Below are 57671 nucleotides of genomic sequence, written 5' to 3' on the forward strand. Positions count from 1 at the left end.
TACCCTCAATTCCTGAATCATTTTCAGCTTTTCTTCAAATGAATAATATTTGTCAGTCATAAAAGAACCCCCTCCAGGTTTACAGATGTTTTATTTCATCTGTAAACCTGGAGGGGGTCAAATCAAATTTGCTGTCCGGTCCTTTTGTGTATCTGCCGCTTCCACCATAATAGAGGCGCGATTATTTTTGGTATGACATCCTGCTGAAGGCGTCATGCTGGTGGATGCTTTCTTCATTGCGGCATTCAAGCTCGAAGCCTTTGACCCAGTCGAGCTCCACTAGATCATAGGCGATCAGGCGGATGAGATCCTCTACGAAGCGCGGATTTTCATAGGCACGTTCTGTGACCATCTTTTCGTCCGTACGCTTCAATATCGGATAAAGCTGGGAAGATGCGTTGATTTCAAGCAGTTGATACAGCTGCTCCTTATGATCTTCCGGCAATTCGGCATCCGGATCGATATCGAGCAGCACTTTTACGTAGCCGCGCTGATTGTGCGCACTGTATTCACTGATTTCCTTTGAGCAAGGGCATAGTGTAGTGACCATGGCCGTCATGCCCAGTTTTTTCTGTTGTACGCCATTGCCGTCGATCTTCAAGGCGTATTCGACATCGGCGTGCGCCATGCCGCTCAGACGTGTCCCGGGGCTTGGTTTAGGGAAATACCATTTACCTGCTCCGGTAACTTCCGCTTCTTCCTGATGCATGCGCGTACGCAGTGTTTCCAATACATTTCCAAGAGTGGTGAAGTCGAGTGACACACCGCCCTCATTCTCCGTCTCCAGCGATTCAAGTATGCGGCTCATGTTGATGCCCTTTTCATCGCGTCTCAGACTTGTAGCCAATTCGAAGGTGCCGACCGATTGGTAGTCACCGATGACGACTGGATAGCTCAAATTATTTATGCCGACTGAGTCGACTTCAAACAGGAAATCCTTTTTTGAACTTTGCAGATCGGCCATGCATTCCTTTTCTTTAGGCTTTTTTCCTTCTATGGGATCGACGGATCCGAAATGCTTGAAACGGCCTTCTCTCGTAGTGAGATCCAATTGTTCCATGTCTCTTCTCCTTAATCTATATCATAACTGTAGAACACTTCATTCTTCATCCACATCTGGCGGGCTGCTTCACTTTCCGCAGTATTTCCGGCGAGTGTCTTCAGAAGCGGACCGGTCTGCGATTCATGGGCGGCCATGATTTTCTCCTTGCGGTCTTCGTAACCTGAAATATCGACCGAAATATCGGGTTCCCCGAGATCTTTGTATGTGTCGTTGCTGAATGCGACGAGCTGAAGCGCCGGACGTTCTGCAGGCGCCATCTCTTTTACTGCTGCAATGACTGCTTCGGCTGTCGCTTCGTGGTCGGGGTGGACGGAGTAGCCTGGATAGAATGTGATGATCCTTGACGGGTTCAATTCATCGATCATATCTTTGACGATACCCTTTAAGTGACCTGGTGCTTCGAATTCCAATGTCTTGTCGCGGTAGCCCAACAGACGCAGATCATCCAGACCGATCAGTCGTGCGCTTTCCTGCACTTCTTTCTTTCTGATCTCATGCAGTGATTCGCGGGTTGCAAATGGCGGATAGCCAAGGTTGCGCCCCATATCACCGAATGTCAGGCAGGCGTATGTGACGGGCACGCCCATATCCACGTAGCGGCTCATCGTCCCGCTGACACCGAATGCTTCATCATCGGGGTGGGGGAAGATGACGAGTACTTGTCTTTCCTTTTCCATGTCCGTGCCTCCTATTTCAAGAATTCCTGGGTGGAGATTTCCAATGCACTGGCGAGTTTTCCATCGTAGTTGAAGCCATGCATTATAAATTCATTGTCGTCATTCACTTCGTAATGTGTCAGGCCAAGGACATATATCCAGCCATCATTATCGAGTTTGAGGCCTACGCGGTATTCACCATTTTCGCCACCGCGTATGCCGCCTTGGACGAATGTCACCTGGACGTTGCGGAGGAACATCCCAGCATTGAAGACTTTGTCGTCGAAGTGGCTGGCGTACATGCCTCCGGTAACTTCCACATGTACAAACACTTTCTTGTTCTGGTAGCTGTCCAGCAGCTGCTGGACCTTATCCCGATTGATCTTTTCCATATCTGTGAAACGCTCCTTAAATTAAAACCTGAAGAAAGGGCGCCAGCGCCCTTTCCGTCTATATTTGTTCGTCTGTAACATCAATTTTTTCGACGGTATTGAGCGCACCGTGTCGTACGACTCCGACGTGTTCATTCATCTTCCAGCCGTTTTTGATCGCTGCCGTGACGAACGCCTTTGCATTCTTGATCGCTTCCAGAGGAGCCTGGCCGTTCGCAAGGTTTGCAGTGATGGCTGCGGCGAAAGTACATCCGGCGCCATGGTTGTAGGAAGCATCTATCTTTTTGCTTGAGAGCAGGTGGTACTCATTGCCATCATAATAGACATCCACTGCTTTGTCGCCCTCGATTTCGGAACCACCTTTGATGATGACATGGTCGGCACCTTTGGAATGGATGACTTCGGCACATGCTTTGGCCTCATCCAAAGTTTTTGGTGTCTTCCTGCCGGCCAGCTGGCCGGCTTCGAAAAGGTTCGGTGTGACGACTGTCGCATGTGGAAGAAGGTGTTCAATCATGGCATCCACAAGTCCTGGATTGAGGACTTCGTCATCCCCTTTACATACCATGACCGGGTCGACGACGAAGTGGTCGGCCTGGCTGTCGAGAAAGGCTTTCTTACTGCGTTCTATCACTTCTTCAGAAGGCAGCATGCCTGTTTTGATTGCATCCGGGGAAATGGATAGGGCCGTTTCAAGCTGGTCATCCACGACTTCCAACGGAATCGGATTGACGCCGTGGGACCACGTTTCGGGATCCATTGTGACAATGGTCGTCAATGCAGTCATGCCGTATGTTTCATGCTCCTGGAAAGTCTTCAGGTCAGCTGCAATTCCTGCGCCGCCGCTTGTATCTGAACCCGCAATGGTGAGCGTCTTTTTAAGTGCCATGATTTAAATTCCTCCAATGTGTCATTAATAATGGTATTTTACTATATAAGAGAGTGTATTTCTAGAGAGATGCTTGTATAGATGATATAATCAAAATTTAGACAGAGGTGAAAAGAGATGGAATGGAAAGATGTATTTGAAATGATAAAAGAGGAGAATGATTTCTCCTCACTTGAAGAAACACTTGAAGAGAAATATCGCACGGGCCCCGTATTCCCACCCCGTGAAGAAATATATACAGCTTTCGAACTGACGCCGTTTGAAGCGGTGAAGGTCGTCATCATCGGCCAGGATCCCTACCATGGTGAAGGCCAATCCCATGGTCTTGCGTTTTCGGTCAACGAAGGCGTCAAAGTGCCGCCTTCCCTGCGCAACATGTATAAGGAGCTGGAATCCGACCTCGGCATCAAACGGACAAAGGGCAATCTGAAGGATTGGGCAGAAGAAGGTGTGCTGCTGCTGAACACCGTGCTTACGGTTGATGCCCATCAGGCGCATTCGCACAGAGGTCTTGGATGGGAGAAGTTTACCGACGGCGTTATACAGAAAGTTTCGGAGAATCTCGAAGATGTCGTCTTCATACTATGGGGCAAGCCGGCTCAACAGAAAGAAAAATTGATCGATACGACCAAACATCACGTCATCAAATCGACGCACCCAAGCCCACTCTCTGCATATAGGGGCTTCTTCGGCACACGGCCGTTCAGCCGGACCAACGACTACCTGACATCCCGCGGCCGGGAGCCTGTGGACTGGAGTGAACGGTAATGAGGCGTGAAATCATCGCAGAACTCAAGCAGGAGCTGAACCTTATGGAAACAGCAGACGGGCAGCATGAGTTCGACAAACACGTATATGCCATGGAACGGCTGCTCAGTCTTCTGAAGACCGGAGAGGATGCGGGTGATGCACGTCCTGAAGCGAATCATACGGCCCCGGGCTCGATGTCCGAAACGGACCGCAGCATGCTGGAACAGATGGGCGGCAGAGTGCCCCATTCAACCCGGCAGGAGACAAAAGGCAGGCAGCTTGAGACAGAAGATGGCTCAGGCAATGGAGAATCACTGTTTGATTTTTAGACTTAATATGTAAGGAGTAGCAAAATGAAACTTTTCATCATCATGGGTGCGATAAATGCATTCATTTCAGTGGCGTGCGGTGCCTTCGGGGCCCATGGACTCGAGGGTAAGATAAGCGAACATTATATGGATGTATGGGAAAAGGCTGTGTCCTACCAGATGTACCATGCCCTTGGCCTGATTGCCGTTGGAATTCTGGTCCAGCTGACCGGCGCCCCATTCCTCGGGACAGCAGGATGGCTGATGTTGCTTGGCATCATCTTCTTCAGTGGTTCCCTCTATATTCTGGCAGTCAGTGGTATATCGATTCTCGGTGCCATCACCCCCATCGGCGGTGTATTGTTCCTGGCAGGATGGGTATTCCTGATTGTTGGTATGATCAAAATATAAAAGACAACATGACCTCCGTGTAAACGGAGGTTTTGTCGTATGGAAGATAAAATACGTCAAAGCATTATTCCATCAGTCCCGGTTTAACATTTGATATACAGGTTATATACTTATATATATGACCATATATCGAGGGGAGATGCGCATGAACAGTATTTTGAATGACCACCAACCCATATTCCATCAGATCGGAAAATGGATTGGCGATCAGATCATCGATGGCACATTCGAACCACATGACAGGATTCCTTCAACTAATGAAATTGTCTGCCTCTATAAAGTGAATCATCTGACCGTGGCAAAAGGCGTCAATGAATTGGTGGAGGAAGGTCTGCTCTATAAAAAGCGGGGCGTCGGCGTCTTTGTGACTGCTGAGGCCAAGAGAATTCTATTGGACAGACGGCGTGCAGACTTTACAGTCCAGTATATGGAACCGATGCTCGAGGAGGCTAGAAAACTCGGCTTTGATGCCAGGGAGATCGGTTGGATGATGGAGAAGATGGGAGGAATGGCTTCCATTGAGTAGCATGGTCGATTTAACTAATGCATCACTGGATATAAAGAAAAATACGATTTTAGAAGACGTGACACTTCAGCTTGAAACTGGCAGGATCTACGGATTGATCGGGCAGGAAGGAGCAGGCAAGACGAGTCTTCTGTCACTGATTGCCTCCTATAGAAAACCGACTAAAGGTGCTGTACAGATTGACGGGCGGGACCCTTACGAAGATAAGGCGCTGATGGCCAAAGTGCGCTTCGTGCACGAAGTCGATTACACCGAAACTCATCATACCCCGAAGTATTTAAGTAGAGTGACGGAACGCTACCGGCCAGCGTTTGATTCAGATTATGCGCTCACAATGTTGGAAGGGCTCGGAATCGACTCTGACAAAGCCTTGAATCGGATGTCCAAAGGGCAGCAGGCTGCGGTGAATGCGATATTTGGGCTGGCAGCCAATGCCCCAATCACCATCTTTGATGAAGTGACGAACATTATGGAGGCAACTTTACGCGAACAGTTCTATAAAATGGCCATAGAGGCCAATGCGCATTATCCAAGGACGATGATATTCTCCAACCATACCGTTTCTGGTATGGACCATCTCTTCGATGAGATCATTATACTAGACGAGAGCCGAGTCATATTGCAGGAACCTATTGACAGGTTTTTGGAACGGGGCTTCCGCGTGAGCGGTGCGAAGGAGAAAGTGGTGCGGTTCACAGATGGCATGAATGTACTTTCAACGCACGCCAGCGGATCGATTCACTCGGTGGTGGTGCTTGGATCTGTAGATGAGGCAGACCGTAAGACTGCGAAGGAACAGCATCTCTATATTGAGCCACTGAAGGTGCAGGAACTCTTCACCATATTGACTGCGACCAAGGAGGGGTAAAATGGATAAGGTAAAACTGGCGACGGCCGATTTCTCGAAGGAGATGGCGAAGTGGGCCGCGTGGTATATGGCTGTTATGGTTGCCCTTTATATATTGCTGATGCTCTTTATAGATGACTCCGGAATCAACGGCATGTCATTCTTCTTCATGGCATCTGGGGCCAACCGCGTATTCATGCTGGTGGCAGGCATTCTTACAGTCTTCGTGTTTTTGGAGCGTGCAATCCAGCTTGGATTGACACGGATGACGTTTATGCGGGCGGTGCTATGGACAGGTGTCATCTTCACTGTAACCCTTGCATTAGTGGCGGGCATCATATCGTTGATCCTCGGCGTGATGCCATGGTTCGGTACACAAACCACCGCATCAGGTATGGGTGGACCTGTCTCCATGGTGCTTGGCCATCTGTTGGCCGCCTATTTGTTCTATCTGGCAGGATTCATCATCAGCATCGGATTCTACCGCGGGTGGTTCGGCGGACTCATCGCCATTGTACTTGGTGTCGGCATCGCTGTAGCGATAGAATCTTTATGGACATTCCGGACCGAAGGGGTGTTGTTCGAGCTGAATATGATCAGCGGCGCATCAGGCAACATCTTCCTTACCGTTGTGTTCAGCGGACTGCTTATATTGTTTACAATTGCCCTGATTCAATCACTCATCCGTTCGTTGCCGATAAAAATCAAGTGAAAAAACGGCCTTCCGAAATTTCGGAAGGCCGTTTCTTATGGAAAAACTTATGTTATTTCGTTTTTTTGCGGTTTTTGAATTTTTTGATGATAAATGGCAGTGCCAAAGGGATCAGCCTACGCAATAGACGGGCCATGCTCATTCCTCCCAACTTGATGGATATGTTTATTAATATATAGCCATCAATATGATGTTTTAAACTTTATCTGAAGAATGACAGCAGTGAATCCGCTGGCAGGTGCACACCGACATAGAAGTCTCCGAAGTCCCCATATCTCGCTGAAACCTCATCGAACCTCATCTCATAGATCAATTTCTTGAATTGGAGCATCTCGTCAGAGAAGAGCGTGACGCCCCACTCGTATTCATCGAGTCCGACCGAGCCTGTGATGAACTGCTTCACCTTGCCGGCATATCCACGTCCGATCATGCCATGGGAACGCATGAGCTCACGGCGTTTTTCCATATCGAGCATATACCAGTTATCTTCACCCTGGCGGCGTTTATCCATTGGATAGAAGCAGATGTAGCGTGATTTTGGAACTTCCGGATAAAGGCGCTTTTTGACGTATTCATTCTGATACGGATCTTCATCCGACTCTTTTGCCAAATAGTTGCTCAGTTCGATGATCGACACATAGGAATAGGAAGGGATGAGGAAATCGCTGATCTGCAGTTTGTTGAATTCCAATTCCAATGCATTCAGTTCGTCGATCGTCGGCCTCAGCATCCATAGGATCAAATCAGCCTTCTGTCCAGTTATATTGTAGAAGGCATAACTGCCTTCCTTCTTATCATGAACTTCTTCCTGACGCTTGAGGAAATCTTGGAGCTCCGTGACGAGCGTCTCCATCTCATCGTTTTCCAGTAGGCGGAGGGAAGGCCAGTCGACACTGTAGAGCAAGTGGAGGCTATACCAACCGTCAAGTGTTTGTGCAGCTTCGTTCATTTGTGTATCTCTCCTTTTTTCATATCTCTCCTCATCTTACTCCATAAGAAAACGTTTTAAAAGCATGCAGGGATGAAATGATGTGACAAAAAGAGTATAATATTGCGTATGTAAAGGTAATCAAGGAGGATATTATGAGTAAATTTCTAAAAGACCTCAAGTCGAACCTGGAAGGCAAGAATGTCAAAATCGTCTTTCCCGAAGGGAGCGACAAGAGAATTCTTACTGCAGCAGTCGAGTTGGCGGATACGACTTATGTCCAACCGATTGTTCTCGGTGCCAAAAAAGAGCTGGACGCATTGGCAGAGCAGGAAAACCTGGATTTGGAGAAGATCGAGACGATCGATCCTGCAGATTACGGAGATAAAGATGCCTTGATCGATGCATTCGTCGAGCGTCGTCAAGGAAAAGTGACGGCGGAACAGGCTGATGAGATCCTCAACGATGTCAATTATTTCGGTACAATGCTCGTCTACACGGGACGTGCTGAAGGATTGGTATCCGGAGCGATCCATTCGACGCCGGACACAGTCCGTCCTGCATTGCAGATCATCAAGACAAAACCAGGCGTTTCCCGTACAAGTGGTGTATTCTTCATGATCCGTGAAGATGAACTCTATGTCATGGGTGACTGTGCAATCAATCCCGAACTCAATGCTGAGGAGTTATCGGAAGTGGCTGTAGAAACGGCCAAAACCGCAAGGGATTTCAAGATGGAGCCCCGTGTCGCCCTGCTCAGTTTCTCAACAAGAGGTTCTGCCAAAACCGAAGAAACAGAGAAGGTGAAACTGGCTACACAATATGCCCAGGAAAAACTTCCTGAGGTGCCGATTGATGGAGAACTCCAATTTGATGCGGCATTTGTTCCAGGTGTGGCAGAGAAGAAGGCACCAGACTCTCCGCTAGAAGGCCGCGCGAATGTCTTCATCTTCCCTTCGCTTGAAGCGGGTAACATCGGCTATAAGATTGCGCAGCGTCTCGGTGGATTTGAAGCATATGGCCCCATACTGCAAGGATTGAACCAGCCGGTCAATGACCTGTCGCGCGGATGTTCCAAGGATGAAGTCTATAACTTGGCGCTGTTTACAGCGACCCAGGCCTTGAATCAGCATGATGATTGATGAACTGAAGGCAGACTGGCAATTTGTGCCGATAGATGCAACACCCCATCCGTTCATGTCATTTGCCATGGATGATGTACTGCAGGAGATGGTGTCACAGGATGGCATACCTAAAATCCGGGCATGGGTCCATGATCCTTTCGTCATACTAGGGCTGCACGATGCCCGTCTGCTACACCTTCAGGACGGGCTCAATTATCTGGAAGAGATTGGCTTCCAATATATCGTACGCAATAGCGGAGGTCTCGGCGTCGTCCTTGACTCCGGCATCTTGAACATCTCACTGATTTTGCCGAAATCGACATTGCCCCAGATAGATGATGGATATGATCTTATGCTGGACCTGGTCAGAAGAACCTTCTCCGAAGCGGAAGTGGAAACGGGCGAAATCGTCAACAGCTACTGCCCTGGCAGCTATGATCTGAGTATCGGAGGGAGGAAGTTCGCAGGCATCTCGCAGCGCCGCATCAGGGATGGCGTCGCAGTGCAGATCTACCTCTCGATTACGGGCAGCGGCAGTCGGCGCGCAGAAGTGATGCGCCGATTCTATGCATTAGGCATAAAGGGCGAGGGAACGAAGTTCACCTACCCGGATGTCCATCCAGAAGATATGGCCTCCCTCAATGAACTTCTCGGCACTGAGCTGTCGGTTGATGAGGTGCTTGAGACCATGCTCGGCATCTTGGAGGAACATGGTGCGGTCACACCGCTACCAGAAATGGATGAAACGCAGAAAGCCCGCTACACCCATCATCTCGAGCGGATGAAAACACGCAATAAAGATATCCACGTCCTGGAACAGAAATGATTGAAGGCAATCCGGTTGGCCGGCGCCTTCTTTTTTTAGGCGGAAATAAGGTTTAACCAGTCCCGGCAAGTGGAACAGTAGCATAAAAGGAGTGGATGATGTGACTGCAGATGAAAACAAAAGAATGACGACAAGGGAAGAAGAAGAGAAGCTTAAAAAAGAGCAGAATAAATCCGGCAATGAAGTGACGGAAGAAGTGCCGGCGGATAATCCGCCCCAGCAAGACAGCAGGAAGGAAGCAGAAAGGGAGAAGGATGTCCAACAGCAAAAGGATAAAAAGAACCCGTTGGAGAACACCGACGCCCCTTAAGGAACCCCACGTTGGGCTGCCGTATTTCGGTAGCTCATCTTTTTATGGTAAAGTATCATTAAAGGCAGTTAAAGGCAGTTAAAGGGAGGATGGCGGGATGTCACAAGACGAATATGGAAAAAAGCAGCTTATAGAAGAAAAAGTCTTCAAAGACCCGGTGCATCGGTATATTCATGTTCGTGACCAGGTGATATGGGATCTGATCAAAACCAAGGAGTTCCAAAGGTTGAGGCGGATAAAGCAGCTTGGGACCCTGTACCTGGCATTCCATTCAGCTGAACATTCACGGTTCAACCACTCACTTGGCGTCTATGAAATAGTCAGGCGTATGGTAACCAACTTCCAGGAGTTTGAAGAGTGGAATAACGACGACCGTTTGCTTGCGCTTGCGGCGGCCTTGCTTCATGACTTGGGCCACGGTCCATTTTCCCATTGCTTTGAGACGATCTTCGATACCGACCATGAGGAGTTCACCCGCAAGATCATACTGGGGAATACCGAAGTGAATGCCGTTTTGAAGAAGGTCGGCGTCGATTTTCCATTGGAAGTGGCTCAGGTGATCGACAAGACCCACGAAAATAAGCTGGTGATCAGCATGATATCGAGTCAGATCGATGCGGACCGGATGGATTATCTGCAGCGTGATTCGTATTACACCGGTGTCAGCTACGGGACCTTTGATATGGAACGCATACTGCGGGTGATGAGGCCGAGCAAGGATGAGATCATCATCAAGGAGAGCGGTATGCATGCGGTCGAAGATTATTTGATGAGCCGCTACCAGATGTATTGGCAAGTGTACTTCCACCCGGTCTCACGTGGTGGGGAGGTCCTTTTGAATCTGATACTGCGGCGTGCAAAACATCTGCATGAAGAAGGCTATCAGTTCAAGCAAGCACCAAAATACTTCATTCCGTTCTTTTCTGGGGAAGTGAGCGTCGAAGATTATTTGAGATTGGACGAAATGGTGGTCAATTTCTATCTCCAGGAATGGATCCATGAGGATGACCCTGTATTAAGCGACCTGTCGCATCGACTGGTAAACAGGGATCTCTTCAAATATCTGCCGTTCGACGGTTCAGTCATCACCTTTACCGAACTGCAGCACCTGTTCGAGAAGGCCGGCATCGATCCCGAGTATTATTTCTTCAGCGACTCCTATTCGGATCTGCCATATGATTACGACCGCCCAGGTTCCAAAAGCAACCGCTGGCCGATCCATATCATAAGGAATAACGGGGAGCTGAGGGAGATAAGCTCCCAGTCCGCCATCATAAACAGCATTACCGGCGTGCATCGCATGGATTCGAAGTTGTACTACCCCAAAGAAAAGATACTGCAGATAGAAAATCTTGAGCTAAAAGGCGAGATCATCAATTTACTTAATGAATTGGCATAGGAGTAGGATATAGAATGGCTAATGAATCTAATGGCAAGAAAAAAGGATTCCAGTTCAACATCATCAAAAATGACCCGCTTGACGGGCACAAAGGTCAGAATATCGGATCAATCAGCCTGGAGAATGTGGCACCCGTCTATGTGAATGCAGATACAGGTGAAACGTATATCGATATGGGGGGTCTCCATGGCCGTGCGGAAGTGGAGCGCCGTGTGAAGTGGGTAACTGACAAAAGCGAAGTGGAAGGCGAGGATGCCAAAAACTTATGGCTGGTCTGGGTGGCGGTTGAACGCAAAGAGAACGGCCCACAATACAGTGGCATAGGTGCTTGCTTCGAAATGATAAACCGCACGAAACGCCGGGCCTACAAATTGATGCCTGAGCATGTCAACATGCTGGACCGTGCAGTTAAGGGGAAGATCGACTTGGGTGAAATGGACGGTTTCAGCCGTACAGCCCTAAAGAAGTTCCTGATTTCCTATAATGAAGAAATGTGGAATAACGCAACCGATCTCCAGGAAGAAATGAAAAATGACTGATTTGTGACGATACTGTGTCAAATCTATAAAAAGATTGCAGATTCTGTAATTGGAATATAGAATATATATAGTTATATGAGATATAACTAGGACACTTGTGGCCGGGAGACATCCCGGCCACTTTTTTTGTTTTTTTGTCTATAATAGAAGTAATGTCAGTTAAAATCATTTTAGGGAGGTGCTTATCCATGAGGGACCTTAAGATACACCTGGATAAAGAAGTGATCCAAAACTACATCAACCTGCTTATCGACGATCCGCAGGCATTTTTGGGTGAATTTAAGCAGTTGCACAGCAACGAACAGTATCAGATCATCGAGGAGATGGAAGCGCAGCATCAGAAGACGCTTTTTGAACTGCTGCCGGCTGAAGATTTTGCCAAGCTCTTCAAATGGTTTTCATATACGGGGCAATCGCGGCTGTTCAGCCGTATGCCCGACGAATATGGCAGGGTGATGCTCGAGCACCTGCCTTCCGATGATGTGCAGCGCTTCTTCTCCAAAATGGATGAGGCGCGCCGCAGAAGATTACTCGAAGGATTGAGCGAACAGAAACGCAGCCACGTCGAAGAGCTGCTGGCATACGAAAAGCATAGTGCGGGAAGCATCATGCAGAAGGAGTTCATGACCGCCACCGAGGAAGAAAGCGCAAAAGAAGTCGTGGCCAGACTGCGTCATGTTCCGAGGAATGAGGGTCTCCATTCGATCTATATCGTAGAGGACGAAAAATTGAAGGGGCTTGTTTCCCTGCGTGAGTTGGCGATGGCCGAAGATCACCAGACGATGGAAGCACTTAGCGAAAAGGTCATCATAACGGTGAATGCGGATGAAGATCAGGAAGCTGTGGCGCATATCATGCAGGACTATGACGTAGTCACCATCCCGGTCATTGACAGCGCCAATCGTCTGCTCGGCATCATCACCGTCGATGACATCATCGACATCATCGAGTTTGAAGCAACGGAAGATATGAGTGAACTCGCTGCTTCCAGAGGCACCGTCGACCTGGAGGTCTCCCCTTACCAAACGGCCAAAAAGAGGGCACCATGGATTGTCCTGCTGATGTTCCTCGGGCTGCTGACCGCCAATGTCATCGGGGCTTTTGAAGAGACTTTGGAAGCGGTCGTGCTGCTGTCCTTGTTCATACCGCTCATCATGGATGCAGCGGGGAATACCGGGACGCAGTCGCTTGCTGTGATGGTGCGCCTGATTTCAACAGGCGGATACCATGACCATGGACTGTTCCGCATCCTCAGGCGCGAACTTGCCACAGGTGTCTTGGTCGGTCTGGCAAGTGGTGTGACCATCGTCTTGTTGATTACGGTACTCTATCAGGAAGTGTGGCTGGCGTTCGTCGTAGGCATGTCCCTGCTGATTACATTGAGTATCTCGACTGTCATCGGTACCATCCTGCCGGTCATCATCAGCAAGCTGAAAATAGACCCTGCCGTAGCAAGCGGGCCATTCATCACGACATTGAATGATGTGATCGGCCTGACCATCTACTTTTCGATTGCCACGACCCTGCTGCAGATATAGGCAGGGTGCGCGGGGGTATGTTATAATTTACGGTACTTGAAGGAGATAATATGAATAACATTAGAGCAGAATACCAGGTGGACCAAACGGTCAAGATGAATGACGAAACAAAGCGCTACAGCCAGAGCGTCGATGTTGAAGTGATAGAGCGCAATGACATCTACATGCGCTATGTCGAACAGCTTGATGAGCATGCTTTGGATGTCATCCTCCGGGTGGGTGATGGCTTTGTAAAGATACAGCGCCGCGGTGTCATCAATATGAACTTCCATTTCGTTGAAGGTGAAATGACGGACACATTCTATGAATCCCCGGCCGGCAAACATCATCTGAGAATCAGGACAAAGTCGCTTGAAATCGGTGAGCAGGCCATTGAGATCCATTATGAAGTGCATGACTCCGGAGACAAGCTTGGGGATTACCATTATAAAATCAGGAAAGTAGGGTAAAACGATGGATTTGAGACAGCAGTTGAAGAGCTCAATCGAAGCAGCAGTTGAACAGGCCGGGATAGTTGAAGCCGTCCCTGAGGTCAAGATAGAGGTACCTAAAGATAAGGCGAATGGTGACTTTTCCACAAACGTGGCAATGGTGCTCACTAAGCAGGCCAAGCGCAATCCACGTGAAATCGCCCAGATCGTCATCGATAATCTGGATTGTGAAGCGGCAAGCGTCAAATCCGTCGAGATTGCAGGGCCCGGGTTCATCAACTTCAGGATGGATGAAGCTTCGCTGGCGGCCATCATCACGCAGATTTTATCAGAGAAAGAGGATTACGGCCGGAGTGAACTGGAGAACAAGGAGAGGATCCTGATCGAATTCGTCAGCGCGAATCCGACAGGGGACCTCCATATCGGACATGCACGCAATGCCAGTGTTGGAGATACGCTCGCTGCCATCATGGATTTTGCCGGTTACGATGTTACGCGCGAATACTACATCAACGATGCCGGAAACCAGATTGAGAATCTGGCCAAATCCATCGAAGCAAGATTCATGGAAGCACTTGGCCAGGAACTGTATATGCCGGAGGACGGCTATATGGGCAAGGATATTAAGAAGATGGCCGAAAAGTTGGCAGAGGAGTCCCCGGAGCTTGCGGAAACCACCCGTGAAGACCGCATCAGGATGTTCCGTCAGATGGGCGTCGACTACGAAATGAAGAAGCTGAAGCAGGACCTTGAAGATTTTAATGTGCATTTCGACAACTGGTTCAGTGAATCGATGCTTTATGAAAAAGGCGAAATCGATCTGGCTTTGGAAAAGATGTCGAAGAACGGCTACACTTATGAAGCGGATGGAGCATTGTGGCTTAGAACGACAGATTTCGGGGATGATAAGGACCGCGTGCTGAGGAAGCAGGATGGGACTTATACTTATCTGATGCCGGATGTGGCCTATCATTTTGATAAGGTTGAACGGGGATTCGACAAGCTGATCAACCTTTTCGGTGCTGATCATCATGGTTACATCAAACGTCTGAAGGGATCTCTCGGTGCGCTTGGTGAAAATCCGGAGCGACTTGAAATTCAGATCATGCAGATGGTGCGCCTGATTGAAAACGGCGAAGAGGTCAAAATGAGCAAGCGTACCGGCAAAGCGATTACATTGAGGGATATCATTGATATGATCGGTGTGGATGCCAGCCGCTACTTCCTTGCGATGCGCAGTCCGGACACCCATTTCGACTTCGATCTGGAACTTGCCAAATCGGAATCAAGCGACAATCCGGTCTATTACGCACAGTATGCCCACGCGCGGATCTGTTCAATATTGCGTCAGGCGAAGGACGCAGGTCATACATTAGATGAGTCTGCGGACCTTGATGTCATCCAGCATGAACAGGCGCTTCTGGTATTGAAGAAGCTTGCCGACTTCCCGAACATCGTCAAAAATGCGGCGGAAAACCGTGCGCCCCACCGCATTCCGAATTATATCCAGGAACTTGCTTCGGCATTCCATAAATTCTATAATGCAGACAAAGTATTGACGGATGACCGTGCCAAGACCGCCGCCTATCTTCTTATGATAGAGGCAGTGAGGCAAACACTCGCCAATGCACTTGGACTGATAGGTGTTTCTGCGCCTGATAAAATGTAGACGGGTCCCCCCTGCCTCCCGGCAAGGGGGATCATGTGTCGTGAGGCACGAAAAAGACCAGGGGGAGTGGTTCTATGATGAAAAGATGGTTGGTCCTTCTGGCCATGACGCTGTTCATCCTGACGGGATGCAGTGGTACGGAAGAGGATATCGAGTCGGGCTTTGAAGATAGGCGCATCATCTCGCTGATGCCGAGCAACACGGAAATACTGGTCGAGCTTGGCCTGGAGGGCAATCTGGTTGGGGTAACGAGCGAAGATAACTATCCAGAATCAGTGGCGAATGACGCGTCACTTACAAAATTCAACACGTTTGAACTTGATGCCGAGAAAATGATCGCCCTTGAACCGACCCATATCCTCGGCTATGAATCTTCGGCACCCTATTATGAAGATACTCTGAAACGAGTTTCTGAAAGTACCGGAGCGGAAGTGCTTATAGTGGATGAAGCCAAATCGATTTCAGGCATATACGACTCCATAAAGGCTATCGGAGAATTCGTCAATGAGAAGACTGCGGCCGAGTGGTTGAAAGAGGATATTGAACGAAAGGTCAATGTCCAGAACAGCGTCTTCGAAAATCGTGATGAAGAAGCCCGGGTATTCATCCACATTTCAAGCGATCCTGAATTGTATACAGCGGGGGCGGAAACATTCATAGATGACGCCCTATCTGAAATACATGTCGAAAATGCTTTTGATGATATCGACGGCTACGCAGCAATCAGTCCTGAAGCAGTCATTGAACGTAATCCAACCGAGGTGGTTTCCATCATGGGACTTGACGATGAAGAATTGGAGGAGGCACTCAGTGGCATCCCGGGTATTGAAGGGCATGAACTGGATGACCCCAAAAAACAATGCAACATCGAGCCTGACCTCCTGGCACGTCCGGGTCCGCGTATAGCGGATGGGTTGAGGGCGGTAGGACGCTGCATCTATGAGTAGGCATGTCTGGATTCTACTGTTGGTGCTCATCATCAGCGGGGGGGCCTCCCTGTTTGCAGGCTCCGTCGGCCTGGCAACCCTGGATGCTGAACAGCAACATACGATCCTCTTTGAAATCCGGCTGCCCCGTATGTTGTCTGCCATGATAACAGGGGCCGCCTTGGCGATGAGCGGTGCAGTCTTCCAGATTGTCCTCAGAAACCCGATGGCAGATAGCTTTACATTAGGCATGGCGAATGCCGCAGTGCTCGGCAGTGCTGTGGCGGTGGCAGGCATCATGCCTTTTTTCATGCGTCCGATATTGAGCATACTGGCGGGCATGATTGCAATGGGGATTGTACTTGCTGCAGCGAAGCGCATAGATACAGCGTATCGTCCGGAAACATTGATCGTCATCGGTGTGCTCCTTGGAGCGATGATGAGTGGCGTGCTCTACATCATCATTCTGATGGCACCGGAACAGACCGAATCAATCGCCCGCTATATGTTCGGTTCATTATCTGGATCACGTTATCAGGAAACGCTGCTGACGGGGGTATTGACTGTGTTGGGGGCGGCTTTCCTTTATAGGTATGGACACGCGCTCGATATGTTGAACCTCGGGGATATCAGAGCCTACAGTTTGGGCGTCGATGCCGCAAAAATCCGTCCTTTCCTCCTTATAGCGGCTGCCGTTCCACCTCTGGTCATCATCAGCTACACCGGACTGATCGCCCTGGTCGGCATCATCGTCCCGCAGATGCTGCTCTACTTCAAGCCGATGCGATTTCGTCCGTTGCTGGTACTGTCATTCCTTTACGGTGCGATCTATGTCAATATTGCGGATACAATCGGCCGTACGGTCATCGCGCCGCTCCAGATACCGACCGGCGTCATGGTCATGATATCGGCTGTACCGCTGTTCATCTTTTTGATGTATAAGCGCGTACTGACCAAAGCCTAGGGATGATTATGCAAACGATACGTTACATGCTAAAATAGAGAAAAGGCTGTATATTCAGTCTTTTTTCTATTTTAAGGGGGAATGGCAGTGGCAGAGAGAACACAAGTGGAAGATATATTTAAAATCCGCGCCGTGACGGCACCTAAAATCGGCACTTTTGGCATAACGGCGCTGGTGACACGTCTCGATGAAGAAAAGAACGACTATTTTACCCACCTTTACAAGATGGATGAGGACGGGGAAAGGCAACTTACATATAACGAAGAGCGGCTGTCGAACATCAGGCATTCAGCAGATGGCCGGTGGCTCCTGTTCATCACCAAGGCGGATGATAAAAACCAGGTCTTCCTACTTGAGACATCTGGCGGAGAGAGGATGCAGCTGACCCATGAAAAGGAAGGGGTTTCACATGCCGAGTTCTCCAAAGGAGGCGGACGTGTATTCTACCAGTCTCTCCATAGTCTGAAGGGAGAGGAGACGGGTGACATAGCTGATGAAGACAAAAAACCTGAGCCTGTCGTCATCGATCGGATGAAATATAAGGCAGATGGCGTCGGCCTCATGGAAGAGAAGTATGCAAACATCAAATCGATCAGCATCAGTTCCAAAACGGTGGATACTCTTCTTGAGGGAGAGGAGAACCATACACTTCTGGAAACGCTTGATGATGGCTTCATCTATGCGACGGACAGAAGTGAAGACAGGGATTTCAACTTCAGTGAGAGGCTCTTCATCAGAAGGGGCAGGGAAGACACTGAAATACCGACGCAAGAAGGCGGAGTGGTGCAAGTCGAAGTCTCTCCTGATGGACAGCGGCTCCTTATCGTCGAGATGGGCCGGGAATATGAAAATGCCACACACGCAACACTTCATCTCTATGATCTGAAGTCAGGCGACAAGTTGCATGTGACAGCAGGACTCGACCGACCAGTCGGTGATCATCTTGTGGCCGACACGCAGCAATCCGTGGAAACGGATATTGCGAAGTGGATCTCCAACGAACGGTTCCTTTTCCTTGTTTCCGATCATGGCAGTGTAAACCTTTACGAAGGAAATATAGAAGGGGACATAAAACCGGTGCTGGAAGGTAGGCATCATATACATGGGATGGACGTGGGGCCGGATTTTGCTGCCTTGACGATTGCGAACCATACCTCCCCGGGAGAATTGTACCGCTACGACTATGCGACAGGAGCGCTTGAACAATTGAGCCGCATCAACACCGACTATACGGAAAAGACTCTCATCATCGAACCGGAGGATATCGTCTACAATAGTTTTGATGGCACAGAAGTGCATGGATGGTTCATGCCGCCAGTCGGCTTCACCCCGGACGGGGCGCATCCGATGATCGTCAATATCCATGGTGGACCGCATGCATTTTATGGACATTCATATTTCCATGAAATGCAGGTGCTTGCAGCTGCCGGGTATGCCGTACTATTCGTCAATCCGCGCGGTTCGCACAGCTATTCGCAGTCATTCGTCGACGCGGTACGGGGCGACTACGGTGGCGGCGACTACAAGGATATCCTGGCAGGTGTGGATTTCATCACGTCCAGGTACAAATGGATAGATGCCGATAATATTGGAGTGACGGGCGGCTCCTATGGCGGTTTCATGACGAATTGGATCGTTGGGCATACAAACCGTTTCAAAGCTGCGGTGACGCAGCGCAGTATATCCAACTGGATCAGTTTCCGGGGAGTGTCGGATATCGGCTATTACTTTACAGATTGGCAGATCAGGGCAGAATTTAATGATATCGATAAAATGTGGCATCACTCTCCGATCAGATATGTGGATGCCGTCGAGACACCCTTGCTTATACTGCATAGTGAACAGGATTTGAGATGTCCGATTGAACAGGGCGAGCAATTGTATATCGCATTGAAATATAGGAAGAAGCCCGTCCAGTTTGTACGGTTCCCGGAGGCAGACCACAATCTGTCACGTACCGGCAAACCGAATCTGCGGATCGATAGGCTGAAGCGGATCGTCAATTGGTTTAATGAATATATGAAGTAGAAATATTTCTATAAATGCAATGATTTCCCGGGAAATCATTGCATTTATGCTTATCAGCCGGCGTAGGCCGGGACGCTGAAATGGAGATGGGGGATATGGAATGACAGAGAAGGAGAAAATGCTCAGCGGGGAGTATTATGATCCGAGTGATCCGACACTTGTTCATCTGCGTGAAAATGCCCAATATCTGATGGATGAGTATAACCATCCGGGTGGAGGCGGGCAGACGCGTCTTTTGGATATGCTGTTTGGATACCATGCCGACGATGCATCAATCCGGGCGCCTTTCTTTTGTGATTACGGCATCAATATCAAGGTGGGGCGCAATTTCTATGCAAACTACAACTGCACATTGCTGGACGTCGCTAAAATCACTATCGGGAATCATGTGTGTCTAGGCCCTAATGTTTCACTGATAACAGCAACCCACCCCCTCGATCCTATGAAGAGGCGGGAAGGGCTGGAATTCGGCCTGCCGATTACAATCGGTGATGATGTCTGGTTGGGTGCCGATGTCACGGTGAACCCTGGGGTATCGATTGGGGATAATACGGTCATCGGTGCAGGTTCAGTCGTCACGAAAGACATGCCCCCGAATGTTGTGGCGGCAGGAAATCCATGCCGCGTGATCAGAGCGCTTGCCGGTCCTGATGAATAAAGGACCCTCAAGCATTTTGAATGTGTGGAGATGTTTATTATAATGGTAAGGTGAAACATTATAATTCATCAGGAAGGATGTAGAGTATGACGCACAAATATGAAGACAGAGTGGCACGCCTGACGGCACAGGTGGATGTAGATATGGTGATGATCACCGATCCGATGAACGTATTCTATTTCACGGGCTGTTTCATCGAACCGCATGAGCGCATGCTGGCACTGCTTGTGGATACGAAGACGAAGGAAACAGCATTGATGTTCCCAGCGCTCGACCAGGAAGTGGTGAATGATACCGCGACCGCAGATGTGCATCTGCCATATAACGACGGAGAAGAACCATTCAACCAGTTGTTTGAACATATGCTGGAGGCAGAAAGCATCGGCATTGAAGGCGGTCATGTCACGTATAACCGCTATCAGAAACTACTGGAAAACTATACAGCGGACCAGATTGTTTCAGTTGAAGACAGCATCAATTCACTGCGCGGGCAAAAGGATGAAGACGACAAGAAAAAACTTCAGGAAGCGGTGGAGATCACTGAAAAAGCGCTGCATGACTTCGTGAAGGAGCCGGTGTCCGGCAAGACGGAAAAGGAGATAGCAGAATTTCTGCTTGAACGTGTCAAAGCCTACGGCGCCATCGATGTATCGTTCGGGCCACTTGTACTGACGGGCGAAAAATCAGCGATGCCCCATGGTGAGCCGGGGGACAAGGCAGTAGAGCCTGGACATTTCCTCCTTATCGATTTTGGAGTGGTGACCAAAGACCGTTATGTCTCGGATATGACGCGGACCTTCATCATTGGTGAGCCAACAGAAGAGCAGCGCTCGATCTATGAATCCGTGCTCAAGGCGAATGCTGCCGGTATAGAGAAGTCACAGGTTGGCACACCGATGCATGAACTGGATGACGTAGCCCGGAGTTCAATCCATTCAGATGGCTATGGAGATTACTTCACCCACCGCATTGGTCATGGACTGGGCCTTGGACTACATGAAGCGCCATCCCTTGATGCCGAAAATACGGACCTGCTGGAGAAAGGACATGTCATTACGATAGAGCCCGGCGTCTATAAGACAGGGTTCGGCGGTGTACGTATAGAAGATATGCTGTATATCGATGAAGAAACAGAAGTATTGACTACATTCCCTAAAGATATAGAAGATATTACGTTAGAAGCATAAGACTGCGCCCGCCCGGGTGAAGGGCGGGTTTTTTATATGGGACGCCTTGTGCGGCGCGAGAGGCGCGACTGGAGGGCAAGGAGCATTATACCCATAAGCAGCATGATCATGCCTACCCAGGAAAGTGCTGACAGTACTTCACCTACTAGTAGTACACCAAGCAGGGCGGCCGTAAGCGGTTCTGCCAAAGCCATGGTGACCGCGGAAGAAGACTTCACATGCTGCAGGCCGTAGGCAAAGAGGAAATAGGCCAAGCCTGTGGCTATCAGACCAATATAGAGGGATACGGATAGACCATTTGCCGTCATCAGCCAAGTTTGATCATTGAAGAAGAGGAACGGTGCCAGCATGACAGCGCTGAGTGTAAAGACTACCGCAGCACTGGCGACCGGTGGGTGGGTCTGGACAAGCTTTGAGTTCAGGATGGCATAGCTTGCGAAGGAAAAACCTGCCCCAAGCCCTGATAATACTCCAAGCGGGTCGACCGTCACCGCCCCTGAATTGAGCATAAGTAGCAGACATCCCGTGACTGCAAGGAAAGTCGAAAGCCACCAGATGCGTCCCGGACGGGTTTTATGGACGGCCCACTCTATAAAGCCAGAGAATACCGGCGCGCTGCCTATTGAGGCCACCGTGCCGACAGCCACCCCGGTCAAAGTGACCGCATTGAAGAAGAAAGGCTGGAAGAGGGCCATGGCCACACCGGCCATCAATACAATATGGATGGGCCATCCCCGGCGCTTTAGTTGGCCGGTCGACACGGCAATGACGAGCAGGATAAGACTGCCGATCAAAAGTCGCATGGCCCCGAGTGAAATACTGTCGACATCGTTTGGCAGCCAAGTTTTTGCGGTCCCCACCGTGCCCCATAGAACTGCAGCCATCAGTATAAGGAACGGTGCTAAGTTTCTATTCATTGATATTCCCCTCCAACACTTTCAGAAAGATACATTATAAACAATATACGCTATAAAGCGCTTTATTTGAAATATTTAGAAAATAATCTGTAGAATCCCTCACTGGAAGCTTCTCAATCTCCTGTCAGAGGCCAGTAGGGCATCTCGTATAGAGAAAGTGCGTCTTTTATGTTTAGACCCCCCACCCCAATTGGGTATAGATAAAAGACAAATCAAGGAGGGACTTTTGACATGAAAGTACTTGTAATAGGTGCGAATGGTCAGGTAGGCCATCAACTTGTTGAAAAATTGAAGGATCAGGGCCATCAGCCGGTAGCGATGGTACGCAAGGAAGAACAACAGAAAGTATTCAAAGATAAAGGTATCGACACAGTTCTCGGAGATCTTGAAAAAGATTTCTCCCATGCATTTGAAGACGTTGAATCAGTTGTATTCGCAGCCGGATCAGGCGGCGATACAGGCGCTGATAAGACAATTGTCATCGACCAGGAAGGGGCCATTGAAACTGTCGATAATGCGAAGGATGCAGGCATCAAACATTTCGTAATGCTCAGCTCCATGGGGGCTGACCAACCGAAAGAATCTGATGAGAAAATGAAATTCTATATGTATGCAAAACATCGTGCAGATGAATACTTGAAATCTTCAGGGTTGGATTACACAATCTTGAGACCAGGTATGCTTAAAAATGAAGCGGGCACTTCCAAAGTAAGGTTGTTTGAAGGCGGTACTGAGATGGGCGAAGTACCAAGAGAAGATGTGGCGAATGTATTGGCCCATATAGTGGATACGGCTAAGCCTGAAAACAAGACCTATTATGTATTGGAAGGCGATACGCCTGTTGAAGACACATTGAAATAGTAATTATAAAACCTGCAGTCCGGGAAAATCTGGACTGCAGGTTTTTTATTGATGCGCGGGTTCTAGAGCTTCTCGGCGGCCAGATCATCTTTTTCTGATTCCCCGCCATAATATTTTGTGAGAAAAGCATTCTTCTCTTCATCCGTGATTTTGTGGATGCCGATGCCTGTGGCGGCAAGCAGTATTGAAATGAACGGCGCTACCATATTGAATATTGCGTAGGGTGCATACTCCCAGGCAGCGACCCCGAGTACTCCGTAGATGAATACGCCACATGTATTCCACGGGATGAATACTGAAGTCAGGGTACCACCGTCCTCCAGGGAACGCGACAGGTTTTTGGAATGCAGATTCTTCTCGATATAGGTACGTAGGAACATCCGGGACGGCACCACTACGGAAATATACTGTTCTGAACATGTTGCATTCGTGGCAAACGCCGCAACCACTGTGGAAGTGACCAAGCCAAGTGTCCCCTTGGCGATCTTTATAATCTGTTTCATGATGGATTGGAGCATGCCACTGTATTCGAGTATACCTGCAAAAGTCATTGCGACTATCGTCATGGAGACGGTGTACATCATCGATTCGAGACCGCCATTGTTGAAGAGTTCATTAATCATCTCATTGCTCGATTCAATAACATATCCTCCCTGCAACGTTGAAATCGCCGTCCCGAGATCTCCACCTTGGACGAAGAGGTGACAGAGGAATCCGAGCACTATGCCGACTATCAATGCAGGGATGGCGGACATCTTGAAGGCAATGCATAGTATGACGACAAGCGGTACAGCGAGCAGCCACGGTGAAATGAGGAATTGATCATCAAGTGATGTCATCATGCCTGAAATCTCGCTGGCGTTGACACTGCCATCCCCTCCAAATCGACGGCCGAGGAAAAAGAAGACCGTGAGTGCAATGATGAGCCCTGGTATGGTCGAATAGAACATGTGCTTGATATGTACGAAAAGATCGGTGTTCGTCAGCCCGGAAGCGAGGTTGGTCGTATCGGACATCGGAGACATCTTATCACCGAAATAAGAACCAGATATAACAGCACCTGCAACCATGGCAGGCGGGATGCCCATGCTCATGCCAATTCCCATACCAGCCACACCGACTGTTGCCATCGTCGACCATGAACTGCCGATCGATAATGCGACGATGCCGCACAGAATCGTAATGGTCACCAGAAAAAGGGAGGGGCTGATCAGGGCAAGGCCGTAGTAGATCATGGTGGCGACAATCCCACCGCCAATCCAGGAGCCGATGACCAATCCAACCAGTATGATTATGACGATGGCAGGTAGGGCCAGACGGATCCCCTTATACATCATTTCTTCTACCTCCCTCCATTTGAACCCATGAAGCAACGCTACAACTGCAGCTGAAGCAGTTCCAAAAATAAGCGGCAGGTGCGGATCTTGAGCAAGCCATATTACAGCAGTGGCCATTGCGAGAATCATCAATAGCAGAGGCAGAAGTGCCATGAAGAATGTAAAGTCTTTTTTGTTGTTTTGTGAAGCCATTTAATCACCATCATTCCATATTAATCATTCTTCTAGATTATACTATAAAAACGGTTTCATAAATAACCGAATAAAGTATTTTCTGTTAAATGACATTATGGAATTGAAGGCGGACAACCAGGTCTTTAGCCTTAGAGAGAATCCTATTTCAATATCAATATGAGTGCGAAGAATATTATGGCTCCAATCAGGATGCGCTGAAGAAGCCGGTCCGGCATGATGCTTGCATATTTACCACCGAAGGATCCGCCTATCGCTGAACCGATGGACAGGGCGATTGCGAATTTCCAGTCGATCATATCATTGAATATGAAGACGAGCAGCGATATGGAGACGTAGATGGTGACGACGAGCGTCTTGATGCCGTGTACTTCGGCCATCGGTATCCTCGGGATAAGCATAAGGAGGATCAGACTGATGAAGAAGCCGACGCCAGCCTGCAACGTTCCTCCGTAGAAGCCGATCAATGTAAAGGCAACCAGAAGAAGCGGGATGGAGACCTTCAGATTAAAGTCCCTCTTCATGAAGCGCTGTGGTTTGATGATGAGCAGAATGGCAAAGATCACCATGAAGGTCGCCAGCAGAGTATCGAAAGTCTCATCGGCGATATTGACGGCAATACGGGCACCATAGACTGATGCGATTGTTGTGGGTACAGCAAGCATCAGGCTCAGGCGCCAATTAAGATGGCCATTTTTATGGAATTGATAAAGCGCAAAGCAATTTTGGAAGAGGATGGCGATACGATTGGTCCCGTTCGCCACAGTCGATGGCAGGCCGAAGAATATGAGCATCGGCAGTGTCAGCATGGAACCGCCGGCTGAAACGATATTGATGAATCCAACTGCGATTCCCACAGTTAGTACGGCGAAAAGGGTTAAAGTTTCGATGATATCCAGCTTCCTTTCTGTATCGGCGACGACGGCCTTGGTATCACACTATATTCAAGTGTATGATTCAGTTATTTGTTTCCAGATCAGTCATGTAGAAGTTGTTTGTTCCGGCGTACCCGGCGTATGGATAGGGTCACCCCGCTGATGATCAGTATGGCGCCGATGACTTCAGTAGAGAGGATATCAGTGCCAAGAATCAGTGCCGACCCTGACATGGCGACGAATGGTTCGAGATTCATCAGCAATGCTGTATTCGCAGCCCCAACTTTAGGCATTTCGCGATTCCATGCCATGTTTGTAATACTATGGACGATGATGCCGCTTGCGATGAGCAGAAACTACATCGTCCAATCAGCCGCCCATAGCCGCCCATAATCGGCAATAGGAAGGGCAGCAAAATGATGAGGCCAAAGAGGTTGGATAGCAGTGTAATCTGTATGGCATTGATATATTTTGACATCCATTGGATGAGGATCATGAATACTGCAAACGTCAGCATAGTCAGTATTATGACGCCTTCCCCCCATCCGAAGACAATGGCCGTGCCGTCGAAAGTGCTGAGTACCACTCCAACGAGAGCCAGCACTGCGCCCGTCCAGAACTTGCCCCCTCTCCGTTCGCCGAAGACGAAAATGGTTAGCATGGCTGTCATGACAGAGGCGAGTGCCAGAATCAGGGCGGATGTTACGGGACTCGCTGTAACCAGGCCCAAGAAGAATGTGTATTGGTTCATGGCGATTCCGATGATTCCCGACAGGGCGATGACCACCCAGACTTTAGCGGGACCTTTAGGCATGCGGAAATAGCGGGAAGCAAACAGCCAGAGGAAACCATTTATGGCAATCAGGCGTATGATGGTGATGCTGTAGGCATCGAAGTGTTCGACCAGGATCTTCCCGATGATGAAGTTGCTGCCCCATATGATGACAGAAAGGAACAGAATCGGGTAGGTCCACCACATCCTTTCATCTATTGGATATTTGTTGTGGGTTTGTGCCATGGTCTCCTCCTTCCGCTGCGATTGAGTGTAAGCACATTATAGCAGATGGCCGCGAGTCGGTAGAGGGGCAAGCAACGCAGAAGTATGAAAAAAAGTCTGACCGCCCAAGTTTGGGCGGTCAGATAGCCAATTTCTACATATTTACTTTTTGGACTGGGTTTGCAAAGAACTTCTGTGTTTCCGTCTTGATCACTTTATAGAGGAAAAGCAGTCCGATCAGGTTCGGTATCATCATCAGTGCGTTCGCAGTATCAGCGAAAGCCCAGACAGTGGAAAGGTCTGCCACTGTGCCGAGGAATGTCGCTGTGATGTAGATGACGCCATAGACCACAATATATTTCAGGCCGAATAGATACTCGAAACATTTTATGCCGTATACATACCAGGCGATGATTGTAGAGAAGCCGAAGAATACGACTGAGATGGAGACGATGTATTCCCCTATGGCTCCAAGAGAGGAGCCGAATGCAGCACTGGTCAAGGCACCGGCTTCAAGATTCGGATTATGGCTCACGCCTGAAATGAGACCGCCAGAAGCATCCCAGAAACCAGTTACAATCAGCACGAGGCCCGTCATGGTACAGACCACGATCGTTACGATGAAAGTGCTTGTCATTGCCACAAGCGCCTGTTTAGCCGGGTGGGTGGTCCGTGCGTTACCGGCAATCAGAGCGACTGTACCCAACCCCGCTTCGTTCGAGAAGATACCTTTTGAAACACCGTGCTGCATAGCCTGCATGACCACGATTCCCGAGAACCCGCCTGCAGCAGATACTGGTGTGAATGCATGCTTGAATATCAATCCAAATGCCGGGATGATCTGATCATAGTTCAGCGCCAGAATCAGAAGGGCACTGACGATGTAGAGGACGGCCATGACCGGCACAAATACGCCGGCGACGTTACTGATGCGCTTTATCCCTCCAAACACAATCAATCCGACCAGGATGACGAGGGTGACGCCCGTCACCCATCCAGTTACATTGAAGCTGTTCTCCATGACATCGGCGATTGTATTGGACTGCACACCGTTGCCGATGCCAAGGGCGGCAAAGGCTGCAAAGAAGGCAAAAAGAACAGCCAACCATTTGAATTTTGAACCGAGCCCTTTTTCTATGTAGTACATTGGACCACTGGAGTACTCTCCATTCTTATTTTTGACCCGGTACATCTGGGCGAGCAGCGCTTCGGAATATTTAGTGGCCATCCCGAGCAGACCTACAAGCCACATCCAAAACAGGGCGCCTGGCCCCCCGAGTGTAATGGCAGTGGCGACACCGGCTATGTTGCCGTTTCCGATCATGCCGGCGAGTGAAGTCATCAATGTCTTGAAGTTGCTGACATCACCTTCAGCGTCATCATCCGATTTGTCTTTAGTGAATGCCAGTTTGAATGCATATCCGAGCTTGCTGAACTGCATTCCCTTTAGTTGGAGGGTCAGAAACAGGCCTGTGCCGGCAAGCAGTATTAAGCTTGGTGGTCCCCAGAGTATCGCGTTTATTTCTCTTAAGATTTCTAGCATATTTCCACTCCCATTATCCTGAAAACGCTCTCATATTTTTATAAGAACCATCATTTTTGTGTTACAGTCCATCCACCATAACAAAAATTCATCATTTGTCTATTGTAATTATACCTCTTTAAACTAAATTTTTTCTTTTAGTGAATTAAATATTAATTTAAAAAAATTTCATAATTTTCAGTTTTATATACCTCGTCGGTACATCCAGGGAAATGCATAAGAGAGAAGGGAAAGGTAGCTTCTGCTTAAAGTGTTTAGAGAGTGACGGAAAAGTGAAAAATAGGAGTGAGATTAAATAGGAAATGATGAAACGGAAGGAGGTGTGATATGAAGACAGCAGCGGAGATCATCATCGATCTGATAGAGCGGTTCGATGTCCATGACGCAGGAAGCAAACGGGCACACGGCAACGGCACACTGCATCGCGCAGCAGTACACTTGAATGCAGAGGGAAAGAAGGTATTCGGGGATGTGGAGCGCGCAACGGTCAGGCTGTCAAATGCGGCTACCTCCAAAAAAATACCTGAACAACTGGTCAACATCAAAGGATGCAGCATCAGGTTCCACCATCCCATACGGGCTATTGACATCATCGGTGTCAACTTCCCGTATTTCCCATTCAGCACCTCTTCCGAGGTCATCAATCTGATGTACAACATCCATCTTTACGTGGAACGGAAAAACGTGAAACGATTTCTCAATATTTTCCGTGCAGGCGGCCTGTACAGCCGTCTGGATTCCCTTCTTGCGGAAATGCCGAAGCGGACGGATATGGGCTATAAATATTATACGACCCATAGCTACGGCAAGGATACGCTGAAATTCCGCATGGATTATGATCCGCAGAGCGGCAATATCGAACTCTATTCGGAGATGGACCCATATATAACAGAGCATTGCCCGAGGAGAACCACACATCTTGGCAATATGTCGATTGGAGAGGAAAAGGTTCAAGGCATAAAGTTTTTTGATACGATGAATGCGCCATTCGGTCGCGCACCGAATGGCGAAATCCCTTATCTGCGCCATTTCCTCTACAGGCGTTCCTTCTTTGGAAGGTTGCAGGAGACGGAAATTGGTATAGAGGAATACCGATTGCTAAAAGAACTCTGGGCGGAAGAAAAACATTATGTACTTCTCAAAGATCCGGAAATATTTTACCAAATCGAGAACCTATTCAACTCATCCACCGGGATTACAGCTGGGGATTTTGAATGCCTTATTGATCAGACATATGAGAGGAAATATACCGCAGAAAAAACGAAAAATTTCCTGGAAAATATCTGGCCTCACTTCGCGCATAGAGCCGATGCACAGGAAATCGGAACTTATCATAGACTGCTCGATAATCCAGAAGTGTTGGAAGTCTATGATTTCGTGAGCTCCATGTCTTCAAAATATGAGGTGGCGGAGCTAGTGGATTCTGTGGTTGTAAAACTGATGGGTAGAAAAGAATATCAACATATGCAGAAAGGAAAGATATAGATGAACCAGGAAAAATTTGAACTCAACGACGGAAGTGTGTTGCCTAAGATTGGACTCGGGACGGTCGGCATCAAAGGGGCCGCCGGGATCAACAGCATGCTGACGGCAATTGATGGCAATGGATATCGTCTTATCGACACTTCCACCAACTACCTTAACGAAGGGGCAGTGGGAGAAGCAGTCAGGCGTGCTGAAGTACCGAGGGAACAGCTGATCATCAGCTCCAAACTACCAGGCAAAACACACGACTATAACAAGGCGATCAAGATGATTCAGGAATCGCTCTATCGCATAGGCCTCGATTATTTTGATAAGTATCTGATCCACTGGCCTTTGCCGATGCAGGATAAATATGTCGAGGCGTGGCAAGCTCTGATTGATGCCAAGAAATTCGGATTGATCAAAACCATCGGCGTCTCCAATTTCCTTGAAGAGCATCTCGACCGTCTTATTGATGAGACAGGCGTCACTCCGGCGACCAATCAGATTGAGCGCCATCCGTACTTCAATAATAAAGCGTTGGTTGAGGCCAATAGGGAACGTGGCATAGTAACCGAAGCATGGAGTCCATTCGGCAGGGAGATCAACGATGTGTTGGACAATCCAACAATCAAGGAGATAGCGGATAAATACGAAAAATCACCTGCACAGGTGATTGTAAGATGGAATCTGCAGAACGATGTCCTTGTCATACCAAAATCGGCTACGTCCGCGCATCAGAAAGAGAATCTTGATGTTTATGATTTTGAACTTTCACAAGCGGACCTTGAAGCGATAGATTCCCTTGATAAGGGAGAAGAAGGCCGGGTTGAGGGTCAGCATCCTAACGAATACGAAGAATATGTATAGCGATAAAAAACTAGAAGAAGCGGCCAAAAGCTGCTTCTTCTAGTTTTTTTTAATCTCTTCATATTTTCTGAACCACTCGGGGAATGCCTTTTTAAACGCAACCGGCTTAAATTCGCCAGAGACTTTCTTGACGACAAGGTGTGTCGTCGTCCCTTCAGCACATATATTCCCCGAGTCGTCTACAATCTCAAAACCATATTTTGTCCGCATGCCTGTATTTTCTTCCACCCACGTACGGACAAACGCACGGTCTCCATACTTCAACGCTTTTTTGTATGTAATATCCACATTGTATACAGGGGCGTAGAATCCTTCTCGTTCCATAGCGGTATAATCAAATCCGATATCTTCGACGAGCTGCATCCGTCCGAGCTCCAGCCATTTTACATAGTTGGCATGATAGATGACGCCCATCATGTCAGTGTCCGCATATAATATCTGTACTTCCTTTTCTGCAACGTGAAAATGATCCACTCGAGACATCCTTTCAATTCTATTTACATACATATTATACCATTCTTAAGGATTATTTCGGCAATCGGTTCGCGATTCCCGAAGATGACATGATATTCATGTATTTTTATGTAGATGTAAGCTCGATGTCATTAGAGTGAAATTTTAAATCACTAAAACGTTTACATGTTTGACTTCAAGTTTTACAAGCGTTAGAATTGGTTAGTCTAACTAACCAATAGGGGTGTTGCGGATGAATCCTGAACAGGAATTCTTCGACCTGTATATCAATCTCTATAGATCTTATATCGGTAAAGCCAACAAAATACTATCAGCCTATGACCTCTCCAGCGCCCAGTGGCAGATTCTAAAGGATATTGCCAGACATGGCGAGACAACGCTCGTCGATGTAAGCAGAAGAAGGCAGATAGAAAAATCAACCGCCAACAAAGTAATCACATACTTGCTTGAACTCGACCTGATTGAATCGACACCCGGTACTGACGATCGCAGGCGCAAGAACCTGAGTATGAGTGCTTCAGGGGATAGACTATTCAAGGAAGTGCGCGCCCGTATGACAGGTATGCAGAGAGAGATACTTGAAGATTTTGACTCTAAAGAAGTGGACGCAATGATAAAAATGTTGCGGAGAATCAATATATAGAAAGGATATGATGGCTTGTCCCGGGAAATGCATCAGGAAAATAAGATTTGGACGAGAGAGTTTCTGGCCATATTCATGTACCATTTCATCATTATGTTCTCAATGTACATATCAATGGTGACAATAGGCAGTTTTGTGATAGACAATTATAATGCATCAGCCAGCACAGCTGGCCTGGTAGCGAGTATTTTCATCGTCGGCGTCCTGATCGGCAGAGCGCTGACAGGCCAACAGATCAATACAGTCGGTGCAAAGCACCTTCTCTACATCGGAACAGTGATGTTCTTTGCCACCTATAGTCTCTACTTTATAGAGGGTGGGCTCGCGCTGCTCATCATCACGCGTTTCCTTAACGGATTCGCAACCGGTCTGATCAGCACCGCGCTCAATACGCTGGCCACCATTTCGGTGCCTGAGAACCGTAGGGGCGAGGGCATCAGCTATTTTAGTCTGAGTTTCGTAGTCGGTTCCGCCATCGGTCCTTTCCTTGGCTTCTTCATGATGGGCATCATGCCATATAATATGATGTTGCTGATCATCGCTGTAGCTGTACTTCTGGTGGCTTTCACCATTCCGATGATTCGGACGAATAATATCAAATATCCGTCCAAACCCACACTAAAGGAATTTAAGGTGATTGATCGGCAGGTCCTTCCGATGGGCGTTTCAATTTTCTTTATGGGCCTTGCCTACGCCGCCATCCTGTCCTTCCTGAACCTGTTTGCCAAAGAAGCTGATCTGGTCACTGCCGCCAGCTTCTTCTTTATCGTCTATGCCATCTCGATAACGTTCACACGGCCGTTCACAGGTAAGCTGATGGATAATCGGGGGGCGAACATCATCCTCTATCCGGCATTCATACTGATGGCCATCGGCTTCTATATGCTTGGAGGGGCCACGACGGGATGGGTGCTGCTTACAGCCAGTGTCTTAATCGGCCTCGGTTACGGGAATTTCCAATCGATCGCCCAAACCGTCTGTGTAAACATCGCTACACGTGAGAACGTTGGACTTGCTACAAGTACCTTCTTCATCATGATGGAAATCGGCCTCGGCTTCGGCCCAGCATTCCTGGGGCTGCTTGTACCATCATTTGGCTACGGTGGTGTCTATCAGCTCCTTGTCCTGTCCATACTCCTCGCCATGGGCATCTACTTCATAGTCTACGGCAGACATGAAAGCCGTAGTCGACAACAATCGAATCATGCGCGATAAAAAAATTACCCGCCGGCAGTGCCTGTGGGTAATTTTCTATCAACTAAGATCATTTCATGGAGATTTCCATCCGTCCCTTTGTGCATCATTGTGGATGTAGGTAAGTGTCTTGCCGGTCACTCCAAACAGGATCGTCATAATCGGGCTGAGCAGACAGAAGAAGGCGAATGGCAGGTAGGAGAGGGTGGGGACACCCAGCACACTTGCAATGAAGACCCCGCACACGCTCCACGGTACTAGTGGATTGATAACGGTGCCCGCATCTTCTGCCACCCTTGAAAGGTTTTTGTTCTCAAGTCCCACTTTTTCATATTGCTTCTGGAACGTCTCGGTCGTCAGCAGAATGGATAGATACTGTTCACCGATCAATATATTGACACCGATTGCATTGAGGGCCGATCCTATAATGACCGATTTCACATCCTTCAGCGTATTCTCCACTGAAGCGAACAATCTCGGTACGATGCCAAGCTTAAAGAGCAACCCGCCCATGCCTAATGCAAGGATGACAATGCCGATTGTGAAGAACATACTCTCCATGCCGCCACGGGTCAAAAGTTCATCGATCTCCGCCACGCCGGTTTCAGAAACAAAGCCACCGAATAGGATGTTGAATATTCCTGTAAGAGATGGCGCAGTATGTAGAGTCGACAACAGGAGTGCGCTGACAATACCGGCTGTAAGAGAAAGCAGTGCAGGCGCACGCAGCATTGAAAAGACAAGAAGGACAGCCAGTGGCACTGCTGCGTTATACCAGCTTATCAAACCAGTATCGAGCAAACCTTGCTGGTAGACTTCCATTTCGCCAAAATTGACAGAAGATATATTCGGAGATAATAAGGCGAAAAGAATAAATGTGATCAGGAAAACTGGAATGGTGGTCCACATCATATTTTTAATGTGATCAAACAAATCCACTTCCAATATACTGGATGCCATATTAGTCGTATCGGACAAAGGAGACATCTTGTCACCGAAGAACGCTCCAGACACAATGGCCCCGGCTGTCATGGCTAAAGAAAGGTCCAATGCACTGGACACACCAATAAAAGCGACACCGACGGTACCGACAGTCGTCAGAGAACTGCCGACACATATGCCGACGATGGCGGTCACGATGAATACGATGGAGAGATAGAAGTAAGGGGTCACCAATTCAAAACCGCCATATATAAGCGTTGGGATGGTACCGCTGTAGATCCATGAAGCAATCAGCATGCCTATCAAAAAGAAGATGAATACAGCACCCATCCCCGATTTAGCACCTTCAGAAAGCCCTTCTTGAAGTTTCTGGTGGGGGACGCGTTTGACGGTTCCATAGATGATGAGCAATATGATAGAAAACATCAATGCCATATGTGGGGTGGTTTCAAAATGGATGATGCTTGTGCTGATTATAATGATGATACTGATGACTGCAATGAGTGCTTCGGGTAAAGATGGTGTCTGGGCAGGTTGAATGCGGAACATTTTTGAACCTCCTATATAATTAGACTATACAATAGAAACATGTTAACAGGTTCTTTTATGAAAATCTCGATTCATTCCAATTACGTTTAATTAAGAGTGTTCTAAATTTTATGATATAATCCTCTAAACTGAACTCAACAATCGGGGGGATGACTCATGAAACTTTTAACGTTCTATAAAGAAGGTAGACTTCGGCCAGGAATCTTGACTGAAAAAGGTATCCTCGATATTTCCGGGGCATACCCCACGATGATCGAAGCGATTGAAAGGCACAAGGGACTTGATGATTTCCTTGATTTCGCCATGGAAGCAGAAACCAGCTCCTTTATAGAATTGCATAAAACTAAACTTGGTCCCTCGATCGATTGCCCAGAAAAAATCATTTGTGTTGGGCTCAACTACCGGCGGCACGCTGTTGAGTCAGGAATGTCAGTGCCAGATAACCCCATCATCTTCAGCAAGTTCAGAAACAGCCTATCCGGCGATAGGGGCATCGTGAACATTCCATCACAAGCCAAACAAGTGGATTATGAAGCTGAACTCGCCATAGTCATCGGCAAGACGGCTTACAGAATAGATGAAACCGAGGCCGAGAATGCAATATTCGGCTACAGTGCGGCGAACGATCTGTCGGAGCGTGCGTTCCAATTTAAAACTTCGCAGTGGCTACTTGGTAAGAGTTTGGATGGATTCTGTCCAATCGGTCCATACATCGTCACAAAAGATGAGATTGAAGACTCCGATAAACTCAGGATCAAATGCACAGTAAACAATGAAGTGCGTCAAGATTCGAACACCAATGATATGATCTTCAAATGTAAAGCACTTGTCAGCTATATCTCCCATCACATGACGCTTGCACCGGGTGATGTCATATTGACCGGCACTCCTGAAGGGGTCGCCATGGGGCACGGGGGAGAAGTGCGGCCATGGTTGAAGGCAGGTGACGAAGTGGTGGTGGAGATTGAGCAGCTTGGCCGTCTGACAACATATATCCGAGCAGAATAATGGAAGTGCCATAGGAAGATGTAGGTATGATGTTTGATTTTTGGTGCGGGCATCTGCATGATATGGGTATAACGAACATGGGAGGCAGACATAATGAGAGTACTCGTCATAGGCGCCAACGGCCAAATAGGTCAAATGGTCGTCAGTCGACTGAAGGAAAAAGGACATGAGCCAGTAGCCATGCTGCGTAAAGAGGAGCAGGCACAAGCTTTTGAAGATGATGGCATCGACACTGTGATTGCAGATCTCGAAGGGGACTTTAGCCATGCCTTTGAAGGTGTGGATGGAGTGATATTCACAGCAGGGTCTGGTGCTTCGACTGGAGCCGATAAGACCATCCTGATTGACCAGGAGGGTGCCATTGAAGCCATTGATCTCGCAAAATCATATGAACTGGATCATTTTGTCATGGTCAGCGGTCTGGGTGTTGAAAACCCCCGTGGTGTAGAAGGTGAGATACGCCCCTACCTCCACGCCAAACACCGGGCTGATGAGCACCTGATCGATTCTGGAGTCCCCTACACGATACTTCGTCCTGGATTATTGACGAATGGAGAAGGTAAGGGCACCGTCACTTTCTATGAATACAAAGGAGAAACCGAGTACGGAGAAATCATCCGTGAAGATGTAGCTGATGTGCTGGTTAAAATAATCGGCTATCCACCAGAGGATAAAATCTATTATGTGGTTGAAGGAGAGACTTCAATCAGTCAGATTCTATAGATATATTAGCAGCCACCTGAGAGAACTCTTGGGTGGCTGTTTTTGAGTTGGTGAATGCCTTGGGATCTTAAGTATGGGGCTGAGTTTTGTATATGTTAAAGAAAACGATATAATATAAGGGAAGCATAGGAGGTTTCATCATGAAACAGTATATGATTGGTCTCGATATCGGCACAACTGCGGTAAAGGCTGTCTTATTCACCACTCAAGGTGGATACATAGATAAGGAGACCCAACACTATCCACTGCATACACCGGATGTCTACACGGCGGAGCAGGATCCGGATGAGATTCTAATGAAATCCATGCGCGCACTGAATAATCTGGTGGAACGGAACGCGTGTGGTGACGAGATTGCCTTCGTTTCCTGTTCTGCTGCCATGCACAGTATAATCCTTCTGGATCATTCAGGTGAACGGCTGACGGAGTGCATCACTTGGGCGGATCGGCGAAGTGAGGATATGGCAGAGAAATGGGATGATGCCAAAGGGCTTGCCATCTACAGGCGTACAGGTACCCCAATCCATCCCATGAGCCCGTTCATCAAGCTGCTTCATTTTAAGGAGAAGGCGCCTGAGATCTACAGTCAAATCGGTAAAATCGTGGGCATCAAGGAATATGTGCTCCATCATTTGACGGGGATGTACGAAGTCGATAAATCCATCGCCAGCAGCATGGGCATGATGGATCTTGACACATCGCAATGGGACAGTGAGGTGCTTGAACTGCTGGATCTGACACCAAAACAACTCCCGGATATCGTCAGTACAACCAAAGTGCATCAGAGTATCGGACGGAACCTTGGCCAGACTGGTCTGGCCAAGGACACGAAAATCATTCTCGGAGCGAGTGATGGCGTCCTCGCCAATCTCGGCGTCAATGCCATACAGGAGGGGGACGTGGCAATCACCATCGGTACCAGTGGGGCGATCCGCACAGTCATTACAGAACCCCGGACCGATCCCAAGATGCGGACCTTCTGTTATCATTTGACGGAGAATCGCTATGTCATCGGCGGGCCGGTGAATAATGGCGGTGTAATCCTGAGGTGGATACGTGACGAACTGTGCCAAGAAGAGGTGGGGAAAGCAGATGCCTATAATGAAGATCCCTATGAAGTTATGACGCGTGCAGCGGATAGTGTCTCACCGGGCAGCAATGGGCTCATCTTCCATCCCTACCTTGCAGGAGAGCGGGCCCCTTTATGGAATGCGAAAGCGGTCGGTTCCTTCTATGGATTGACTTTATCCCACGAGCGGAGCCATATGATCCGGGCAGCCCTGGAGGGCGTGGTCTACAATCTCTACAGTGTATATCTGGCACTTCGTGAACAGATGAATGAAGTGAAAAGCATTAAGGCGAGTGGCGGTTTTGCACGTAGTGAGATGTGGAAGCAGTTGATGGCTGATGTATTCGGGGAGCAATTGACTGTGCCGAAATCATATGAATCAAGTGCTTTCGGCGCCTGTCTCCTCGGTCTTTACGCCCTTGGCGAAATACGTGATTTGAATGAAGTTGCAGACTTCGTCGGTGAAAGCGATGCATATATACCGGACGAGAAGGTATACTTGAAGTATCAGGAAATCATGAGTGTTTATATCGAGCTTGGTCGGGCGCTCGAACCTTTCTATGATAGGATGGACGAAATCAGATAACGGAGGTGGAACGGATGGAACTGCATGAATTCTTCTCCTATTATATGGAGGAAAATGAATTGGCTCGTGCCAACCTCATTAATGATGGGGTGTTTGAGACACTCGCTTCATTGGTTGACTTTAAAGTGTCGGAAATCAGATTGATGGACGGGGCCGCCCCCATTACTGATATGGTGACGATGACTGAAATAGCCCTTATCCGACAACTGATCGATATTGAGCCGCCAGAAGGGTTGCACCAGGTAATCTATAGAGTCGATGATTACCCTGTACTCACCGACTTCCAATATATACTGGAGGCTGGCGAGGGGCGCGGCGTCATTCATCATGATATTGTAGAGGCGCTCCATAAAGCATTAAAGGAAAACCACAATATACCCGCCCATCCGATGTATATCCATAAAAATGAACCCCTGGACCAGGATGATGTCGCAATGCTTGACCGCATCTACCGTGGACCGATCTACTGGCTATATGACAATATCACCTGGCGTCAGTTGCGCCGGATGCTGAAGCGTCTGAATGCAGAGCCTGATGGCCATCAAAAAGATGATTATCTGCGCCATTTGACCTCTATCATAACCAATCCAAAATATCTTGAGGGCATCCTGCTCCAGCTGAATACGACGGATCTTGAGCAGATCGAAGACAATGTCCAAAAGGGATTCAATGTATATGAAGCGAGCTCAAGGTGGTCGGATGCCCGGAATCTAGGTCTCCTCGTCAAAATCCATGCTGATCATTATGTCATGCATGAAGCTGTCAGGTCAGCATTGGAGGAAGTATCATTTGAAGCGGTCGAAGCTCATCGGAGAAAGTCTGGGTCGCCGGTTGGGCGTCCGCCTGGTGGAGATTTCAATGCCTATGTCCTCCATGCACAGATTGAAGATCTAGACTTTGAAATTTCCCGGGAAATCATCATGCCGGCAGGCAGCAACTGTTTCGAGCTTCATCTCGTCATCCAAAAAGCGATGGGATGGCGGCAGAAGCACGATGCCTCGTTCGAAGCAGGGACATTGACGATAGATGCAACAGGAGATGCATTGGGAAGTGAGGGGCGATTGCCGTCCAGTTACATCCAGATTGATGCGGTATTTGCGCATCATGAAACCCTCCACTACCTATATGGAGAAGATTATCGGGTGACGCTCGATATTGAAGCCAAAGCCCATATCCACCGGCCGATACCAAAGGTCCAAAGTCATCAAGGCCCGGCTCCGATAGAGAACATAGGTGGTGCGGCATATCTTGCCGATACTCTTGAAGTGCTGTCTTCAGTAGACCATCCTGATTATATAAGGACTTATGAGAAGGTGCGGGCCACCAACTACAGGGAACGGTATCCTGTAACGGCCATCAACAATCAGCTTGAAAAAATGTTCAGGAAGTCATATCCGATTACAGAATACAATATAGATGAAATAGAGTGACGAGAGGAGCGGCTCATATGGAAAAACCAAAAGTCCGGAAGTTGTTCACCGGCAAAGTAAAGACGATGGGACATCCAGACGCAGAGGATAAGTTCGATAGAGAATGGAAAAGTGCGATATTCAAGACAGAGCGGCATGAAAGAAGCTATCTTACAAAAACCGGGTTTGACACGGATGAAGTGGCAGACAAAAGGAACCATGGCGGACCTGAGAAGGCAGTATTCGCCTACCCAATGATCCATTATGCTACATGGCGCCGCGAGTTAGGGGTCGATATTGAAGCGGGTGGTTTCGGTGAGAATTTCGCAATTACGGGAATGGATGAATCTTCTATTTCGATAGGAGATACATATAAAGTAGGGGGTGCAGTCATCCAAGTTTCGCAACCGCGCCGACCCTGCTGGAAACCGGCACGACGCTACAGGATCATCGATCTTGCCCTGCAGATTCAAAATACGGGTCGTACGGGCTGGTATTTCAGGGTGCTGCAGGAAGGATACGTACAGCCCGGCGACACTTTGGAGCTCATTGAACAGCCATGCCCGGAGTGGACGATCAGTGCATGCAATGAAGTCATGTATGACCAAGTAGATAATGTCGGTCTTGCCGAAAGTTTGAGTGCATGTGAGTATCTTGCCCCCAATTGGAAAGCGACACTCGAGAAACGTCTTTTGGGTAAAGAGGGGAGCAGTAAGAAGCGGGTATTCGGTCCGAACAGGTGATGAATATTCAAATGATTGAGAGTATGTTTGATTTCAGAAATTTTCAAGCATTCTTTTAAGTCGACCATAAATAATGCATAAATCTTTAAAAAAGTTTTCTAATGCGGTAGAATTCATATGGAAACGGTTTTAGTACTATAGGAATGGGCACCCATCCCAAGTGCTGAACCAATTAAATTAAGGGGGAAGTCATTCATGGTAGTACCATACAGTGCAGAACCAGCTACGGATTTTACGAAAGAAGAAAATAAAAAAGCATTTAAAGATGCTCTGGAGCAGGTGAAGAAGGATTTCGGCGTCAAACGCCCATTGATCATCGGTGGAGAACATATCGAAACGGATGACCAGATCACTTCTTACAACCCTTCAAATAAAGAAGAAGTCGTCGGTCATGTATCCAAAGCCACGACTGAGCATATTGATTCAGCAATGGAAGCGGCAGAAAAAGCTTTCGAAACCTGGAGCGAGTGGGATCCGAAAGATCGTGCAGAACTGTTCATCAGAGTCGCTGCAATCATCCGTCGCCGCAAGCATGAATTTTCTGCGTTGATGGTGTACGAAGCAGGGAAGCCATGGAACGAAGCTGATGGAGATACGAACGAAGGCATTGATTTCATAGAGTATTATGCCCGCTCAATGATGGAATTGGCAGACGGTAAACCGACCCTTGACCGCGAAGGTGAACACAACCATTATTTCTATCAGCCAATGGGTCCTGGTGTGACGATCTCACCTTGGAACTTCCCGTTCGCAATCATGACAGGAACAACCGCAGCACCAGTCATTGCAGGGAATACAGTACTGCTTAAACCTGCAGAAGACACACCATTGATTGCATATAAGTTGATGGAAGTGCTTGAGGAAGCAGGACTTCCAAAAGGTGTCGTGAACTTCGTTACAGGTGATCCGGCTGAAATTGGGGATTATATGGTCGATCATCATAAGACGCACTTCATCACATTCACAGGATCCAAAGCGACGGGTCTCCGCATCAATAAACGAGCAGCCGAAGTACACGAAGGACAGGATTTCCTGAAAAGAGTCATAACTGAAATGGGCGGTAAAGATACAATCATCGTCGATAAGGATGCAGACTTGGACTTGGCGGCGGATTCCATCGTCAATTCAGCATTTGGCTTCTCCGGCCAGAAATGTTCTGCCGGTTCCCGCGCAGTCATCCACAAAGATGTATACGATGAAGTATTGGCTAAATCCATCGAACTGACAAAAGAATTGACGGTCGGTAACCCTGTAGATGAAACTTACATGGGGCCGGTAATCAACAAGAAGCAGTTTGATAAGATCAGTGAATATATCGAAACAGGCAAAAAAGAAGGTAAATTGGAAATCGGTGGAGAAACTGATGATTCTACAGGATACTTCATCCATCCGACAATCTTCTCAGGCTTGGATCCAAAAGCGGTCATCATGCAAGAAGAGATTTTTGGACCAGTCGTAGCATTTGCTAAAGCAGATGATTTCGATGAAATGCTTGAAATTGCCAATAATACTGAATACGGTCTTACAGGTGCAGTCATCACAAATACACGTGAGAACTGGATTCTGGCATGCCGCAAATTCAATGTCGGCAACCTCTACCTCAACCGTGGCTGTACGGCAGCTGTCGTAGGATATCACCCATTCGGTGGGTTCAAGATGTCCGGTACAGACCAGAAGACAGGTAGCCCTGACTATATGCTCAACTTCCTGGAGCAAAAAGTTGTATCAGAAATGTTCTAAATCAATAGAAATGATGAAAGCGGAGGACGACTGGGTAGTCATCCTCCGCTTTTTTGTGTGCTATTTTACTGCATCTGGGATTCCGCTTTGAGATGGCCATCTTCAAGCGTAAGCACTCGGTCTGCGTACTCGAAAATACGTGAATCATGCGTGATCAGTATGCCAATCATGCCACGATCTTTAACAATATCCCGGAGCATTTCGACGACTTCTATGGCGCGTGCACCATCGAGGCTCGCCGTAGGTTCATCGGCCAGAAGCATCTTGGGCTTGTTCATCAAAGCCCGCATAATGGCGGCACGTTGCCTTTCGCCACCTGAGAGCATACCAGGATAGCTGTTGAAACGGTGGCTGAGTCCAATTTCTTCGAGCAATGCCTTGCTGCGCTTACGGGCCTCATTTTTACTAAGCCCGGCTTGCTCTGCAACGAAACTAAGCTGTGAGACGATATCCATATAGGGTATGAGGTGGGAGGATTGGAATATGAATCCAATATCTGTGAGACGCATTTTCGTCAATTCCTTTTCGCTAAGATCCAAGTAATCGACATCGTCTAACTTGACCTCTCCTTCAGTGTGGGACAATAGGCCGCCGAGTATCGACAATAAGGTCGACTTGCCGGAACCTGATGCGCCGCTCAAGATGATCAATTCACCGCTTGAGGCACTGAAGTCGATTCCTTTGAGCACATCGGTTTTCGCATCTCCCGTGCCAAACGTTTTAGTCAATCCATGTACTTCCAATGTCATATTATTCACTTGAGATCGCCTCCAATGGATCTATTCTTATTACTCTTACCAATGACAAACCAGCACCGATGAACGCTACCACCAGAAACAGTACTGATACTAATGCCATCAGATTGGTGTTCAGATAAAACGGCATATCGATTGGGATGACCATACCGATTAAAGAAATGGTGATCAGTGACAATACGACACCAGTCAACGTGATCAGTATGACTTGAATCAGGATGGAGACGGCCAATGTACGGGAAGACGTACCGATTGCCTTCAGTATGCCGAACTGGGAAGTTTTCTGGATGGTGATGACATAGAAGAAGGCTGCAAGTACGATTGCTGAAATGACGAATAGAAAGACAATCATCAGGTTGAGCGGCTGCTGTTCGGCCTGATAGCTTGGGACGGCGTTTTTCAGTTCAGAAGCAGAAACCACCGCCACGCCAGGCGCATCGTCAATCGTTTGACGTTCTGCTTCACTGCTTTCACTGATTATCAGTGCAGCCGTCCTGGATTCCAAGTCATTTATTGCTTCAGGTGTCACAAAAGCCATCGAGTTATGGGCAAACATGATGTCTTCGGCAAATCCGCTGACTTCGTATGTCTGTTCATTGGTTAATGTAACATCATCTCCGACGCTGAACCCTTCTGCCTTCAATTTTTCATTCAGGAGGAGTTCGGATTGCGATTCAGGAAAACGCCCCTCTTTTACAGCAGGTTCTTTTGACTCGTCGGTTGCCGCAATGAGCAGGCTGATTTCCGAGTCTCCGGATTCTATTTTCTGCATCGATAACTGGAGAGGATCGGCGGAGGTTGTTTCTTGTACGCCATTGATCTGATCTTCAGACAGTCCTGAGCGCATGAGGTCATTTTCCACGTCTTCCTCCATGACAAAGTATTCACTGTTCAAGGCATCGATGCCTGAAATGTTTTCTCGTGCCAACCCTTGGGCCAATGCTGAAACGAACAGCACCAGAAAAGCGAGCAGGAACAGTATGGCAGTTACCATGATGTACTTGAACTTATAGAACTTCAGTTCTTTCAAGGCTAATTTCATCTCGATTCAATGCTTCCTTTCGATTTGTATTGACCATAGTCTATCAAGGCGATATAAACCGGATGTAACGGCAATATAAACGCAAAATAAACTTTCGAGAAAGAGATGGAAATAAAAAAGGAGCACTCTTAAAAAAGAGTGCTCCTTTTTGGCATGAAGTTACATCATGCTGCTGAACCAGAGGCCAAGCGTGGTTCCGATGTAGTTGCCAAGGATATAACCAAGTGTGCCGACGATGAGAATTGGACCGACCAGTCGTGTCCAGCCGCGCGAAATGGCCATGGCGGCGGCTGTTGTAGGACCGCCGATGTTGGCATTGCTCGAGAGGATGATTTCCTCAAGGTCGAATTTGAATACTCTGCCGAACGAGAACGATACGATCATATTGATGAAGACAATGATGGCAGCGAACAACAGAATGAGTGGTGCATTTTCTATGATCAGCGGGATGGACGCGGGCACCCCGATGACGACAAAGAATATATAGATCAGAAAAGTACCAATTTCCTGGGCCCCATTGATGCGTTCAAAGTATTTCGGGATAAATGAAACAAGAATCAGCGTCAATGTTGTCAACATCAGATAATCGTCTCCAATCACTGCCCTTAACACACTCAGGAAAATATTCGCATCTTCGGGTATGAGGAAGCGGAAAATTTCTGCAAGCTTGAACGATACGGCGACTATGACGAATGAAGAACCGACCGCAAGCGCGATGTCGTTCAGTGCGATTTCCTTACGCTTCCAGTAGGAAGCGGATGTCGTCTTGTCGCCTTCTTCTCGTGCCTCTATGGCATCGATGTGGGGAGTATTATATTTTTTGCGGAAAAAGCCGATTGCAGGAATCAGTATCAGTATGAAGAAGTAGACTGCCATCAGAAGATTGTCGGCGACAACCGCTGAAGAGACCGTTTCGCCAGGCACGTCAAACCGCGTCGCCAAAGCTGCGAAGTTCACACTGCCTCCCGTATAGGAACCTGAAATCATAGCAGCGATATGGGGGAGGCCTGGTATCAGATCCTTCAGAAAGGTAAATGCGACTATGGAACCAGCGACGGTACCAATGGAACTGAGCAGAAAGATCATCAGCAGACGGCCGCTTTCCTGCCAAATTTTACGTAAATTGGACTGGAAGAGCAAAAGCGGTATGGATAAAGGTACGACATACGTCCATACCGAATCGTAGACGGGCGACTCGGTGGGAATCAGCCCCGTATTCGCCATCAGCATCGCTCCGACAAGCGCAATGATTGCGCCTGACAGTTTCGAAGCCCATTCATAGCGCTGTTCCAGCCATATGCTGACAGCTGCCCAACCTACAAGGAATGCCCACAGCAGCCAAGTTTCGTCGGGTGATATCAAAGCATTAATAATACCAAACTCCTTTTTAGCGCCAGCCGTCCTTTGGACTGCATCAGCAACCCTTTTTGGATGTATATAGCTGAAATTATATAATAAATTCTAGGCGACTTCTAATATGTAGGGTATGAAAAAAGAAAAATCCTCCACCCGTTGAAGGTGGAGGAATCAATGGAGCCAAGGGGACTCGAACCCCTGACCTCTACACTGCCAGTGTAGCGCTCTCCCAACTGAGCTATGGCCCCGTTTGTGCTACAACAATATTCTATATGATAACACCGTAATATACAAGCCCATTTATTGTCGAAAAACTCATTTTCAATATCTGGACAAACAAGTGTCGGCCAAGGCCTTCAGTATTCCAACTATTGAAAAAATATAGACATGTCTGACAATTGATTGTAGTATAGTGATGTAAAACTTTATAGACAGATAAAGTGCGCTCTATGGCGCTTCTACCACATAAACACAATCATCGGGAACCGTTTATATAAATCCCGGAATCATGCAGAGGACCAAGGTGCACAAAAGAGACATGTATAAAATAAAACAGTTGTGAGGTGCAGAGTATCATGGAAAAGAAGAAAGGGTTTTTCTCGAAACTGCTGGATATAATAGAAAGGGTCGGCAATAAACTGCCTGATCCATTCATGCTGTTCATCGGGTTGGCAGTCCTGATGATTTTCATCTCCTACGCATTCAGTCTGGCTGGGGCTTCAGTCATCCATCCTGGTACAGGAGAAGATACTCCGATCCGGAATCTGTTATCTGGCGAAGGCCTTCAGTTCATCCTGACATCAATGCTTGAAAACTTCACCGGATTCGCACCACTTGGGCTGGTTCTGGCAATGATGCTTGGTATTGGGCTTGCCGAGAAGGTTGGACTACTTGATTATTCAATCCGCAAGACAATTTTGAAATCACCGCCATTCCTACTTACATATACAGTGGTATTTACAGGTATTTTGGGTAACTTAGCTTCTGATGCTGCTGTCGTCCTGATTCCGCCACTTGGAGCACTTGTATTCTATAAGGTCGGCCGACACCCACTGGCAGGTCTTGCGGCCGGCTTTGCCGGTGCTGGCGCCGGATTTACCGCCAATTTGTTCATTGCCGGTACAGATGCCCTGCTTGCAGGCATTTCGACCGAAGCGGCTGCCATCATCAACGAAGATATTGTCGTTACGGCGGTGGATAACTGGTACTTCAATATAGTTTCTGTCTTTCTTTTGACATTTGTAGGCGGGTTGTTGACATCGAAATTCGTGGAACCGCGTCTTGGCAAATATGAGGGGGAGGCTTTGGAAGACGAAGATGCAGAAGAGCTTCCGAACGCAAAAAAAGGGTTTTTCGCTGCATTGATAGCAGGGCTTCTATATTTTGCAGTCATCCTAACTGTCGTCATGCTGCCGGATAGTCCGCTAAGGGGCGAAGGTGGGAGCATAATCCCATCACCATTAATCGACGGTATCGTGCCATTGATTCTGATATTCTTCGTCATCATCGGTACAGCTTTTGGTCTGGTCACAAAAAAGATACAGTCCAGCAAGGACATCACCTATTATATGACGGAATCCATAAAGGACATGGCCGGTTATATTGTGCTGGTTTTTGCGATTGCCCAGTTCATCGCCTATTTCAATTGGTCGAATCTCGGTACATGGGTAGCCGTCAATGGTGCTGAATTCCTGCGGGACATCGAATTTACTGGATTCGGCTTGGTCGTCGGATATGTCATCTTCACCGGTCTGATGAATTTCCTGATTACTTCCGGTTCTGCCAAATGGGCCATCGAAGCACCAATATTCGTGCCGATGTTCATGCAACTCGGCTATGATCCAGCCTTTACACAAGTCGCCTATCGTATCGCCGACTCATCCGTCAACATCATCACCCCGCTTTTCCCTTATATGGTCATCATCCTTGCCTTCATGCAGCGGTATGACAAGAATGCAAGCATCGGCACATATATCTCGTTGATGCTGCCTTATTCCATCGCATTTCTTGTGGTGTGGATCATACTGCTTGCTGTATTTTATTTCATAGGAATACCATATGGGCCGGGGGTCAGCACATACTTGGAAAACAGACCGTAATGAATATAAAGGGAGGAAAATGAAATGGAACAGCTTGAAGCACAACTGGTGAGGTGGCGCCGTGATTTCCACCAATATCCGGAACTTGGCTTTCTTGAGATGCGTACTGCCACCATTGTGGCCGATATGCTTGAAACGTTGGGGTACACAATTCAGATTGGAAATGAAGTCATGGCCCCCGATTATTGCATGGGTAAACCTGGCGCTGAAGAAACCCATCGACATCTGGAATGGGCCAAGGAGAATGGCGCAGTGCCCAAATACCTTGATGCAGTTTCCGAAGGCTTCACAGGTATTGTGGCGACCCTCGAAACCGGACGGGAAGGCCCGATCATCGCCTACAGGGTAGATATGGATGCACTGCCGATTACTGAGACTTCGGCGGAGGGTCATGTGCCTGTAGCAGAAGATTTCAGATCGACTACGTCCAACATGCATGCGTGCGGCCATGACGCCCACACAGCCATTGGTCTGGGACTGGCCACAAAAATCATGCGCCAGAAAGATCAATTATCGGGTGTCATCAAAATAATATTCCAACCGGCAGAGGAAGGCACACGAGGCGCGCGCTCCATGGTCGAAGCTGGTGTCGCTGACGGTGTCGATTACTTCATCGCTTCGCATATAGGAATGGATGTACCGGATGGACATTTCATCGCCGCAAATAATGGTTTCTTGGCGACATCTAAGATGGATGTCACTTTTACCGGCATCGCCTCCCATGCCGGGAGTCGGCCTGAAGAGGGGCGAAATGCCCTACTGGCCGCGGCTAATGCCGCCACAAATCTGTATACGGTGCCGCGGCACTCTGATGGCGCCACCCGTATCAATGTCGGCGAGCTGCATGCGGGCAGCGGCCGCAACATCATCGCCGACCATGCCGTAATGAAAATCGAGACGCGTGGTGAAACATCTGAAATAAATAACCATGTCAAAGGGCAAGCCCAGGCCATCATTGAAGGGGCGGCTAAGATGCATGGGGCAGAATACGATATCGAGCTCGTTGGAGAAGGGGAAAGTGCAGAATGTTCGTCTGAAATAGCCCAGGTACTCAAAGAAACTGCGGAGGCAGAAGGACTTCACAGTGTAATGAAGAGCGACGCAAGTTCAGGATCTGAAGATGCGACTTTCTTCATCAATGCTGTCCAACAAAACGGCGGACAGGCCACCTACTGCATTTTCGGTACCGAGCTTGCAGCAGGCCATCACAATGAAGCATTCGACATCAATGAAGGCAGCATGATTTCTGCTGTAGAAGTTCTGTATAGATCGGCTGTGGAACTCTCTGGACAATAAAATGATCACGTGACGATTGTACCTTTATGGCTAAAACGCAAAAGTACCCTGCCGGATATCCCGACAGGGTACTTTTTTACATGCCTACAAATAGCCATGCGAAGATATAGATGATTGGGAATGATATTATTGTACGCAACACGAAGATCATGAGGAGTTCCCAAACTGAAACTGGAATCTTGGACTTGAGCAGTAGCGCACCCACTTCGGAGAAGTAGATGATCTGCGTCAGTGACATTACGGCGATCAGGAACTTGGTAAATGTGCTCTCGATGCCGGAACCTATAACTGACGGCAGGAACATGTCGGTGACACCGATGATGAATGCGGGAGCGGCTGCCGCTGCTTCAGGAACATTAATGAGCGACAGGAAAAACTGGACCGGGTAGCTCAACAGTTCGAATACAGGTGTATATTCGGCGACGATCAGGGCCATCGTACCGATGGCGATGACGACAGGGATCAGTCCACCGTATATATCAATGACGTTGATGGAGCCGTCGCGTACGATGCTTTTGGCGCCATCGCTTTCATCTGACCTCCTGTAGGCGCGTGTGGTGGCTGTCTTGAGCATGGTATCTTCATATCCGCGGTCGTCGATCTGTTTGCCCGTCACCTCATAGTAAGTATCTTCACGTCTTGATAACGGGGGTATTCTGACCATTACAAAGGCTGTGATGATACATGCGACTGCCATCGTGAAATAGAATTGGAGGAAGTACTCCTCGATGCCGATGAAGGTCGCGATGACAAGGCTGAACGGTATGGAGAGCACTGAGAAGTTCGTCGCAATGTTCAATGCTTCACGCTTTGTATAAAAACCGTTCTCATACTGCTGTGTTGTGATCATGACACCGACCGGGCTGCTGCCCATCCAGGAAGCCAGTGCATCGATCGAGGATCGGCCCGGCACTTTATATAATGGGCGTATCACGGGCTCTAAAAACGTCCCGACAAATTCCATCAGTCCGAAGTTCATCAATAAAGGCATGAGGAAGGCGGCCAATAGAAGCCAAGTGGCGAGTATCGGCACCAGGTTGAACATCATCGTGCCGCCCGTCAGGTCACTGGTGATTGCCTCCGGACCAAAACCCGTCACTGTCATGATGGCAAAAAGTATACCGATGACGCGCAGCAGGAACCACAGCCAGCTGATGACGAAGATATCCCTCAGTTTCGGAGAGTTCTTGAAGCTGTTGCGGTTGATCAAGGTGGCGTAGAAGGTTATCAACAAGAAGATGGTCATGATGACCGTCAGGATGCCCGCAATTTTCCCGTCAAGTCCGGTCAATATGTAATCTGCAAAGATACCGAGTATGATGGTCCACTGGTCGTTGACATAGACGGGAACAATGAATAATAGCAAGGCAAGAATGGAAACCGTCCACGTTTTTACTTTAGTCTGAGTTGAAAAATTCATGAGATATCCCCTTATGTATAAATTGGTAGCGCCTCCAATGATAATTTAAATTGTCGAAAATGTCCATATATTCTGTTATAATGCATAGGTGAATATTTTTGAAAGAGGGATAGCATGCCACAGGCGAATAAGCATATGAAGCACATAGAAGTGCCCGGCACGAGACAGTTTGCAAACAGGGTGGATGAATTTCCAGATGCGGTCGATCTGACGCTCGGCCAATCGGATTTCAGCACGCCGGAATCCGTCAAGGAAGCGGCCATCGAAGCGATCAGCACCAAAGAAATGAGGTATTCCCATAATACGGGGCTGCTTGAGCTGAGGGAAGTGATAAGCAGCTACTACAAGGAGAAGTATGGCGGTGAATATGATCCACATGGTGAAGTATTGGTCACTGTCGGCGGCAGTGAGGGCATCGATGCCATACTGCGCGCCATATTGGATCCGGGGGATGAAGTGCTGGTTCCTGCCCCGACTTATCTTGGCTATGAACCGATCATTGAATTGAGCGGTGGGGTGACGAAATTCATCGATACCACGGCTGACGGCTATATTGCCACGCCCGAAGCGATAGAAGCGAACATCACTGCACGGACAAAAGCTGTCATCCTGAACTATCCAACCAACCCGACCGGTGTTACCTATACAAAAGAACAGGTCGATCGCTTGGCGGAGATGTTCAAACAACATGATATATTCGTCATTACCGACGAAATCTATGCTGAAAATACATTGGAAGGCGAGCATGCCAGCATGGCAGCCTATCCGGACATCAAGGACAAGGTGTTGGTCGTCAACGGACTCAGCAAATCCCATGCGATGACAGGATGGAGAATCGGCTACGTCGTTGGCCATCGCGACATTATGGAAGAGGTCATCACTGTGCACCTCTACAATACGATCTGTGCGGCGATACCGAGCCAATACGCCGCGATAGAAGCCTTGCGCAACCAACGGCACGTACCAGCAGAAATGAATGAAGCCTATATTAGAAGACGGGACTATATCTACGGGAGACTCGTTGATATGGGATTGGAAGTCTCAAAACCGACCGGTGCGTTCTATATCTTCCCATCCATCAGCAAATATGATGAGGATTCCTTCAGGTTTGCGACGGACCTGCTCGAAACGGTACAGCTGGCAGTAGTTCCTGGTCGCTCATTCTCCGAGTTCGGGGAAGGCCATATCCGTTTGTCATTCGCCTGCAGCATGGCAGAATTGACTGAAGCGGCAGATAGATTGGAAAAATACATTAAAATGCGTGAAGCACGATAAAGAATTGCCCGCCTTCCGGAGACCTGCCGGGGGGCGGGTAATTTTATTGGCGCTGCTCTTTGAGCAGGAATGTCAGACTTAAACCGAGTATTGCCAAGGCCGCCATCACAGCCAGGGCATAGGAAGTGCCCAAATATGTCCCTTCATTATATGGCACATCCACCAGCGATACCGTGATGCTGATGATCGAAGTCAATATGATGATGCCAAACGCCATGGCGAATTGGCGCACCGTATTGACGATTGCGGAGCCGTGCGGAATATCCGACCCGCCAAGTTCCGACATGCTCACTGTCACAAGCGGCATGAGGGTAAGACCGAAACCGGTCATGAATAGACAGAAATGAACCATGATCCAGTAGGGCGAATCCATCATACCGACGGTGTTCAGCAGTATGAGGGACAAAGCTGTGAACGAAAAGCCGATCATCGCGATACGCTTACCACCGTAGCGGTCATATAGGTTACCTGAAATGAAAGTCATGACAGACAGGATGACCGTGCCCGGAACGAGCAGGAATCCGGACAGGAATGCGCTTGTGCCGAGTGCATCCTGGGCGAACATGGGCAGGATCGTCTCAGTCGACAACAGCAGCATCATATTGATGAATATCAGTATGATGGCGAGCGTGAACGTCCTGTTCCGGAACAACTCCAGGTTCATTACTGGCGTGGCGATCTTAAATTGTCGGCTGCTGAAGAACAGGATGCCTAAAATACCGATGATCATAGGGATAAGCGACAATGGGCTCAGGAATCCGTACACACTGATATTGCTCAAGCCATATATGAAGGAAGAGAAGCCGAGCGCGGATAAGATCACCGAACGGATGTCCAGCTTCGACTTGTTCTGTTCGAGCACGTCCTTCATCAGCAGCAGTGCGAGTATGAAAGTGATGGCGATAAAAGGCAGAAGCACCCAGTGGAGGGACCGCCAATCCAGATAGTCGATGATGATGCCTGAAATCGATGGGGCTGAAGCGGGAGCAATATTGGTGACGGCTCCGAGCAATCCCATGGCGAATCCCCGCCTATGATAGGGGAAGACGATGAGCAGGATCGTCTGAATCAATGGCAATATGATGCCTGCGCCGATTGCCTGGATCATCCGCGACGCGATCAGAACACCGAAAGTCGGCGACCAGCCACCGACAGCCGTGCCCAAAAGCAGACAGCTGAGCGAGAATATAACCAGCGTCTTTGAAGAGAAGTTGGTCGACAGGTAGCCCGACATCGGGATGAAGATGATGGTCGTAAGGATGAAAGCGTTCGTCAGCCACTGGACCTCAGTCGCATTGATATTGAACTCTTCCATTATCGTCGGGAAAGCTGTAATCAATAGAAATTGGTTGAAAGTGAGCAGAAATGCTGCAGAGATGATTACTGCAACGACGCCCTTACTCTGTATCTTATCTTCTGCCATGCAGGCCACCCCGTCCGTCATCAATAATTGTATTCATTGTTGCATAGAGGGGAGTGATGGTCAAAACAGAGTGGAAATATCCCCGTCTAATCGTAAATTATAGGAAGCGAATTATTTGGTGAAAATTGTAAATAATATGGAATATTGTTTCTTAAAATGGTACAATTGCATGTGAAATCGCTTTCTAATAATGATCAGGGGGTTTTAAAATGTCAAAGAAGATTTTTGAAATTGACCTATCAAAGAAGATGCATGAACAGAAGCACCCCGGCCATAATCGATGGCATCCGGATATCCCGGCAGCTTTTTCAGTCGAACTTGGTGAATCTTTCAAGATGGAATGTCTAGATTGGACGGATGGCCAGATCAGTAACGATGACGACCCTTCAGATATCGAGAAGGTGAATTTGAAGCGTGTGCATGTATTAAGCGGTCCGGTGCATGTCAATGGCGTGGAACCCGGTGACCTTCTTGTCGTCGATATTTTGGATATTGGGACATTCAGCAGTCACGAGTGGGGGTTCAACGGCATATTCGCTAAAGAAAACGGAGGCAGTTTCCTGGTCGAGCATTATCCAGAAGCAGCAAAGTCCATCTGGGATTTTGAAGGCATCTATGCGACATCGAGGCACGTGCCGAACGTCAAATTTGCGGGCATCATCCATCCCGGCCTGATCGGCGTGGCGCCGTCGCAGGAGCTGTTGGATGAATGGAACAGGCGCGAGCAGAAGCTCGTTGATAAAGATCCTAAACGTGTGCCACCACTTGCCAATCTTCCAGATGCTGATTCGACCGTCCTCGGCACATTGAAGGGGGAAGACTATGACCGCGTGGCCAAAGAAGGAGCGAGAACGGTGCCACCACGAGAGAATGGCGGGAACTGTGATATCAAGAATCTTTCAAAAGGGTCTAGAGTCTATTTCCCGGTATTTGTAGAAGGCGCCAAACTATCTGTAGGCGACCTGCATTTCTCCCAAGGGGATGGCGAAATCACCTTCTGCGGGGGCATCGAGATGCCAGGATGGATTGAACTTAAAGTGAACGTCATCAAAGGCGGCATGAAGAAGCATAAAATCGAAAAGAACCCTGCGTTCCAGCCAGGGCCGGTGATGCCGCACTACAATGAATATCTCGTATTCCAAGGCATCTCAGTCAATGAATTCAACGGAACACAGGAATATCTGGATGCGAATACCGCCTATCGCAACGCATGCCTGAATGCGATCGAATATTTGAAGACATTGGGCTTTACCGGCGAACAGGCTTATATGCTGCTTGGCTCCGCTCCCGTCCAAGGCCATGTTGCAGGCATTGTGGACATTCCGAACGCCTGTTGTACATTGTCGCTTCCAAAAGAAATATTCGATCAGAGCATCATTCCGGAGCTCGACTGATGCCAAGATATACATTCGAATGCAGGACATGCGGCAGCTATGAAACATGGAAGCGGAGCACAGAAGACCTTGCGGGCGATCAGTGTCCTGAGTGTGGGTCCGAAAGTAAAAGGGTGTTCCAAGTATTCAGAACAAGTTACCTCGACGCTAAAGTGACAAGGCATATCGAGCAGGGTATGACGCCAAAAGTTGTAAAGAAGACAGAACTACCGCAACGCAATAAAAGGCAGGGAGAGAGGAATCCGAGGCCTTGGATGATGTGAAGCAATATATATGAGATAGGAGAGTATAGTAGATAAAAAGGAGAAGACTCTTAAGCTTCTCCTTTTTATCTGAAAATATAAGAGCAACAGCACAGACTTAAAAGTACTACTAGGAAGTCGGATAGTATCGCTTACAATATTTTTAAGTAACAACACAAAATTTCTAATCTCCACCTTGATGTTTTGTTAACATCCCCTCTCTTTTAGGTATCAGTGATGAAATGGTGCAGTCCCACGTATCCACGCTGCTCGCGGCCACGGCAGAGATTAAACAAGGCTTTGATTGAACAATTGTCTGAAATGACTCCAGTCTTTATGGGGTCGTTTTTTTTATTACGCACATAAATCATTCAAACATCCATTTGAATATATTCATTGACACCTTTCCTGCATGCAATTAAAATATAATCAAACGATCATTTGAATGAGGTGTGGACATGAATGATACTTTAAATAAAGCAGTACCCGATACATGTGAAACATTCTGTTATGATGAAGCGCTGGTCAACCGCATTCAGCCGCGTGTCGAAGAGGTGGCGGGTGTAGAACTGATCTTCAAATCGCTGGCGGATAAAACGCGTATGAAGATTGCCTATGCACTTACTCTCGAAGAGGAGCTCTGCGTCTGTGATGTGGCGAATATCATCGGGGCGACGACTGCCTCTGCTTCACATCACCTAAGGCTTTTAAAAAACATGAATATAGCCAAAAGCCGGAAGGATGGGAAGCTGGTATTCTATTCATTGGCTGATGACCACGTGCACCAGTTGATTTCAATCGCCCTGGTGCACTCGAATGAAGAAGCAGTTAAAGAGGGGGCGGACAGATGAAGCAGGCACTGAAAGAGCGTGAATCAGAAAACTCAGCATGCTGCAGCGGAGGGGCGACAGAAGTAAAAGAGCAAAGCCTAGAAGAAAAGAACTGCTGCTCATCTACTGCAGAAAAGGCTGAGGAAACATCCAGCTGCTGTTCTTCCACTCCGGAAGCGAGTGAGAGCACCTCGAGCTGCTGCAGTTCTGGAAACGATAAAAGTGCTGGAGCTTTAGAGAGAGAATCTGCTGCTCCTCTGAGTTCTGTAGAATACCGCATCGAGGGGATGGACTGTCCTTCTTGTGCTGCAACCATAGAGAAAAGCTTGAAGAAAAGGCCGGACATTGAATCGGTCCAGATTAATTACAGCACCGGAAAAATGACAGTAGCGGCGAACGGACCGAGCGTCCATGATGAAATACCCAAGCAAGTCCATAAATTGGGTTTTGAAGCGGCGCAACTGAATAAAGGCCGCGGCACTGAAACATATAAGGTGGAAGGGATGGATTGCGGTTCCTGTGCGATGACCATTGAAAAGCATCTCGGCAAAAACCCGAACGTTGAAGAGGTGAAAGTCAACTTTTCCACCGGTAAAATGCATGTCAACCACTCACTGCAGCCGCGGGAGATCATCAAAGAAGTGAAGCGGGCAGGGTTCGATGCATCATTGGAGGAAAAAGGGCAAAGTGAAACTTCTGCCGTAAAACGAAAAAGTGTACTGACGACCACGTTATCTGGTACTTTCCTGATTCTTGGTTTCATATTATCGTTTACTGGTACGCCAGAAAACATAGTGACGCTGCTTTATGCAGCTGCCATCGTCATTGGTGGAGTGAAACCAGTCAAGAGTGCATACTATGCCATCAAGAGTGGCTCATTGGATATGAACGTTCTGATGGCTTCAGCTGCCATTGGCGCCGCGCTTATCGGCGAATGGTTTGAAGGTGCGATGGTCGTGTGGCTGTTTGCTTTAGGAAATACATTGCAGAACAGATCCATTGAACGGACCCGAGATTCCATCCGTGGACTCATCAATTTGGCACCATCGGAAGCGAATGTTAAAAGTGGGGACACCCTTATATCCAAACCTGTAGAAGAGATTGATGTCGGTGACGTCATCGTCATAAGGCCGGGCGAAAAGATGCCGCTTGATGGTGAAGTGATGGCAGGCTCTTCGAGTGTCAACCAAGCACCGATTACAGGTGAATCGCTCCCTGTCGATAAAGAGCAGGGGGATACTGTCTACGCAGGGACGGTCAATGAAAGTGGCTCGCTAGAAGTCACGGTGACGAAATTGGTTGAGGACACGACGATTGCCAAAATCATCCACCTAGTCGAAGAGGCACAGGAGCAGAAAGCCCCGACGCAGGCATTTGTTGACCGGTTTGCGAACGTATATACACCGATTGTCTTCATTCTTGCATTGCTTGTAATGGTCGGACCGCCGCTATTTGGGTTTGGAACATGGGGTGAATGGCTCTATAAAGGACTTGCACTGCTTGTCATCGCCTGTCCATGTGCCCTAGTCATATCGACACCTGTAGCAATCGTTTCGGCGATCGGTAATGCAGCGAAGAACGGTGTGCTGATTAAAGGTGGCACATTCCTTGAAAAGGCAGGAGCCATTCAGGCGATTGCATTCGACAAGACAGGTACATTGACTGAAGGACAGCCGAAAGTGTCCCAAGTCGTTTCTTTCGAAAAAGATTCTGAGACACTTCTCAGCATCGCCCGCACGATAGAAGCACATTCCACCCATCCGATCGCCAAAGCGATCATCGACTATGCTGAAGAAAGAAATATCGGCACTAAGCCTGGCGAAGATTATAGAACCATAGCCGGTAAGGGTGCCCAAGCGACGATAGACGGTTTGGAGTATTTTGCAGGAAACCCTAAGTTATTCAGGGAGATGGGTGTACAGCTCGGCAATATGGAAGAGCAAATCGATACATTACAGGCTGCAGGTAATACTCTAGTCGTAGTGGGGACGCGTTCAGAAGCACTCGGCTTGATTTCAGTCGCTGATACAATCCGCGATATCACGGTCCGGTCGATAGAGAAACTCAAAAACATGGGCATGAGCGAAATGGTCATGCTGACCGGGGACAACCAGGGAACCGCAAAAAATATTGCGGATGAGACAGGCATCGACCGCTACTTTGCAGAATTGATGCCTGAAGATAAAGTTTCAGCTGTGAAGCAACTTCAGGATGAAGGACGCTTCGTTGCGATGGTCGGGGATGGCATCAATGATGCGCCAGCACTCGCAACCGCAGATCTCGGCATCGCCATGGGCGGTGCTGGAACGGACACTGCAATGGAGACAGCAGATATCGTGCTGATGGCAGATAACCTTGAACAACTGCCGCACACTATCAGCCTGAGCCAGAAAGCATTGCGCATCATCAAACAGAACGTCTGGTTCTCACTGCTGACGAAATTCGCAGCACTGGCATTGATATTCCCAGGCATATTGACGCTCTGGATGGCAGTGTTGAGTGACACGGGCGCAGCACTCATTGTCATATTAAACAGTATGCGCCTGCTCAGACAGAAATAGTTGGAAATATAAAAGGAGAAAGCCGACGGCTTTCTCCTTTTTGTGTTTAATCGTCTTCATTGATCTTGCTGATGCTGCTTTTGGCCAGGCCGATCATCACCATGTCGTCCATTGGTGGATTATGGATGCCGGCGCGCACGTTGCGGTAATGCAGCTGTAGGTCGCTGTCCTCTGACAGGCTCTTTGCTCCGACGACACGCATCGCAAGGTCGACTGCATCGACCGCTTTGTTCACAACCGATGTCTTGACCGCACCGAGCGTACCACCCATCTCAGCACGCATCTCCTCATCACTTTCGTCCCACTGTCTGGCGACGGAGTAGAGGAAATGCTCTGCTTCCATCAACATCAATTCAATTCGGCCAAGTTTTTCCTGGACGTTCGGCAGTTCTGAAATAGTGCCTTCAATGCTGTTTGGCGAATAGGATTTGGCGAACTGTACAGCAGAACGCTGTGCCGCACGTGCGATGCCCAAGTAGCAAGCGGGTATATGGAGCAGCCATCCAGCTGGCTGCTTCCTACCCGGTGTTCGGTAGGATACGAGGTCATCTTCCTCGACTGTCACATTCTCCAGCAGGAGGTCGTGGCTGCCGGTCGCACGCATGGCGATCGAATTCCATGTTTCATCTACTGTAATGCCTTCGAGGGCAGTGTCGACGGTGAAGTTGCCGACCTCATCACTACCTTCGATTGTTGCACTGACTATGGCATATTTAAGTGCCGGGGACAGCGTGGCGAATGTTTTGCGTCCGTTCAGGATC

Annotated in this window: 56 protein-coding genes and 1 tRNA gene (1 of these 57 running past the window's edge); 37 read left to right on the forward strand and 20 right to left on the reverse strand. The window is 48.2% G+C overall.

All coding sequences use genetic code 11. The features are described from left to right. Positions 1–181 precede the first annotated feature (181 nt). The 4 genes from folE2 to thiD are packed head-to-tail and all read right to left on the reverse strand — an operon-like array spanning position 182 to position 3000. Complete coding sequence (folE2, locus tag ABD734_RS10915; RefSeq protein ID WP_344704244.1) at positions 182–1060, reverse strand: GTP cyclohydrolase FolE2; 879 nt, start codon at positions 1058–1060, stop codon at positions 182–184. An 11-nt stretch (positions 1061–1071) separates the two neighbouring features. Beyond that, positions 1072–1740, reverse strand: a complete 669-nt coding sequence (bshB2, locus tag ABD734_RS10920) for a bacillithiol biosynthesis deacetylase BshB2 (RefSeq protein ID WP_344704246.1) — start codon at positions 1738–1740, stop codon at positions 1072–1074. An 11-nt stretch (positions 1741–1751) separates the two neighbouring features. Then, entirely contained in the window at positions 1752–2111 is a 360-nt protein-coding gene (locus ABD734_RS10925) for a DUF1806 family protein (protein WP_344704248.1), read from the reverse strand. Positions 2112–2169: 58 nt separating this feature from the next. After that, positions 2170–3000 carry a bifunctional hydroxymethylpyrimidine kinase/phosphomethylpyrimidine kinase gene (gene thiD, locus ABD734_RS10930; protein WP_344704250.1) on the reverse strand — a complete coding sequence of 277 codons (831 nt, stop codon included), beginning with the start codon at positions 2998–3000 and terminating at the stop codon, positions 2170–2172. Between the two features lie 117 nt (positions 3001–3117). Between thiD and ABD734_RS10935 the strand changes: the two genes are divergently transcribed. The 6 genes from ABD734_RS10935 (at position 3118) to ABD734_RS10960 (ending at position 6554) form a co-directional block, all read left to right on the forward strand. Then, entirely contained in the window at positions 3118–3768 is a 651-nt protein-coding gene (locus tag ABD734_RS10935; RefSeq protein ID WP_344704252.1) for a uracil-DNA glycosylase, read from the forward strand. Next, positions 3768–4079, forward strand: a complete 312-nt coding sequence (locus ABD734_RS10940) for a DUF5327 family protein (RefSeq protein WP_344704254.1) — start codon at positions 3768–3770, stop codon at positions 4077–4079. Before ABD734_RS10935 ends, ABD734_RS10940 begins: the two co-directional genes overlap by 1 nt. A gap of 24 nt (positions 4080–4103) precedes the next feature. Next, the gene (locus ABD734_RS10945) at positions 4104–4469 is read left to right on the forward strand and encodes a DUF423 domain-containing protein (protein ID WP_344704256.1); all 366 of its coding nucleotides are present in this window, start codon (positions 4104–4106) and stop codon (positions 4467–4469) included. 145 nt (positions 4470–4614) lie between these two features. Beyond that, on the forward strand, positions 4615–4995 hold the full coding sequence (locus ABD734_RS10950; RefSeq protein ID WP_344704258.1) for a GntR family transcriptional regulator: 381 nt from the start codon (positions 4615–4617) through the stop codon (positions 4993–4995). 1 nt (position 4996) lies between these two features. Further along, positions 4997–5863, forward strand: a complete 867-nt coding sequence (locus ABD734_RS10955) for an ATP-binding cassette domain-containing protein (RefSeq protein ID WP_344704407.1) — start codon at positions 4997–4999, stop codon at positions 5861–5863. 1 nt (position 5864) lies between these two features. Then, positions 5865–6554, forward strand: coding sequence for a hypothetical protein (locus ABD734_RS10960; RefSeq protein WP_344704260.1), 690 nt, complete (start codon positions 5865–5867; stop codon positions 6552–6554). 202 nt (positions 6555–6756) lie between these two features. Here ABD734_RS10960 and hemQ read toward each other — a convergent pair whose 3' ends face one another. Then, positions 6757–7503 (reverse strand): hydrogen peroxide-dependent heme synthase, encoded by a 747-nt coding sequence (hemQ, locus tag ABD734_RS10965; RefSeq protein ID WP_344704262.1) that lies wholly within the window; start codon positions 7501–7503, stop codon positions 6757–6759. A gap of 134 nt (positions 7504–7637) precedes the next feature. On the opposite strand from hemQ, the gene pta reads away from it, so the two are divergent. The 13 genes from pta to ABD734_RS11030 all read left to right on the forward strand — a co-directional run bounded on the left by pta (position 7638) and on the right by ABD734_RS11030 (position 21081). Further along, positions 7638–8624 (forward strand): phosphate acetyltransferase, encoded by a 987-nt coding sequence (pta, locus tag ABD734_RS10970; RefSeq protein WP_344704264.1) that lies wholly within the window; start codon positions 7638–7640, stop codon positions 8622–8624. Continuing rightward, positions 8614–9432 (forward strand): lipoate--protein ligase family protein, encoded by an 819-nt coding sequence (locus tag ABD734_RS10975; RefSeq protein ID WP_344704266.1) that lies wholly within the window; start codon positions 8614–8616, stop codon positions 9430–9432. Before pta ends, ABD734_RS10975 begins: the two co-directional genes overlap by 11 nt. 100 nt (positions 9433–9532) lie before the next feature. Continuing rightward, positions 9533–9742: a hypothetical protein gene (locus tag ABD734_RS10980; RefSeq protein ID WP_344704268.1), complete on the forward strand. Its 210-nt coding sequence runs from the start codon at positions 9533–9535 to the stop codon at positions 9740–9742. A gap of 97 nt (positions 9743–9839) precedes the next feature. Beyond that, on the forward strand, positions 9840–11141 hold the full coding sequence (locus ABD734_RS10985) for an HD domain-containing protein (protein ID WP_344704270.1): 1302 nt from the start codon (positions 9840–9842) through the stop codon (positions 11139–11141). Between the two features lie 14 nt (positions 11142–11155). Then, positions 11156–11680, forward strand: coding sequence for a YwhD family protein (locus ABD734_RS10990; RefSeq protein ID WP_344704272.1), 525 nt, complete (start codon positions 11156–11158; stop codon positions 11678–11680). 188 nt (positions 11681–11868) lie between these two features. After that, the gene (gene mgtE, locus ABD734_RS10995) at positions 11869–13218 is read left to right on the forward strand and encodes a magnesium transporter (protein WP_344704274.1); all 1350 of its coding nucleotides are present in this window, start codon (positions 11869–11871) and stop codon (positions 13216–13218) included. Positions 13219–13268: 50 nt separating this feature from the next. Beyond that, the gene (locus ABD734_RS11000; protein WP_344704276.1) at positions 13269–13667 is read left to right on the forward strand and encodes a YwiB family protein; all 399 of its coding nucleotides are present in this window, start codon (positions 13269–13271) and stop codon (positions 13665–13667) included. 4 nt (positions 13668–13671) lie between these two features. Then, positions 13672–15318 carry an arginine--tRNA ligase gene (argS, locus tag ABD734_RS11005; protein ID WP_344704278.1) on the forward strand — a complete coding sequence of 549 codons (1647 nt, stop codon included), beginning with the start codon at positions 13672–13674 and terminating at the stop codon, positions 15316–15318. 74 nt (positions 15319–15392) lie between these two features. Further along, complete coding sequence (locus tag ABD734_RS11010; RefSeq protein ID WP_344704280.1) at positions 15393–16265, forward strand: ABC transporter substrate-binding protein; 873 nt, start codon at positions 15393–15395, stop codon at positions 16263–16265. Beyond that, complete coding sequence (locus ABD734_RS11015) at positions 16258–17208, forward strand: FecCD family ABC transporter permease (RefSeq protein ID WP_344704282.1); 951 nt, start codon at positions 16258–16260, stop codon at positions 17206–17208. Before ABD734_RS11010 ends, ABD734_RS11015 begins: the two co-directional genes overlap by 8 nt. Before the next feature lie 81 nt (positions 17209–17289). After that, positions 17290–19236 (forward strand): S9 family peptidase, encoded by a 1947-nt coding sequence (locus ABD734_RS11020; RefSeq protein ID WP_425568419.1) that lies wholly within the window; start codon positions 17290–17292, stop codon positions 19234–19236. Positions 19237–19336: 100 nt separating this feature from the next. After that, positions 19337–19894 carry a sugar O-acetyltransferase gene (locus ABD734_RS11025; RefSeq protein WP_344704286.1) on the forward strand — a complete coding sequence of 186 codons (558 nt, stop codon included), beginning with the start codon at positions 19337–19339 and terminating at the stop codon, positions 19892–19894. 86 nt (positions 19895–19980) lie between these two features. Further along, positions 19981–21081 (forward strand): M24 family metallopeptidase, encoded by a 1101-nt coding sequence (locus tag ABD734_RS11030; protein WP_344704288.1) that lies wholly within the window; start codon positions 19981–19983, stop codon positions 21079–21081. Between the two features lie 32 nt (positions 21082–21113). Here ABD734_RS11030 and ABD734_RS11035 read toward each other — a convergent pair whose 3' ends face one another. Continuing rightward, the gene (locus tag ABD734_RS11035) at positions 21114–21998 is read right to left on the reverse strand and encodes a DMT family transporter (RefSeq protein ID WP_344704289.1); all 885 of its coding nucleotides are present in this window, start codon (positions 21996–21998) and stop codon (positions 21114–21116) included. A 231-nt stretch (positions 21999–22229) separates the two neighbouring features. Between ABD734_RS11035 and ABD734_RS11040 the strand changes: the two genes are divergently transcribed. Then, positions 22230–22859, forward strand: a complete 630-nt coding sequence (locus ABD734_RS11040; RefSeq protein WP_344704291.1) for an SDR family oxidoreductase — start codon at positions 22230–22232, stop codon at positions 22857–22859. A 62-nt stretch (positions 22860–22921) separates the two neighbouring features. Here ABD734_RS11040 and nhaC (ABD734_RS11045) read toward each other — a convergent pair whose 3' ends face one another. From nhaC (ABD734_RS11045) to ABD734_RS11065, 5 genes are all read right to left on the reverse strand, one after another. After that, positions 22922–24388, reverse strand: a complete 1467-nt coding sequence (gene nhaC / locus ABD734_RS11045; protein WP_344704293.1) for a Na+/H+ antiporter NhaC — start codon at positions 24386–24388, stop codon at positions 22922–22924. Positions 24389–24531: 143 nt separating this feature from the next. After that, on the reverse strand, positions 24532–25245 hold the full coding sequence (locus ABD734_RS11050; RefSeq protein ID WP_344704295.1) for a sulfite exporter TauE/SafE family protein: 714 nt from the start codon (positions 25243–25245) through the stop codon (positions 24532–24534). A 119-nt stretch (positions 25246–25364) separates the two neighbouring features. Then, positions 25365–25556, reverse strand: coding sequence for an EamA family transporter (locus ABD734_RS11055; protein WP_344704297.1), 192 nt, complete (start codon positions 25554–25556; stop codon positions 25365–25367). Continuing rightward, the gene (locus tag ABD734_RS11060) at positions 25520–26281 is read right to left on the reverse strand and encodes a DMT family transporter (protein ID WP_344704299.1); all 762 of its coding nucleotides are present in this window, start codon (positions 26279–26281) and stop codon (positions 25520–25522) included. Before ABD734_RS11060 ends, ABD734_RS11055 begins: the two co-directional genes overlap by 37 nt. A 133-nt stretch (positions 26282–26414) precedes the next feature. After that, the gene (locus tag ABD734_RS11065; RefSeq protein WP_344704301.1) at positions 26415–27803 is read right to left on the reverse strand and encodes an alanine/glycine:cation symporter family protein; all 1389 of its coding nucleotides are present in this window, start codon (positions 27801–27803) and stop codon (positions 26415–26417) included. A 327-nt stretch (positions 27804–28130) separates the two neighbouring features. Here ABD734_RS11065 and ABD734_RS11070 point away from each other — a divergent pair, with 327 nt between their 5' ends. Both ABD734_RS11070 and ABD734_RS11075 read left to right on the forward strand, forming a co-directional pair. Next, positions 28131–29288, forward strand: coding sequence for a catalase family protein (locus tag ABD734_RS11070; protein WP_344704303.1), 1158 nt, complete (start codon positions 28131–28133; stop codon positions 29286–29288). Further along, on the forward strand, positions 29289–30137 hold the full coding sequence (locus ABD734_RS11075) for an aldo/keto reductase (RefSeq protein ID WP_344704305.1): 849 nt from the start codon (positions 29289–29291) through the stop codon (positions 30135–30137). Between the two features lie 39 nt (positions 30138–30176). On the opposite strand, the gene ABD734_RS11080 is transcribed toward ABD734_RS11075, so the two are convergent. Continuing rightward, positions 30177–30611, reverse strand: coding sequence for an acyl-CoA thioesterase (locus tag ABD734_RS11080; RefSeq protein WP_425568420.1), 435 nt, complete (start codon positions 30609–30611; stop codon positions 30177–30179). Between the two features lie 232 nt (positions 30612–30843). Between ABD734_RS11080 and ABD734_RS11085 the strand changes: the two genes are divergently transcribed. Together ABD734_RS11085 and ABD734_RS11090 are read left to right on the forward strand one after the other, a co-directional pair. After that, the gene (locus ABD734_RS11085) at positions 30844–31254 is read left to right on the forward strand and encodes a MarR family winged helix-turn-helix transcriptional regulator (protein ID WP_344704307.1); all 411 of its coding nucleotides are present in this window, start codon (positions 30844–30846) and stop codon (positions 31252–31254) included. A gap of 15 nt (positions 31255–31269) precedes the next feature. Further along, a complete protein-coding gene (locus ABD734_RS11090) occupies positions 31270–32469 on the forward strand; it encodes an MFS transporter (RefSeq protein WP_344704309.1) in 1200 nt (399 codons plus the stop codon). Positions 32470–32523: 54 nt separating this feature from the next. Here ABD734_RS11090 and nhaC (ABD734_RS11095) read toward each other — a convergent pair whose 3' ends face one another. Beyond that, positions 32524–33939 (reverse strand): Na+/H+ antiporter NhaC, encoded by a 1416-nt coding sequence (nhaC, locus tag ABD734_RS11095; protein ID WP_344704310.1) that lies wholly within the window; start codon positions 33937–33939, stop codon positions 32524–32526. Positions 33940–34095: 156 nt separating this feature from the next. Between nhaC (ABD734_RS11095) and ABD734_RS11100 the strand changes: the two genes are divergently transcribed. The 6 genes from ABD734_RS11100 to pruA all read left to right on the forward strand — a co-directional run bounded on the left by ABD734_RS11100 (position 34096) and on the right by pruA (position 41217). Beyond that, a complete protein-coding gene (locus ABD734_RS11100; RefSeq protein WP_344704311.1) occupies positions 34096–34947 on the forward strand; it encodes a fumarylacetoacetate hydrolase family protein in 852 nt (283 codons plus the stop codon). 93 nt (positions 34948–35040) lie between these two features. Next, positions 35041–35670 (forward strand): SDR family oxidoreductase, encoded by a 630-nt coding sequence (locus ABD734_RS11105; RefSeq protein ID WP_344704312.1) that lies wholly within the window; start codon positions 35041–35043, stop codon positions 35668–35670. A 140-nt stretch (positions 35671–35810) separates the two neighbouring features. Next, on the forward strand, positions 35811–37325 hold the full coding sequence (gntK, locus tag ABD734_RS11110; protein ID WP_344704314.1) for a gluconokinase: 1515 nt from the start codon (positions 35811–35813) through the stop codon (positions 37323–37325). A gap of 14 nt (positions 37326–37339) precedes the next feature. Then, positions 37340–38755, forward strand: coding sequence for an IS1096 element passenger TnpR family protein (locus ABD734_RS11115; protein WP_344704316.1), 1416 nt, complete (start codon positions 37340–37342; stop codon positions 38753–38755). Positions 38756–38772: 17 nt separating this feature from the next. Continuing rightward, entirely contained in the window at positions 38773–39477 is a 705-nt protein-coding gene (locus ABD734_RS11120; RefSeq protein WP_344704318.1) for an MOSC domain-containing protein, read from the forward strand. A 195-nt stretch (positions 39478–39672) separates the two neighbouring features. Then, entirely contained in the window at positions 39673–41217 is a 1545-nt protein-coding gene (gene pruA / locus ABD734_RS11125; RefSeq protein ID WP_344704320.1) for an L-glutamate gamma-semialdehyde dehydrogenase, read from the forward strand. A 65-nt stretch (positions 41218–41282) separates the two neighbouring features. Here the strand turns inward: pruA and ABD734_RS11130 are convergent, their stop codons facing one another. The 4 genes from ABD734_RS11130 to ABD734_RS11145 all read right to left on the reverse strand — a co-directional run bounded on the left by ABD734_RS11130 (position 41283) and on the right by ABD734_RS11145 (position 44618). Further along, positions 41283–41966, reverse strand: coding sequence for an ABC transporter ATP-binding protein (locus ABD734_RS11130; RefSeq protein WP_344704411.1), 684 nt, complete (start codon positions 41964–41966; stop codon positions 41283–41285). A gap of 1 nt (position 41967) precedes the next feature. After that, entirely contained in the window at positions 41968–43014 is a 1047-nt protein-coding gene (locus ABD734_RS11135; RefSeq protein WP_344704322.1) for an ABC transporter permease, read from the reverse strand. A gap of 159 nt (positions 43015–43173) precedes the next feature. Then, positions 43174–44388 (reverse strand): DUF819 family protein, encoded by a 1215-nt coding sequence (locus tag ABD734_RS11140; RefSeq protein ID WP_425568422.1) that lies wholly within the window; start codon positions 44386–44388, stop codon positions 43174–43176. Positions 44389–44545: 157 nt separating this feature from the next. Then, a tRNA-Ala gene (locus ABD734_RS11145) sits at positions 44546–44618 on the reverse strand. Positions 44619–44945: 327 nt separating this feature from the next. Between ABD734_RS11145 and ABD734_RS11150 the strand changes: the two genes are divergently transcribed. Both ABD734_RS11150 and ABD734_RS11155 read left to right on the forward strand, forming a co-directional pair. Further along, positions 44946–46469 (forward strand): AbgT family transporter, encoded by a 1524-nt coding sequence (locus ABD734_RS11150; RefSeq protein WP_344704324.1) that lies wholly within the window; start codon positions 44946–44948, stop codon positions 46467–46469. Between the two features lie 24 nt (positions 46470–46493). Next, positions 46494–47765, forward strand: a complete 1272-nt coding sequence (locus ABD734_RS11155) for an amidohydrolase (RefSeq protein ID WP_344704326.1) — start codon at positions 46494–46496, stop codon at positions 47763–47765. 76 nt (positions 47766–47841) lie between these two features. Here ABD734_RS11155 and ABD734_RS11160 read toward each other — a convergent pair whose 3' ends face one another. Beyond that, entirely contained in the window at positions 47842–49185 is a 1344-nt protein-coding gene (locus ABD734_RS11160) for a YjiH family protein (RefSeq protein WP_344704328.1), read from the reverse strand. 114 nt (positions 49186–49299) lie between these two features. On the opposite strand from ABD734_RS11160, the gene ABD734_RS11165 reads away from it, so the two are divergent. Then, on the forward strand, positions 49300–50460 hold the full coding sequence (locus tag ABD734_RS11165) for an aminotransferase class I/II-fold pyridoxal phosphate-dependent enzyme (protein ID WP_344704330.1): 1161 nt from the start codon (positions 49300–49302) through the stop codon (positions 50458–50460). A gap of 43 nt (positions 50461–50503) precedes the next feature. Here the strand turns inward: ABD734_RS11165 and ABD734_RS11170 are convergent, their stop codons facing one another. Next, positions 50504–51883 carry an MFS transporter gene (locus tag ABD734_RS11170; RefSeq protein ID WP_344704332.1) on the reverse strand — a complete coding sequence of 460 codons (1380 nt, stop codon included), beginning with the start codon at positions 51881–51883 and terminating at the stop codon, positions 50504–50506. A gap of 209 nt (positions 51884–52092) precedes the next feature. Here ABD734_RS11170 and fmdA point away from each other — a divergent pair, with 209 nt between their 5' ends. The 4 genes from fmdA (at position 52093) to ABD734_RS11190 (ending at position 56910) form a co-directional block, all read left to right on the forward strand. After that, positions 52093–53277 carry a formamidase gene (fmdA, locus tag ABD734_RS11175; RefSeq protein ID WP_344704334.1) on the forward strand — a complete coding sequence of 395 codons (1185 nt, stop codon included), beginning with the start codon at positions 52093–52095 and terminating at the stop codon, positions 53275–53277. Then, positions 53277–53540 (forward strand): FmdB family zinc ribbon protein, encoded by a 264-nt coding sequence (locus ABD734_RS11180; RefSeq protein ID WP_344704336.1) that lies wholly within the window; start codon positions 53277–53279, stop codon positions 53538–53540. The genes fmdA and ABD734_RS11180 overlap by 1 nt, the downstream gene beginning before the upstream one ends. 437 nt (positions 53541–53977) lie before the next feature. Next, positions 53978–54370, forward strand: coding sequence for an ArsR/SmtB family transcription factor (locus ABD734_RS11185; RefSeq protein ID WP_344704338.1), 393 nt, complete (start codon positions 53978–53980; stop codon positions 54368–54370). Continuing rightward, positions 54367–56910 carry a heavy metal translocating P-type ATPase gene (locus ABD734_RS11190; protein ID WP_344704340.1) on the forward strand — a complete coding sequence of 848 codons (2544 nt, stop codon included), beginning with the start codon at positions 54367–54369 and terminating at the stop codon, positions 56908–56910. The genes ABD734_RS11185 and ABD734_RS11190 overlap by 4 nt, the downstream gene beginning before the upstream one ends. Positions 56911–56956: 46 nt before the next feature. Here ABD734_RS11190 and ABD734_RS11195 read toward each other — a convergent pair whose 3' ends face one another. After that, positions 56957–57671 carry the 3' portion of an acyl-CoA dehydrogenase family protein gene (locus tag ABD734_RS11195; protein ID WP_344704342.1) on the reverse strand. 449 nt of this gene lie beyond the right edge of the window, so only the last 715 of its 1164 coding nucleotides appear in the window; the start codon falls outside the window, past its right edge — the gene reads right to left on this strand; the stop codon is at positions 56957–56959.

The sequence above is a fragment of the Salinicoccus jeotgali genome (assembly GCF_039538805.1).
GTDB classification, from domain to species: Bacteria; Bacillota; Bacilli; order Staphylococcales; family Salinicoccaceae; genus Salinicoccus; species Salinicoccus jeotgali.

Coding starts and splice junctions, on each gene's coding strand:
- folE2 (WP_344704244.1), bottom strand. CDS start 1,060: ATGGAACAATTGGATCTCACTACGAGAGAAGGCCGTTTCAAGCATTTC.
- bshB2 (WP_344704246.1), bottom strand. CDS start 1,740: ATGGAAAAGGAAAGACAAGTACTCGTCATCTTCCCCCACCCCGATGAT.
- ABD734_RS10925 (WP_344704248.1), bottom strand. CDS start 2,111: ATGGAAAAGATCAATCGGGATAAGGTCCAGCAGCTGCTGGACAGCTAC.
- thiD (WP_344704250.1), bottom strand. CDS start 3,000: ATGGCACTTAAAAAGACGCTCACCATTGCGGGTTCAGATACAAGCGGC.
- ABD734_RS10935 (WP_344704252.1), top strand. CDS start 3,118: ATGGAATGGAAAGATGTATTTGAAATGATAAAAGAGGAGAATGATTTC.
- ABD734_RS10940 (WP_344704254.1), top strand. CDS start 3,768: ATGAGGCGTGAAATCATCGCAGAACTCAAGCAGGAGCTGAACCTTATG.
- ABD734_RS10945 (WP_344704256.1), top strand. CDS start 4,104: ATGAAACTTTTCATCATCATGGGTGCGATAAATGCATTCATTTCAGTG.
- ABD734_RS10950 (WP_344704258.1), top strand. CDS start 4,615: ATGAACAGTATTTTGAATGACCACCAACCCATATTCCATCAGATCGGA.
- ABD734_RS10955 (WP_344704407.1), top strand. CDS start 4,997: ATGGTCGATTTAACTAATGCATCACTGGATATAAAGAAAAATACGATT.
- ABD734_RS10960 (WP_344704260.1), top strand. CDS start 5,865: ATGGATAAGGTAAAACTGGCGACGGCCGATTTCTCGAAGGAGATGGCG.
- hemQ (WP_344704262.1), bottom strand. CDS start 7,503: ATGAACGAAGCTGCACAAACACTTGACGGTTGGTATAGCCTCCACTTG.
- pta (WP_344704264.1), top strand. CDS start 7,638: ATGAGTAAATTTCTAAAAGACCTCAAGTCGAACCTGGAAGGCAAGAAT.
- ABD734_RS10975 (WP_344704266.1), top strand. CDS start 8,614: ATGATGATTGATGAACTGAAGGCAGACTGGCAATTTGTGCCGATAGAT.
- ABD734_RS10985 (WP_344704270.1), top strand. CDS start 9,840: ATGTCACAAGACGAATATGGAAAAAAGCAGCTTATAGAAGAAAAAGTC.
- ABD734_RS10990 (WP_344704272.1), top strand. CDS start 11,156: ATGGCTAATGAATCTAATGGCAAGAAAAAAGGATTCCAGTTCAACATC.
- mgtE (WP_344704274.1), top strand. CDS start 11,869: ATGAGGGACCTTAAGATACACCTGGATAAAGAAGTGATCCAAAACTAC.
- ABD734_RS11000 (WP_344704276.1), top strand. CDS start 13,269: ATGAATAACATTAGAGCAGAATACCAGGTGGACCAAACGGTCAAGATG.
- argS (WP_344704278.1), top strand. CDS start 13,672: ATGGATTTGAGACAGCAGTTGAAGAGCTCAATCGAAGCAGCAGTTGAA.
- ABD734_RS11010 (WP_344704280.1), top strand. CDS start 15,393: ATGATGAAAAGATGGTTGGTCCTTCTGGCCATGACGCTGTTCATCCTG.
- ABD734_RS11015 (WP_344704282.1), top strand. CDS start 16,258: ATGAGTAGGCATGTCTGGATTCTACTGTTGGTGCTCATCATCAGCGGG.
- ABD734_RS11020 (WP_425568419.1), top strand. CDS start 17,290: ATGGCAGTGGCAGAGAGAACACAAGTGGAAGATATATTTAAAATCCGC.
- ABD734_RS11025 (WP_344704286.1), top strand. CDS start 19,337: ATGACAGAGAAGGAGAAAATGCTCAGCGGGGAGTATTATGATCCGAGT.
- ABD734_RS11030 (WP_344704288.1), top strand. CDS start 19,981: ATGACGCACAAATATGAAGACAGAGTGGCACGCCTGACGGCACAGGTG.
- ABD734_RS11035 (WP_344704289.1), bottom strand. CDS start 21,998: ATGAATAGAAACTTAGCACCGTTCCTTATACTGATGGCTGCAGTTCTA.
- ABD734_RS11040 (WP_344704291.1), top strand. CDS start 22,230: ATGAAAGTACTTGTAATAGGTGCGAATGGTCAGGTAGGCCATCAACTT.
- nhaC (WP_344704293.1), bottom strand. CDS start 24,388: ATGGCTTCACAAAACAACAAAAAAGACTTTACATTCTTCATGGCACTT.
- ABD734_RS11055 (WP_344704297.1), bottom strand. CDS start 25,556: ATGCCTAAAGTTGGGGCTGCGAATACAGCATTGCTGATGAATCTCGAA.
- ABD734_RS11060 (WP_344704299.1), bottom strand. CDS start 26,281: ATGGCACAAACCCACAACAAATATCCAATAGATGAAAGGATGTGGTGG.
- ABD734_RS11065 (WP_344704301.1), bottom strand. CDS start 27,803: ATGCTAGAAATCTTAAGAGAAATAAACGCGATACTCTGGGGACCACCA.
- ABD734_RS11070 (WP_344704303.1), top strand. CDS start 28,131: ATGAAGACAGCAGCGGAGATCATCATCGATCTGATAGAGCGGTTCGAT.
- ABD734_RS11075 (WP_344704305.1), top strand. CDS start 29,289: ATGAACCAGGAAAAATTTGAACTCAACGACGGAAGTGTGTTGCCTAAG.
- ABD734_RS11085 (WP_344704307.1), top strand. CDS start 30,844: ATGAATCCTGAACAGGAATTCTTCGACCTGTATATCAATCTCTATAGA.
- nhaC (WP_344704310.1), bottom strand. CDS start 33,939: ATGTTCCGCATTCAACCTGCCCAGACACCATCTTTACCCGAAGCACTC.
- ABD734_RS11100 (WP_344704311.1), top strand. CDS start 34,096: ATGAAACTTTTAACGTTCTATAAAGAAGGTAGACTTCGGCCAGGAATC.
- ABD734_RS11105 (WP_344704312.1), top strand. CDS start 35,041: ATGAGAGTACTCGTCATAGGCGCCAACGGCCAAATAGGTCAAATGGTC.
- gntK (WP_344704314.1), top strand. CDS start 35,811: ATGAAACAGTATATGATTGGTCTCGATATCGGCACAACTGCGGTAAAG.
- ABD734_RS11115 (WP_344704316.1), top strand. CDS start 37,340: ATGGAACTGCATGAATTCTTCTCCTATTATATGGAGGAAAATGAATTG.
- ABD734_RS11120 (WP_344704318.1), top strand. CDS start 38,773: ATGGAAAAACCAAAAGTCCGGAAGTTGTTCACCGGCAAAGTAAAGACG.
- pruA (WP_344704320.1), top strand. CDS start 39,673: ATGGTAGTACCATACAGTGCAGAACCAGCTACGGATTTTACGAAAGAA.
- ABD734_RS11130 (WP_344704411.1), bottom strand. CDS start 41,966: ATGACATTGGAAGTACATGGATTGACTAAAACGTTTGGCACGGGAGAT.
- ABD734_RS11135 (WP_344704322.1), bottom strand. CDS start 43,014: ATGAAATTAGCCTTGAAAGAACTGAAGTTCTATAAGTTCAAGTACATC.
- ABD734_RS11150 (WP_344704324.1), top strand. CDS start 44,946: ATGGAAAAGAAGAAAGGGTTTTTCTCGAAACTGCTGGATATAATAGAA.
- ABD734_RS11155 (WP_344704326.1), top strand. CDS start 46,494: ATGGAACAGCTTGAAGCACAACTGGTGAGGTGGCGCCGTGATTTCCAC.
- ABD734_RS11160 (WP_344704328.1), bottom strand. CDS start 49,185: ATGAATTTTTCAACTCAGACTAAAGTAAAAACGTGGACGGTTTCCATT.
- ABD734_RS11165 (WP_344704330.1), top strand. CDS start 49,300: ATGCCACAGGCGAATAAGCATATGAAGCACATAGAAGTGCCCGGCACG.
- ABD734_RS11170 (WP_344704332.1), bottom strand. CDS start 51,883: ATGGCAGAAGATAAGATACAGAGTAAGGGCGTCGTTGCAGTAATCATC.
- fmdA (WP_344704334.1), top strand. CDS start 52,093: ATGTCAAAGAAGATTTTTGAAATTGACCTATCAAAGAAGATGCATGAA.
- ABD734_RS11180 (WP_344704336.1), top strand. CDS start 53,277: ATGCCAAGATATACATTCGAATGCAGGACATGCGGCAGCTATGAAACA.
- ABD734_RS11185 (WP_344704338.1), top strand. CDS start 53,978: ATGAATGATACTTTAAATAAAGCAGTACCCGATACATGTGAAACATTC.
- ABD734_RS11190 (WP_344704340.1), top strand. CDS start 54,367: ATGAAGCAGGCACTGAAAGAGCGTGAATCAGAAAACTCAGCATGCTGC.